General features: G+C 72.9%; 54 protein-coding genes. 33 read left to right on the top strand and 21 right to left on the bottom strand.

Annotated elements, in window-relative coordinates:
• Positions 1-111: 111 nt before the first annotated feature.
• The 3 genes from AB0D49_RS20045 to fdxA all read right to left on the bottom strand — a co-directional run bounded on the left by AB0D49_RS20045 (position 112) and on the right by fdxA (position 2,473).
• On the bottom strand, positions 112-909 hold the full coding sequence (locus AB0D49_RS20045; RefSeq protein ID WP_362758922.1) for an IclR family transcriptional regulator: 798 nt from the start codon (positions 907-909) through the stop codon (positions 112-114).
• A 257-nt stretch (positions 910-1,166) separates the two neighbouring features.
• The gene (locus AB0D49_RS20050; RefSeq protein ID WP_362758924.1) at positions 1,167-2,162 is read right to left on the bottom strand and encodes an NAD(P)/FAD-dependent oxidoreductase; all 996 of its coding nucleotides are present in this window, start codon (positions 2,160-2,162) and stop codon (positions 1,167-1,169) included.
• A complete protein-coding gene (fdxA, locus tag AB0D49_RS20055; RefSeq protein ID WP_362759505.1) occupies positions 2,159-2,473 on the bottom strand; it encodes a ferredoxin in 315 nt (104 codons plus the stop codon). The genes AB0D49_RS20050 and fdxA overlap by 4 nt, the downstream gene beginning before the upstream one ends.
• A gap of 206 nt (positions 2,474-2,679) precedes the next feature.
• On the opposite strand from fdxA, the gene AB0D49_RS20060 reads away from it, so the two are divergent.
• The 4 genes from AB0D49_RS20060 to AB0D49_RS20075 are packed head-to-tail and all read left to right on the top strand — an operon-like array spanning position 2,680 to position 6,950.
• Entirely contained in the window at positions 2,680-4,032 is a 1,353-nt protein-coding gene (locus tag AB0D49_RS20060) for an aromatic ring-hydroxylating dioxygenase subunit alpha (protein ID WP_362758926.1), read from the top strand.
• A complete protein-coding gene (locus tag AB0D49_RS20065; RefSeq protein ID WP_362758928.1) occupies positions 4,029-4,562 on the top strand; it encodes an aromatic-ring-hydroxylating dioxygenase subunit beta in 534 nt (177 codons plus the stop codon). The genes AB0D49_RS20060 and AB0D49_RS20065 overlap by 4 nt, the downstream gene beginning before the upstream one ends.
• A gap of 19 nt (positions 4,563-4,581) precedes the next feature.
• Positions 4,582-5,793 (top strand): Dabb family protein, encoded by a 1,212-nt coding sequence (locus AB0D49_RS20070; RefSeq protein WP_362758930.1) that lies wholly within the window; start codon positions 4,582-4,584, stop codon positions 5,791-5,793.
• Entirely contained in the window at positions 5,790-6,950 is a 1,161-nt protein-coding gene (locus tag AB0D49_RS20075) for a hypothetical protein (RefSeq protein ID WP_362758931.1), read from the top strand. Before AB0D49_RS20070 ends, AB0D49_RS20075 begins: the two co-directional genes overlap by 4 nt.
• A gap of 110 nt (positions 6,951-7,060) precedes the next feature.
• Here the strand turns inward: AB0D49_RS20075 and AB0D49_RS20080 are convergent, their stop codons facing one another.
• Entirely contained in the window at positions 7,061-8,131 is a 1,071-nt protein-coding gene (locus AB0D49_RS20080; protein WP_362758932.1) for a TauD/TfdA family dioxygenase, read from the bottom strand.
• Between the two features lie 528 nt (positions 8,132-8,659).
• On the opposite strand from AB0D49_RS20080, the gene AB0D49_RS20085 reads away from it, so the two are divergent.
• Entirely contained in the window at positions 8,660-9,067 is a 408-nt protein-coding gene (locus tag AB0D49_RS20085) for a heme-binding protein (RefSeq protein WP_362758934.1), read from the top strand.
• Positions 9,068-9,166: 99 nt separating this feature from the next.
• On the opposite strand, the gene crcB is transcribed toward AB0D49_RS20085, so the two are convergent.
• Genes crcB through AB0D49_RS20100 form a run of 3 tightly spaced genes read right to left on the bottom strand, consistent with a single transcriptional unit; the run spans position 9,167 to position 10,262 of the window.
• Positions 9,167-9,541 carry a fluoride efflux transporter CrcB gene (gene crcB / locus AB0D49_RS20090; protein WP_362758936.1) on the bottom strand — a complete coding sequence of 125 codons (375 nt, stop codon included), beginning with the start codon at positions 9,539-9,541 and terminating at the stop codon, positions 9,167-9,169.
• On the bottom strand, positions 9,538-9,891 hold the full coding sequence (locus AB0D49_RS20095; RefSeq protein WP_362758938.1) for a DUF190 domain-containing protein: 354 nt from the start codon (positions 9,889-9,891) through the stop codon (positions 9,538-9,540). Before AB0D49_RS20095 ends, crcB begins: the two co-directional genes overlap by 4 nt.
• Complete coding sequence (locus AB0D49_RS20100; RefSeq protein ID WP_362759507.1) at positions 9,888-10,262, bottom strand: CrcB family protein; 375 nt, start codon at positions 10,260-10,262, stop codon at positions 9,888-9,890. Before AB0D49_RS20100 ends, AB0D49_RS20095 begins: the two co-directional genes overlap by 4 nt.
• A 581-nt stretch (positions 10,263-10,843) precedes the next feature.
• On the opposite strand from AB0D49_RS20100, the gene hppD reads away from it, so the two are divergent.
• The 14 genes from hppD to AB0D49_RS20170 all read left to right on the top strand — a co-directional run bounded on the left by hppD (position 10,844) and on the right by AB0D49_RS20170 (position 25,134).
• Positions 10,844-12,049, top strand: a complete 1,206-nt coding sequence (gene hppD, locus AB0D49_RS20105; RefSeq protein WP_362758940.1) for a 4-hydroxyphenylpyruvate dioxygenase — start codon at positions 10,844-10,846, stop codon at positions 12,047-12,049.
• Between the two features lie 158 nt (positions 12,050-12,207).
• Complete coding sequence (fahA, locus tag AB0D49_RS20110; protein WP_362758942.1) at positions 12,208-13,407, top strand: fumarylacetoacetase; 1,200 nt, start codon at positions 12,208-12,210, stop codon at positions 13,405-13,407.
• A 143-nt stretch (positions 13,408-13,550) separates the two neighbouring features.
• Positions 13,551-14,234, top strand: coding sequence for a GntR family transcriptional regulator (locus tag AB0D49_RS20115; RefSeq protein ID WP_362758944.1), 684 nt, complete (start codon positions 13,551-13,553; stop codon positions 14,232-14,234).
• 497 nt (positions 14,235-14,731) lie between these two features.
• Complete coding sequence (locus tag AB0D49_RS20120; RefSeq protein WP_362758946.1) at positions 14,732-15,955, top strand: amino acid ABC transporter substrate-binding protein; 1,224 nt, start codon at positions 14,732-14,734, stop codon at positions 15,953-15,955.
• Entirely contained in the window at positions 15,955-16,839 is an 885-nt protein-coding gene (locus tag AB0D49_RS20125; RefSeq protein WP_362758948.1) for a branched-chain amino acid ABC transporter permease, read from the top strand. Before AB0D49_RS20120 ends, AB0D49_RS20125 begins: the two co-directional genes overlap by 1 nt.
• On the top strand, positions 16,836-18,662 hold the full coding sequence (locus AB0D49_RS20130) for a branched-chain amino acid ABC transporter ATP-binding protein/permease (RefSeq protein WP_362758950.1): 1,827 nt from the start codon (positions 16,836-16,838) through the stop codon (positions 18,660-18,662). The genes AB0D49_RS20125 and AB0D49_RS20130 overlap by 4 nt, the downstream gene beginning before the upstream one ends.
• Entirely contained in the window at positions 18,659-19,393 is a 735-nt protein-coding gene (locus tag AB0D49_RS20135) for an ABC transporter ATP-binding protein (protein WP_362758952.1), read from the top strand. Before AB0D49_RS20130 ends, AB0D49_RS20135 begins: the two co-directional genes overlap by 4 nt.
• Positions 19,390-19,620 carry a hypothetical protein gene (locus tag AB0D49_RS20140; RefSeq protein WP_362758954.1) on the top strand — a complete coding sequence of 77 codons (231 nt, stop codon included), beginning with the start codon at positions 19,390-19,392 and terminating at the stop codon, positions 19,618-19,620. The genes AB0D49_RS20135 and AB0D49_RS20140 overlap by 4 nt, the downstream gene beginning before the upstream one ends.
• 82 nt (positions 19,621-19,702) lie before the next feature.
• Positions 19,703-20,806 carry a hypothetical protein gene (locus AB0D49_RS20145; RefSeq protein ID WP_362758956.1) on the top strand — a complete coding sequence of 368 codons (1,104 nt, stop codon included), beginning with the start codon at positions 19,703-19,705 and terminating at the stop codon, positions 20,804-20,806.
• Positions 20,807-20,872: 66 nt separating this feature from the next.
• On the top strand, positions 20,873-22,069 hold the full coding sequence (locus tag AB0D49_RS20150; RefSeq protein ID WP_362758958.1) for a DUF5624 domain-containing protein: 1,197 nt from the start codon (positions 20,873-20,875) through the stop codon (positions 22,067-22,069).
• Positions 22,070-22,088: 19 nt separating this feature from the next.
• The gene (locus AB0D49_RS20155; protein ID WP_362758960.1) at positions 22,089-22,892 is read left to right on the top strand and encodes an aldolase/citrate lyase family protein; all 804 of its coding nucleotides are present in this window, start codon (positions 22,089-22,091) and stop codon (positions 22,890-22,892) included.
• A gap of 30 nt (positions 22,893-22,922) precedes the next feature.
• The gene (locus AB0D49_RS20160; RefSeq protein WP_362758962.1) at positions 22,923-23,798 is read left to right on the top strand and encodes an amidohydrolase family protein; all 876 of its coding nucleotides are present in this window, start codon (positions 22,923-22,925) and stop codon (positions 23,796-23,798) included.
• Positions 23,799-23,911: 113 nt separating this feature from the next.
• Positions 23,912-24,727 (top strand): sulfotransferase, encoded by an 816-nt coding sequence (locus AB0D49_RS20165; RefSeq protein ID WP_362758964.1) that lies wholly within the window; start codon positions 23,912-23,914, stop codon positions 24,725-24,727.
• 47 nt (positions 24,728-24,774) lie between these two features.
• Positions 24,775-25,134, top strand: coding sequence for a hypothetical protein (locus AB0D49_RS20170; protein ID WP_362758966.1), 360 nt, complete (start codon positions 24,775-24,777; stop codon positions 25,132-25,134).
• A gap of 130 nt (positions 25,135-25,264) precedes the next feature.
• On the opposite strand, the gene AB0D49_RS20175 is transcribed toward AB0D49_RS20170, so the two are convergent.
• On the bottom strand, positions 25,265-25,498 hold the full coding sequence (locus tag AB0D49_RS20175; protein ID WP_362758968.1) for a twin-arginine translocase TatA/TatE family subunit: 234 nt from the start codon (positions 25,496-25,498) through the stop codon (positions 25,265-25,267).
• Positions 25,499-25,517: 19 nt separating this feature from the next.
• Positions 25,518-26,093 carry a TerD family protein gene (locus AB0D49_RS20180; protein WP_362758970.1) on the bottom strand — a complete coding sequence of 192 codons (576 nt, stop codon included), beginning with the start codon at positions 26,091-26,093 and terminating at the stop codon, positions 25,518-25,520.
• Between the two features lie 152 nt (positions 26,094-26,245).
• On the opposite strand from AB0D49_RS20180, the gene AB0D49_RS20185 reads away from it, so the two are divergent.
• The gene (locus AB0D49_RS20185; protein WP_362758972.1) at positions 26,246-26,650 is read left to right on the top strand and encodes a BlaI/MecI/CopY family transcriptional regulator; all 405 of its coding nucleotides are present in this window, start codon (positions 26,246-26,248) and stop codon (positions 26,648-26,650) included.
• A 6-nt stretch (positions 26,651-26,656) separates the two neighbouring features.
• Positions 26,657-27,598 carry a M56 family metallopeptidase gene (locus tag AB0D49_RS20190; RefSeq protein ID WP_362758974.1) on the top strand — a complete coding sequence of 314 codons (942 nt, stop codon included), beginning with the start codon at positions 26,657-26,659 and terminating at the stop codon, positions 27,596-27,598.
• Positions 27,599-27,611: 13 nt separating this feature from the next.
• Here the strand turns inward: AB0D49_RS20190 and AB0D49_RS20195 are convergent, their stop codons facing one another.
• The 3 genes from AB0D49_RS20195 to AB0D49_RS20205 all read right to left on the bottom strand — a co-directional run bounded on the left by AB0D49_RS20195 (position 27,612) and on the right by AB0D49_RS20205 (position 29,662).
• The gene (locus tag AB0D49_RS20195) at positions 27,612-28,067 is read right to left on the bottom strand and encodes a TerB family tellurite resistance protein (protein ID WP_362758976.1); all 456 of its coding nucleotides are present in this window, start codon (positions 28,065-28,067) and stop codon (positions 27,612-27,614) included.
• Positions 28,068-28,185: 118 nt separating this feature from the next.
• Complete coding sequence (locus AB0D49_RS20200) at positions 28,186-29,184, bottom strand: sporulation protein (RefSeq protein ID WP_362758978.1); 999 nt, start codon at positions 29,182-29,184, stop codon at positions 28,186-28,188.
• A 238-nt stretch (positions 29,185-29,422) separates the two neighbouring features.
• The gene (locus tag AB0D49_RS20205; RefSeq protein WP_362758980.1) at positions 29,423-29,662 is read right to left on the bottom strand and encodes a nitroreductase family deazaflavin-dependent oxidoreductase; all 240 of its coding nucleotides are present in this window, start codon (positions 29,660-29,662) and stop codon (positions 29,423-29,425) included.
• Between the two features lie 86 nt (positions 29,663-29,748).
• Between AB0D49_RS20205 and AB0D49_RS20210 the strand changes: the two genes are divergently transcribed.
• Positions 29,749-29,910, top strand: a complete 162-nt coding sequence (locus tag AB0D49_RS20210) for a hypothetical protein (RefSeq protein WP_362758982.1) — start codon at positions 29,749-29,751, stop codon at positions 29,908-29,910.
• An 80-nt stretch (positions 29,911-29,990) separates the two neighbouring features.
• Positions 29,991-30,344 carry a hypothetical protein gene (locus AB0D49_RS20215; RefSeq protein WP_362758984.1) on the top strand — a complete coding sequence of 118 codons (354 nt, stop codon included), beginning with the start codon at positions 29,991-29,993 and terminating at the stop codon, positions 30,342-30,344.
• 72 nt (positions 30,345-30,416) lie between these two features.
• Here AB0D49_RS20215 and AB0D49_RS20220 read toward each other — a convergent pair whose 3' ends face one another.
• Both AB0D49_RS20220 and AB0D49_RS20225 read right to left on the bottom strand, forming a co-directional pair.
• Entirely contained in the window at positions 30,417-31,823 is a 1,407-nt protein-coding gene (locus AB0D49_RS20220) for a hypothetical protein (protein WP_362758986.1), read from the bottom strand.
• Between the two features lie 104 nt (positions 31,824-31,927).
• Positions 31,928-32,641, bottom strand: a complete 714-nt coding sequence (locus AB0D49_RS20225; protein ID WP_362758988.1) for a DinB family protein — start codon at positions 32,639-32,641, stop codon at positions 31,928-31,930.
• 174 nt (positions 32,642-32,815) lie between these two features.
• Here AB0D49_RS20225 and AB0D49_RS20230 point away from each other — a divergent pair, with 174 nt between their 5' ends.
• Positions 32,816-33,463 (top strand): ATP-dependent endonuclease, encoded by a 648-nt coding sequence (locus AB0D49_RS20230; protein WP_362758990.1) that lies wholly within the window; start codon positions 32,816-32,818, stop codon positions 33,461-33,463.
• 15 nt (positions 33,464-33,478) lie between these two features.
• Here AB0D49_RS20230 and AB0D49_RS20235 read toward each other — a convergent pair whose 3' ends face one another.
• A complete protein-coding gene (locus AB0D49_RS20235) occupies positions 33,479-34,909 on the bottom strand; it encodes a hypothetical protein (RefSeq protein ID WP_362758992.1) in 1,431 nt (476 codons plus the stop codon).
• Positions 34,910-35,312: 403 nt separating this feature from the next.
• Here AB0D49_RS20235 and AB0D49_RS20240 point away from each other — a divergent pair, with 403 nt between their 5' ends.
• The 3 genes from AB0D49_RS20240 to AB0D49_RS20250 all read left to right on the top strand — a co-directional run bounded on the left by AB0D49_RS20240 (position 35,313) and on the right by AB0D49_RS20250 (position 38,893).
• Positions 35,313-36,563, top strand: coding sequence for a Clp protease N-terminal domain-containing protein (locus AB0D49_RS20240; protein WP_362758994.1), 1,251 nt, complete (start codon positions 35,313-35,315; stop codon positions 36,561-36,563).
• A gap of 201 nt (positions 36,564-36,764) precedes the next feature.
• On the top strand, positions 36,765-38,156 hold the full coding sequence (locus AB0D49_RS20245) for a histidine kinase (protein ID WP_362758996.1): 1,392 nt from the start codon (positions 36,765-36,767) through the stop codon (positions 38,154-38,156).
• A 71-nt stretch (positions 38,157-38,227) separates the two neighbouring features.
• Positions 38,228-38,893 (top strand): response regulator transcription factor, encoded by a 666-nt coding sequence (locus tag AB0D49_RS20250; RefSeq protein WP_362758998.1) that lies wholly within the window; start codon positions 38,228-38,230, stop codon positions 38,891-38,893.
• A gap of 102 nt (positions 38,894-38,995) precedes the next feature.
• Here the strand turns inward: AB0D49_RS20250 and AB0D49_RS20255 are convergent, their stop codons facing one another.
• The gene (locus AB0D49_RS20255) at positions 38,996-41,671 is read right to left on the bottom strand and encodes an AAA family ATPase (RefSeq protein ID WP_362758999.1); all 2,676 of its coding nucleotides are present in this window, start codon (positions 41,669-41,671) and stop codon (positions 38,996-38,998) included.
• 173 nt (positions 41,672-41,844) lie between these two features.
• On the opposite strand from AB0D49_RS20255, the gene AB0D49_RS20260 reads away from it, so the two are divergent.
• From AB0D49_RS20260 to AB0D49_RS20270, 3 genes are all read left to right on the top strand, one after another.
• Entirely contained in the window at positions 41,845-42,921 is a 1,077-nt protein-coding gene (locus AB0D49_RS20260; RefSeq protein ID WP_362759001.1) for an alkene reductase, read from the top strand.
• A 124-nt stretch (positions 42,922-43,045) separates the two neighbouring features.
• Complete coding sequence (locus AB0D49_RS20265; RefSeq protein ID WP_362759003.1) at positions 43,046-44,269, top strand: MFS transporter; 1,224 nt, start codon at positions 43,046-43,048, stop codon at positions 44,267-44,269.
• 229 nt (positions 44,270-44,498) lie between these two features.
• Complete coding sequence (locus AB0D49_RS20270) at positions 44,499-45,713, top strand: FAD-binding protein (protein WP_362759005.1); 1,215 nt, start codon at positions 44,499-44,501, stop codon at positions 45,711-45,713.
• Between the two features lie 145 nt (positions 45,714-45,858).
• On the opposite strand, the gene AB0D49_RS20275 is transcribed toward AB0D49_RS20270, so the two are convergent.
• The 5 genes from AB0D49_RS20275 to AB0D49_RS20295 form a co-directional block, all read right to left on the bottom strand.
• A complete protein-coding gene (locus tag AB0D49_RS20275) occupies positions 45,859-46,587 on the bottom strand; it encodes a DsbA family protein (protein ID WP_362759007.1) in 729 nt (242 codons plus the stop codon).
• A gap of 3 nt (positions 46,588-46,590) precedes the next feature.
• The gene (locus AB0D49_RS20280; RefSeq protein WP_362759009.1) at positions 46,591-48,495 is read right to left on the bottom strand and encodes an anthranilate synthase family protein; all 1,905 of its coding nucleotides are present in this window, start codon (positions 48,493-48,495) and stop codon (positions 46,591-46,593) included.
• Positions 48,492-49,118, bottom strand: coding sequence for an isochorismatase family protein (locus AB0D49_RS20285; protein WP_362759011.1), 627 nt, complete (start codon positions 49,116-49,118; stop codon positions 48,492-48,494). The genes AB0D49_RS20280 and AB0D49_RS20285 overlap by 4 nt, the downstream gene beginning before the upstream one ends.
• A 47-nt stretch (positions 49,119-49,165) precedes the next feature.
• On the bottom strand, positions 49,166-49,936 hold the full coding sequence (locus AB0D49_RS20290; RefSeq protein WP_362759013.1) for a 2,3-dihydro-2,3-dihydroxybenzoate dehydrogenase: 771 nt from the start codon (positions 49,934-49,936) through the stop codon (positions 49,166-49,168).
• A gap of 84 nt (positions 49,937-50,020) precedes the next feature.
• Positions 50,021-51,196, bottom strand: a complete 1,176-nt coding sequence (locus tag AB0D49_RS20295) for a 3-deoxy-7-phosphoheptulonate synthase (RefSeq protein WP_362759015.1) — start codon at positions 51,194-51,196, stop codon at positions 50,021-50,023.
• A gap of 508 nt (positions 51,197-51,704) precedes the next feature.
• Here AB0D49_RS20295 and AB0D49_RS20300 point away from each other — a divergent pair.
• Genes AB0D49_RS20300 through AB0D49_RS20310 form a run of 3 tightly spaced genes read left to right on the top strand, consistent with a single transcriptional unit; the run spans position 51,705 to position 56,212 of the window.
• Positions 51,705-53,318 carry a carboxylesterase family protein gene (locus tag AB0D49_RS20300; RefSeq protein ID WP_362759017.1) on the top strand — a complete coding sequence of 538 codons (1,614 nt, stop codon included), beginning with the start codon at positions 51,705-51,707 and terminating at the stop codon, positions 53,316-53,318.
• Positions 53,319-53,372: 54 nt separating this feature from the next.
• Positions 53,373-55,226, top strand: coding sequence for an asparagine synthase (glutamine-hydrolyzing) (gene asnB, locus AB0D49_RS20305; protein WP_362759019.1), 1,854 nt, complete (start codon positions 53,373-53,375; stop codon positions 55,224-55,226).
• 44 nt (positions 55,227-55,270) lie between these two features.
• Entirely contained in the window at positions 55,271-56,212 is a 942-nt protein-coding gene (locus tag AB0D49_RS20310; RefSeq protein ID WP_362759021.1) for an arylamine N-acetyltransferase, read from the top strand.
• The last annotated feature ends 508 nt before the right edge of the window (positions 56,213-56,720 follow it).

A 56,720-nucleotide genomic window follows, 5' to 3' on the forward strand; every position in this document is an offset into this window, starting at 1 on the left:
ATTTCTTCGCCCCGCGCCGCCCCTTGCCCCCCCCTTCCCGGCCCTTGCCCCCGTGGGGGCGGCCCGCCGGGGGGGGGGGGCGGGCCCCTCCCACTGTCAACCGTGTTCCGCTCAGCCGCCGTTGGGAACGTCCCCGGACATGCCGAGCCGCTGTGACAACGACCGTGCGGTCTCCAGCAGTTGCTGCGCCATCGGTGAGGCCACGTCGTCGGGGACGGTCGCCGTGGTCCCCACGATCGCCAGCGTGCCGCTGATCTTGTCGCCCTCGAAGATGGGCGCCGCGATCGTGCGTACCCCGTTGACCGTGGGGGAGTTGACCGACAGACCGTGCTCCCGGATCGCCTCCAGCTCCTCGGTCAGCCCGGCCGTGCGGCGGGCCGCGCGGGGCAGCGAGGGCACCTGCTCGGGCGGCAGGAACGCCAGGAAGACCCGGCCCTGCGCGGAGTCGGTGAGCGTGAGCCGCGAGCCCACCCGGACGCTGATGCGCACCATGTGCACGGTGTTGTCCACCGAGCGCACCACGGTCGCCGACTCGCCGTCCCACACGGACAGCACGATCGTCTCGTCGACGCGCCGGACCAGGTCCTCCATATAGGGCTCGGCGGCGGCCACGATCGGCAGCCCGGCACGGGCCGCGGAGGCGAGGGTGAGCACCTGGGGGCCCAGTGAGTACAGCGAGGTGCGTTCGTCGTAGCGCAGCAGGTTCGCCGCCCGCAGGGCCTTGGTGTAGCGGTGCGCGGTCGCCTTGCTCGCCCCGAGACGCTCGGTGATCTCATTGAGGCTCATGTGCGGTTTGCCGACCGTGAACGAACCGAGGATCAACGCCGCTCGCTGCACCGTCTGGATGGTCGGCGCGGTCCTGTCCGGGCCGTCCTGCTCCCCGGTGCCGCGCTGCGCCTTCGTGGGCATGTATCTATCGCTCCCAACCGTATGTGACCGGTCATAAGACATGAAATGAAACGGCGTATTGAATTGAGGTGTGGCAAGGGGGAGTGTAACGGCGGGCGCAGGCTTGCGAGCCCTTGTCTGCCTTGTCTCCCCTGCCCCGGGGGCCCTGTCTGCCCTGGCCCGGGGCCGGGCCGGACCACGTGGCCCGGCCCGGCCTCACACATGTCGGACCAGCCGGCGGACCACCCGCCGGACCAGGCGTCGGACCGCGTGACGGATCACGCGTCCGAGGAGTGCCCGGGGGTGAGCGAGCGGGCCGGGTCCAGCAGCGCGGCGATGTGGTTGACGGCGAGCGCCGCCTCGCCGAAGCCGATGGAGATCAGACTGACCTTGCCGTCGTGGTCGGCGATGTCACCGGCCGCGTACACCCGCCCCCGGCTGCTGCGCAGGGTGCGGTCGACCAGGATGCGCCGGCGGCGCAGCTCCAGTCCCCAGCGCTCGATCGGGCCCAGGTCCGCGATGAAGCCGAGCGCGGCGACCACACACTGCGCGGGCAGGGTGATCCGGTCGCCGTCGGCCGACGCGACCACCACCTCCGACACCGCGGTGTCGCCGTGCACCTTCTCCACCTCGTAGGGGGTGAGGACCCGTACCGAGCAGGACTGGACCTGTTCCACGGAGCGTTCATGGGCCCGGAAGCGGGTGCGCCGGTGCACCAGGGTGACCGAGGCGGCGAGCGGCTCCAGGGTGAGCGCCCAGTCCAGCGCCGAGTCGCCGCCGCCGACCACCACCACGTCCTGACCTGCCAGTTCGGCGGGGCGTGGGACGAAGTAGCGCAGTCCGCGGTCGAGGTACTCGGAGCCCACCGGCAGTTCGCGCGGGACGAAGTTGCCGATGCCGCCGCAGACCAGTACCGCGCCCGCGGTGATCCGGGCGCCCCGGTCGGTGGTGGCGAGGACGCCGCCGTCGATGTCCTCGAGGTCGGTGACTCCATGGCCGAGCAGATACACCGGGTCCCAGCGTCCGGCCTGCTCGATGAGCCGGTCCACCAGGTCCTGGCCGCGTACGGCGGGGAAGCCGGCCACGTCGTAGATCAGCTTCTCCGGGTACAGCGCGGCGATCTGGCCGCCCGCCTCGGGCAGCGCGTCCGCGATGGCCACACTCATCCCGCGGAACCCGGCGTAGTACGCCCCGTACAGGCCGGTGGGACCGGCGCCGATGACGAGCAGGTCGACGGTCAGCTCCGGGCCGACGGGGGTCGCGGAGCCGGTCATGCGCCGACCTCCGGGTGGTCCTGGCCGGTCCGGCCGACCTTGCGGGCTCCGCCGGGCGAGCCCAGCGGCTGTTCGCCGAGGGTGAAGAACTCGGCGTTGATGCGCTCGTACGGCTTGCGGTCGTCCGGCAGATCCTCGTGGTGGAAGATCGAGATCTGCGGGCAGACGGGTTCGCAGCGTCCGCACTCCACGCATTCGTCGGGCTGGATGTAGAGCATCCGGTCGCCCTCGTAGATGCAGTCGGCCGGGCACTCCTCCATGCACGACTTGTCCATGACGTCGACGCAGGCATCGGTGATGACGTATGGCACGAGCTTGTTGCCCTTCACACGGTCGCACAGTATGCGAGACGGTGTATTTCATTGTGGAATTGGATGATGACTCCGCCGGGAGGGGGTGTCAACCGTGCGACGGATGCTTGACACGGTCCAGTTGACTGAGGGACGCTACTGCGACATACGAGATGGCGTCTCACGGGACGTCACTCGGGTCGGGACTTGTGAGAGGCAAACGCCCCATGGGAAGCAACCCCCGGACCGTCCCAGCGCCGATGGTCGTCGAGGACTGGGACCGGCTCACCTTCCGGGTCAACCGCGAGGCGTACCGCAGCGCGGAGATCTTCGCCCGGGAACGCGGCTGGGTGTGGATGCACACCTGGCTGTATCTCGGGCACGAGACCGAGATCCCCCAGCCCAACGACTTCAAGGTCCGCACACTGGGCGGCCGGCCACTGATCTTCTGCCGGGACGGCGCCGGTGAGATCCACGCCTTCCTGAACTCGTGTCCGCACCGCGGCACGGTGCTGTGCCGGGAGAGCGAAGGGTCGGCCAAGCTCTTCCAGTGCTTCTATCACGCCTGGACATTCCGGAACAATGGGGAGGTCGCCGCCATCCCCGACGCCAGTGCCTATGAGTCCACCGACGCGTTCCGCGACTCCATGGCCCTGCGCTCGGTGCCCCGTCTGGAGACCCACGAGGGATTCGTCTTCGTCTCCTTCGACCCGGACGTCCCCCCGCTGCTCGACTACCTCGGCGACGCCGCCGACTACATGACGATGATCGAGCAGCAGCACACCGGCGGTATGACCACCCTGCCCGGCACCCAGCTCTACAGCGTGCGCGGCAACTGGAAGCTGGCCGTCGAGAACGCCATGGACGGCTACCACTTCGCCCCCACCCACAACACCTTCGTGGGCTATCTGCGCGAGAGCGGCTACGCCGTCACCGACGACAACCAGTACGCCTACAACCTCGGCAACGGCCATGGACTGCTCGTCCTGACCGGCCACGGCGGACGCATCAGCATGATCTGGGAGCCCCGCTTCGGCGAGGACGAACGGGTCCGCACCGAGGCCCACCGCGCCGAGATGACCGAACGCCTCGGCGAGCGGCGCGCCCACCATGTGGCGGACGAGAGCCATATCCTCTTCGTCTTCCCCAACCTGCTGCTCTTCGACATCGAGGGCCTGTCCATCCGCCAGCTCGAACCGGTGGCCCCCGACCAGACCGACGTCCGCGCCTGGCAGCTCGTCCCGCGCGAGGAGGACCCGGAGACCCGCGCCCTGCGCATGAAGACCGTGGTCAGCTTCGTCGGCCCCGGCGGTCTCGCCACCCCCGACGACATCGAGGCGTACGAGGCCGTCCAGCGCGGCATCCAGGCCACCGCGGACAGCGCCAGCCCCGCCACCGACTACAGCGACATGTCCCGCGGCATGGCCGACGAGGTCAAGGGCGTCCAGGGCCGGTCCACCGACGAGGGCGCCATGCGCGGCTTCTGGCGGCACTGGGTCGACGCCGTCGGCGTCGACGGCGGACTCGAAGTGCAGGGCGACCGTCCGGCGTCGTTCCTCTCCGGAAGGGACGTGCGATGACCACCACCGTGGGCCGCTCCACCGTGCACTGCGCGGGCCGCACCGTCACCCGCCCCGAGGTCGAGGACTTCCTCTACACCGAGGCCGACATCCTCGACCACTGGGACTACGACGCCTGGCTCGCCCTGTTCGAGCCCGGCGCCCGCTACGAGATCCCCACCACCGACTACCGCCCCGGCTGGTCCCCGCACGACACCGGGTCCTTCGTCGACGACGACTGGGGCCTGCTGACCGCCCGCGTCAAGCGCCTGAAGTCACGCAAGGCCCACGCCGAGAACCCGCACTCCCGCACCCACCGGCTGATCTCCAACGTACGGCTCTTCGAGCCCGCCGAGGACGCGGAGAACTGCTTCCGGGCCGCCGCCGCCTTCGTGGTGCACCGCGCCCGCGACGGCCACTTCGACGCCTATGTCGGCTGGTACGACCATCTCCTGGTCCCCACCGACGACGGCTTCCGCTTCCGGCTGCGCCGCTCGGTCCTCGGTCATGAGCGCCTCACCGCGGGCGCCCGGCTCAGCTTCATCCTCTAGCGGCGACGGAAGGCGACCCATGATCCGGCACACCCTCTCCTTCCGGTTCTCCGACGGAACCGACCCGGCCGAACGTGACTCCGTCCTGGCCGAGCTGCGCTCCTTCCCGGACCGCTACCCGGCCATGCGGGGCTTCGTCCTCGGCGAGAACATCAGCACCCGCGACCGGACCTTCACCCACACCATGGCCGTCGACTTCGACAGCCAGGAGGACCTGCTCGCCTATCTGGGCAGCGACTCGCACGAACACTTCGTGCACACCCGCTGGCGCCCGGTCATCGACCGGCAGGCCATCACCTCGTTCGCGTACACCGAGCGCACCGCGCCCGGCGCAGGAAGGACAGCCCCGGTGAGCACCCGCCCCCGCGGCCCGTACGGCATGGAGTACGCCCGCATCGAAGTACCCGACATGCAGGCCACCATCGACTTCCTCGAATACCACGTCGGGCTCCAGCTGGAGCAGCGCACCGACGACTACGCCTATCTGCGCGCCGACATCGAGCACCACTCCATCGAGCTGATCAGCGCGCCCGAGCGCACCGACGGCTGGACCACGGCGGTCGGCTACAGCGTGGAGAGCCAGGACGTCCTGGAGCGGCTGCGCAAGTCCGTCGCCGACGCCGGCCTCGAGGTCCTGGAACTCCAGGAGCGCCAGCGGGCCCTGTGCGACGACGGCTTCGCGGTGAAGGACCCCAACGGCCTGATCATCGAGCTGTTCACCGAGTTCCAGGAGTACGCCGAACCCCCGCACCTGGAGATCCGGCCGCTGGACCTGGTGCATCCCTTCATCGCCACCGCCAAGTACGAGGAGACCCTGGACTTCTACCAGAACGTCCTGAATTTCCTCCCCTCGGACTATGTCGTCGGCTCCACCACGTTCTTCCGCTGCGAGGACCGCTACCACCACAGCCTCGCCGTGCAGAACAACACGGAGCACTATGTCGCCCATCTGTGCTTCGCGATGAAGAGCCTCGACCATGTCATGCGGATGCGGGCCCGCGCGCTCTACAAGGGCGCCCCGATCGCCTCCGACATCGTCAACCACTCGGCGTCCACGTCGATCGCGTTCTACATGCACGACACCCGCTTCGGCCCGCGCTACGAACTGTGCGACGCGCACCGGGTGTTCACCCCGGAGGAGCACGAGACCCACCGCCCCCGCCGGATGCCCGCCGACCCGCGCAACATCGACGTATGGCGACCGGCCGCCGACGACTGGGGACGTTTTTGAGACAGCACCTGCTCGACACCCTGCACCAGTTGGACCGCGTGGCCGCGCCGCGCGGCAAGGAGCGGGTGGCGGCCCACCGGCTGCGCGCCTGGTGCGCCGACCGCTGGCCGCACATCGACTGGCAGGTGCTGGAGCACGGCCCCGAGGGCGGCAGCCTGATCGCCACCCACGGGGCCGGACCCCTGCTCTACTCCCATCTCGACACCTCGCTCGACCCCGGTGACCCCGCCAACGCCCAGGTCACCGGCAGTACCGCCCCTGTCGCCCCGCTGGACGCCGACGGCGACGACATCACCGGCTTCGGCCTCGGGGTCGCCCGAGGACCGGCCGCCGCCGCGCTGGTCGCGTTCGCCGGGGCGGCCTCGGGACGGCTGCTGCTCGCCGGGTCGGGCACCCATCGCCGCGACAGCGCGGTCACCGGCGTGGAGGCGTACCTCGACGCCCACCCACCGCCCCGGTCCGCCCTCGTCGCCAAGTCCGGCCCGCCCACGCTGCTGTGGCACGAGCCGGGCGCGCTCTATCTCACCGTCCGGGTCACCGGCCGCTCCGGCGCCGCGATGGCCCCCGCCTCCGCCACCCCGCCCGGCGGAGTGCTCGCCCACGCCGGGACCGTCCTCGACGAACTCGACCGCTGGCGCACCGCCTATCTCGCCGCCGACCCCCGCGAGGGACAGACCGGCCGGGCCTGCGGCATCGGCGCGATCGGCGGCGGCCGGCCCGACAAGCCCGACCTGCTGCCCGCCGCCCTCCGGATCGACCTGTACGTCGTCGCCGGTGACCCGGTGGAACCGGCCGTGCTGGCGTCCGGGCTCGCCGACCGGCTGCGCACCCGCTGCGCGGACACCCCGCTGCGGGACTGCGCGATCGACGTACGGGCCGAGCCGGTCGCCGCCGCCGCGGCCACCCCCGCCGACGCCCCCGTGGTGACGGCGGCCCGTGCCGCCTGGCAGGACGAGTTCGGCGCCCCGCCACCGCCCCTCACCGGCTGGACCGGCTCCACCGACGGGGTCGTACTGCGCGCCCGCGGCGTGGACACCGTACGGCTCGGGCCGCAGCCGCGTCCGGCGGACGGCGACCCGCGCCGGGACACACTGTCGCTGGCGCGGCTGGCGGCGTACGCGCGGATCTACCGGCGGTTGCTGGACGAGGTGCCCTGACCGGCGGCCACGGCCATGTGAAGAGGGACGCTCCCGGGGGAGCGTCCCTCTTCTGTCGCTACGAAGGATCACCGGGCGGGTGACGGATCACCCGCCCGGTCCGGCACAGGTCACGCGCCCCAGTCGTCGTTCACGGTCACCGCGTCGGCGATCCGGAACCGGCCGCCCGGCAGCGGGGGAGTGGCGGGCTCACCCATCACCACGACATGCTTGCCGAACTTGGGCGCCAGCGGACGGCCCACGTCCCGCTTGAGCCACAGCCGCAGCAGATGACGGCGGCGATCCGGCTCCGGGTGGTCGACATAGCTGGTGCGCGAGTGCAGCGCCGCGTAGTTGAGCAGCCACTGCACATCGCCCGGCTGGAAGTCCATGTCGATCGGCAGCCCCGACTCCTGCGATATCTCGTCGAACAGGGCGATGGCCTCGGACTGGTCGGCCGTGAGCGCCGGGACACCCGGGTACTCCTGCGCGCTGAAGATCATCGAACTGCCCGCGTAGGTGCTGAAGATCCCGTCGACATAGCTGATGATCGGCGAGGTGTAGGTGAGTTCGGGGGAGTCGGGGTCCTGACGGCGCCAGTCCCAGTGGTAGGTGTCGAACAGCCGGGGTGCGAGGTCCGGGCGGCGGCGCAGCATCTCGTTGTAGATGGTGGTGCCGCTGACCAGGCTGGACGCCCCGCCCTCCTTGGCGCCGCGCAGACACATCAGGGCGACGACGTCGGAGCTGTCGGAGTGGAACGGCAGCCGGTCGCGGATACGGGAGGGCAGCGCGCCCTCGTCGGCCATCGTCTTGTTGGAGGTGGCGATGACATGGTCCAGCAGATCGCCGCGCTGGTTCTGCCCGATCGGCTGGCCGAGGTGCAGCCCCATGATGAAGAAGATCGCGGCGGCCATGGTGGGCCCGTAGTCGTCGGTGCGCAGTCCGCGCACCAGGATGAAGCCCCGGCCGGAGTCCATCTGGCGGGCGCTCTCGTCATTGAGGCCACGGGCGGCGTCGAGCGGGTAGTCGGCGGCGGTGACGGTCCGCAGATCCGGGTCGTCGGCGACGAAGCGGCGGCCCAGCTCCTCCAGTTCGGTGCGCTCGGCGTCGCTGAGGACGTAGATCCAGTCGGTCGACGTCATCAGGTCGTCGCCGCGCCAGGCGGACGGCCCGGGGATCTGCTGGTCGGGGGTGGTGGTCATGGTGGTGCACTCCTCGCGGAATCGGGGTGGAGCGGCCTGCCGACGACAAGGCGACGGACGGCCGGGGCGCAGGGCTGCGGCGGTCGGGCGTCGCGCGGGGGCGACGCGGAACCTCAGAACGGGGTCCGTCCGAGGCTGCGGAGCCTCAGAAGGGGGTCTGAGGGACACCGACGGCCGTGCCGGGGCGCAGTCCTTCCCGGGGCGGGGAGTATCGGAGCGGTTCGTCGTAGGTCCGGCGGCCGGCGCACGACACGAGCAAGGCGCCGATCAGGGCGACTGGCTTCATGCGGGTCCCGTCCTTTCCGTCCTCTCCAGAAGTGGCTCCACGATAGGAGCGGTCCGAAGCACTAGTCAATGGACGAGACGGCATCTTGTATTGCAGTGCATGGGGTCGGTGGGGCCCGGACAGCGGCCCGCCACCACGAGTACGGTGTCCGCACCCGGGCCCTGACAGCAGGGCCCGGCGTTCCCGCGCCACCGCCGCACCAGTGCGCGGACCCGCCCTCACGACGGATCGGAACCACTGACGTGAAGACCAGCACCGTCCTCGAACGCGCCGACGTCGACCGCATCGTGGCGGCGGCCCAGGCCGAGGCCCAGCGCCACGACTGGGCCGTCACCATCGCCGTCGTCGACCCCGGTGGCCACCCCTGGACCGTCCACCGGCTGGACGGGGCCGCCCCCCTCAGCGCGCACATAGCCCCATCCAAGGCCCGCACCGCCGCACTGGCCCGCCGGGAGACCAAGGCCCTGGAGGACCAGATCAACCAGGGCCGCACCGCCTATGTGACGGCCCCCGCGATCGACGGGGTGCTCGAAGGCGGGGTGCCCATCCTCAAGGACGGCCAGTGCGTCGGCGCGGTCGGCGTCAGCGGGGCGCTGCCCGCGCAGGACGTGCAGATCGCCCGCGCGGGGATAGCGGCGCTCGGGTTGTAGGGGGGGCGGGGGCGGGGCGCGGGAGGTGTCAGGGCGGGGGCGTGAGGCGCGGCTCGACCCCGCCGTGCCGACGTCGGCAAGGCTGCCTCCCGCATCGACTCACCCCCACAGCGCCCTCGCCAGCACCGCCCCCACGAACGCCGCGCCGACCCCCGCCACCACACTGGCCAGCACATTGGCGGCGGCGAAGAACCGCGCCCCCGCCTCCGCGAGCCGCATGGTCTCGTACGAGAACGTCGAGTACGTGGTCAGCGCACCGCACAGGCCGGTGCCCACCAGCAGTTGTACGGAGCCGGACGCCGCCCCGTGGGTGACGGCACCGGTCAGCAGGCCCAGCACCAGACACCCGGCCACGTTCACGGTGAACGTGCCCCACGGGAAGAGCGTGTCGTGCCGCCGCTGCACCGCCACATCGGTCAGATAGCGCAGCGGCGCGCCGACCACGGCCCCGGCGATCACCAGCAGCCAGTTCACTCGGCGCGCTCCTCGCCCCGCCCGGCGTAGTGGACGACCTCGCAGGCGTCCAGGGTCACCAGTCCCCCAGTGATCAGCCCGTCCAACTGGGGCAGGAACGCCCGGATACGGGCCTCGTCGTCCACGACGACCACCGCGACGGGCAGATCCTGACTCAGTGACAGCAGCCGGGCCGTGTGGATCAGCGACGACGCGCCGAACCCCTCGATGCCACGGAACACCGACGCCCCGGCGAGCCCGGCGCGGTGCGCCCGGTGCACGATCTCGGTGTACAGCGGCCGGTGATGATACACATCGCTCTCGCCGACGAAGACGGTCAGCCGCAGCGCGCGTCCGGTCAGTCGGGTCATCCTCGCCTCCACGCCACGATCCGGCGGGTCGCCCACGCCGTGCTCCACACCGCTGTCAGCGCCGCCATCAGGGTCAGCGCCAGATAGCCGAGACCCGGTCCCGGCCGTCCCGCGTCGAGCAGCCGCTGGATGTCGACCGCGTAGGTGGAGAACGTGGTGAACCCGCCCAGCACCCCGGTGCCGACGAACGGCCGGACCAGCCGGTGCGCGGCCCACACCTCGCCGATCAGCACCATGAACACCCCGATCGCCGCACACCCGAGCGTGTTGACCCCGAGGGTCGTCCACGGGAAGCCGTCGGCCGCCGTCGGCCACAGCAGGGCCGCCCCGTACCGGGCCGAGGCGCCCAGCGCGCCGCCCAGCGCGACCATGGCCACCACGGGACCCTCCGCGCGCCACCGGCCGGGCCGCCGCCTCGGCGGCAGCGGGGCGACGTCCGGATCGATCGGCTCGCAGGCCGCCGGGGACGGCAAGGGCCGCGCGGGTCCCACCGGTTCCGCGTCTCCTGCTTCCCGGGCAGCCACGGTCCCAGGGTGCCCGTCATCGTCCGCCGGGACCACCGGGCCCGGCCCCGGCGCGGTCACCGGGGACCGGCCTCTCGGTGGCCCGGTCCGGTCCGGGATGTGCCGTCGTCACGCATCCACGGATCATGGCAGGCGCCCCGGGCGGAGGCACTCGACGGCCCCCGCGACGGAGGTGCTCCTCGTGCGGCCATTCCGCGCAAGGTGTCCACCAGCCATTCCCGAGCTGTACAAGATGTACACGTCCACCGCGAACCTGCTGGGCAGATTGAGCAGGATGCCCAGCAATCGCGGTAACTCTTGCACAGGTCCCGGTCAGCGGCTGTGCTGGTGGCAGTGCGGGACGGCGGCGCGGAAGCGGCGTACGCCTCCGTGCCCGCCTGTGCCACCGGCGCGACGACCGGGTCGCGTTGCCACCGAAGGGACGACACATGAGCATCGACCAGATCCTCACCAGTCAGGAGCGGCTCGCCGAACTGGACCTCCCCCAGCTCCAGCAGCTCGTCGGCCTGGTGGAGTACGACGCCAAGGGCGACCCCTTCCCGGTGACCGGCTGGGAGGCGGTGGTCTGGAACGTCGGCAACGCCACCCAGACGGCGCACTTCTACCAGTCCGCGTTCGGCATGGAACTGATCGCCTACTCGGGCCCCGAGACCGGCAACCGCGACCACCAGTCGTACGTGCTGCGCAGCGGTGCCATCCGGTTCGTGTTCAAGGGCGCGGTCGACCCCGAGAGCCCGCTCGCGGACGCCCACCGCAAGCATGGCGACGGGGTCATCGACATCGCGCTGGAGGTGCCGGACGTCGACAAGTGCATCACCCACGCCCGCGCCCAGGGCGCGACGGTCCTGGAGGAGCCGTACGACATCACCGACGAGCACGGCACGGTCCGCGTGGGCGCCATCGCGGCCTACGGCGACACCCGGCACACCCTGATCGACCGCTCCGGCTACGACGGCCCCTACCTGCCCGGCTATGTCGCGCGCACGTCGTCCTTCGTCCGGCGCGAGGGCCGCCCCCGCCGGATCTTCCAGGCCCTCGACCATGTGGTCGGCAATGTCGAGCTGGGCAAGATGGACGAGTGGGTCGACTTCTACAACCGGGTCATGAACTTCACCAACATGGCGGAGTTCGTCGGCGACGACATCGCCACCGAGTACTCGGCGCTGATGTCCAAGGTCGTCGCCAATGGCAACCACCGGGTCAAGTTCCCGCTGAACGAGCCGGCGCTCGGCAAGAAGAAGTCCCAGATCGACGAGTTCCTGGAGTTCTACCAGGGCCCTGGCGCCCAGCACCTGGCGCTGGCCACCAATGACATCCTCGCCTCCGTCGACGCGCTGCGCGCCGAGGGCATCCAGTTCCTGGCCACCCCGGACTCCTACTACGAGGACCCCGAGCTGCGCGCCCGGATCGGCGAGGTGCGGGTGCCGGTGGAGGAGCTCCAGAAGCGCGGCATCCTGGTGGACCGCGACGAGGACGGCTATCTGCTCCAGATCTTCACCAAGCCGCTCGGCGACCGTCCCACCGTGTTCTTCGAGCTGATCGAGCGTCATGGCTCGCTCGGCTTCGGCAAGGGCAACTTCCAGGCCCTGTTCGAGGCGATCGAGCGCGAGCAGGAGAAGCGCGGCAACTTCTGAGCGGCTCGTTCCGCCCAGAGGCACCTCCCTGCCCCAGAGGCACCTCCCCGCCCCAGAGGCACCTCTCCGCTCAGAGGTACCTCCCCGCTCCCCGCCCAACGCTCCCCGCTCCCCCCCCCCCGGGCCCGCCCACCCCTACACCCCGAAAGTCACCCACCATGACTTGGCTGGACCTGCCCCCCGACGACGTCTTCGGCCTGGACAACCTGCCCTACGGGGTCTTCGCCCCGCCCGGTGCCCCTCCCCGTGTCGGGGTGCGGGTGGGGGACCGGGTGCTGGATCTCGCCGCCGCCCTCGGCGACCCGGTGTTCGCCGAGCCCGCCCTGAACCCGTTCCTGGGGCAGGGCCGGGACACCTGGTCGGCGGTGCGCGCCCGGGTCCGCGAGACCCTCACCGACGACCGCCGCCGCAGCGCCGCCGAAGCCGCCCTGTACCCGCTCGACCAGGTCGCGCTGCGGCTGCCGTACGAGATCGGGGACTACGTCGACTTCTACGCCAGCGAGCACCACGCGGGCAATCTCGGGCGGCTCTTCCGGCCGGGTGGTGATCCGCTGCCGCCCAACTGGAAGCATCTGCCGATCGGTTACCACGGCAGGTCCGGCACGGTCGTGGTGTCGGGCACCCCGGTGGTGCGGCCGGTGGGGCAGCGCAGGCCGCCGGGGAGCGAGGCGCCGTTCTTCGGGCCGTCGCAGCGGCTGGACATCGAGGCCGAGATCGGGTTCGTCGTCGGCACCGGCTCACCGCTCGGCGCGCGGGTCCCGGTCAGCGCCTTCCGTGACCATGTGTTCGGGGTGTGCCTGGTCAACGACTGGTCGGCGCGCGACCTCCAGGCATGGGAGTACGTGCCGCTCGGACCGTTCCTCGGGAAGTCGTTCGCGACCTCCGTCTCCCCGTGGGTCGTCCCGCTGGAGGCGCTGGACGCGGCCTGGACCGCGCCGCCCGCGCGCGACCCGGAGCCGCTGCCGTATCTCACGGACACCGGCAAGGACGGCCTCGACCTGGCGCTGTCGGTGCGTCTCAACGGCCATGAGATCTCCGCGCCGCCGTTCGCCGCGATGTACTGGACCGGCGCCCAGATGCTCGCCCATATGACCGTGAACGGGGCCGCCGCCCGCACCGGCGACCTCTATGCCTCGGGCACGGTCAGCGGCCCCGGGGCGGGGCAGGAGGGCTCGCTCATCGAGATCACCCGGGGCGGCACCGAGCCGCTGACCCTGCCCGGCGGCGCCTCCCGCGCCTTCCTGGAGGACGGCGACGAGGTCACCGTCAGCGCCACGGCCCCCGGCCCGTCCGGAGCCCGGATCGGTCTCGGCGAGGTCACCGGCCGGGTCGCACCGGCCCGCCCGTTCACCCCCTGACGCCCGCCGACCCCCTAGCGGCGTCCAGCCACCCGGCCGGGCGCCGCTTCGGCGTGCCCGGCCCCGGCCCGGCGTGGAACCATGTGGCACACGGTGACTCCCGCTTATTGCGGGCGTGACTGAATACAATGTATACGTTAAGGATGCTGTCATCCGGTGGCTCTGCAGAGGAGCGTCCAGGAATCCATAATCAGGCCGAGGTCGCCTACCGGCGGCTGCGCGAGCGGCTGGTGGACGGTCACTACCGGCCCGGGGACCGGCTGACCGAACTGGGTCTGTGCAAGGACCTGGAGATGAGCCGTACCCCCGTGCGTGAGGCGCTGCGCCGGCTCCAGAGCGACGGACTGGTCTCCTCGACCGGCCGGGGCGTGGTGGTCAGCTCCCTCACCCCGCAGGAGATGCTGCACGCCATGCAGCTCCAGGGCGCCCTGGACGCGCTGGCCGCGAAGCTGGCGGCCACCGCGCAGCGCGACGGCCGGCTCTCCCCGGCCCAGCTCACCGAGCTGAAGTCGGCGGCGCACGCGGTCGAGGAGCGCGCCGAGGCGGGCGACCCCACCGGGGCCTGGCACGCCAATCTCGCCTTCCACATGCTGCTCGCCCGACTGGCCGGAAACCCCTTGCTCACCGACGCCCTGGACCGGATCTGGGCCCGGTTCGCCGTGGGCTCGCTGGCCAACATCAACCGCCGTACGGATCTCACGCCGCGCGACCATGACGCGATCCTCGGTGCCATCCTCGACGGCGACCCGGAGCGGGCCGAGGCGGCGGCGGCCGAACATGTGCACCAGGCCGTGGTGATGTACGGCCATGGGGACCGGGCCATGTGAGCCACCGTCGGCGCGACCTTCGAGGACGCGACATATGAGCAGAGGGGCGGCCCGGCCGCCCCTCTCGTCGTTCCCCGGCCGTCCGGGGTTCTCGCGTTCCCGGGCCGTCCGGAAATCCCCTCCCCGGCCGGTTCCGCACCCTGGACACCGGCCCGCAAGCCGCCCGTACTCAGGGGATTCATGGGATTACCGCGGAGTAGAGGAATTCCCTCCAGATCCTCTGCGCGATGTCTTGCCGACCCTTCATGTGCAATGTATACATTGCACATGAAGGCCAGGGGTCCGCAGCCTCAGCCGACTGGGACGCCACCCGCGTCCCCGGAGATCCCCACCGTGCCCAGGACAGGCCACCGGAGATCCCCGACCCCGACCGACGCGCCGCCACGCCGGACGTCGCCGCCCCAACCCCACCGGGGCTGAGCCGCTCACCACTGCACCAGACCGAGGGGCTGTCCCAGCACACCATCAGAACCTGTCACCGACTGAAGGTGGGTCTCATGCCAGGAATCGGCCGAGGCGGACGGCGTTACGCCGCCCTCAGCACCGCTGCTCTCCTGATGGCCACCGCCGCCGCGTGCGGCTCGGGCTCCGGCTCGACCAACGGCCCCATCACCATCGGCATCTCACTGCCGCTCTCCGGCCCCGTGGCCGACGCCTCCAAACCCGCCTACGAGGGCTACCGAGTCTGGGTCGAGCAGGTCAACGCCGACGGCGGACTGCTGGGCCGCCAGGTGGAGTTGAAGGTGCTGGACGACGGATTCGACCAGAACACCGTGGTCAGCAACTACAACCGGCTGATCAGCCAGGACCGGGTCGACCTGCTGCTCGGCACGTTCTCCTCCAAGCTCAACCTGCCCGCGTCCTCGGTCGCCGAGCGCAACAAGATGCTCTACGTCGAACCCTCCGGCGGCGCCTCCGAGATCTTCGAGCGGGGCTATGAGTACCTCTTCTTCGCCCAGCCCAGCACCTCCCTGGACCTGCCCGAGCAGTTCGTGAACTACATAGCGTCGCTGCCCGCCGCCGAGCGGCCCAAGACCGCCGCCTATCCCACCCAGGACGACCCGAACACCGATGTCACCATCGAGGAGTTCCGCGAGCGGCTGACCGAGCTGGGCGTCGAGTCCGTCTACGCCGAGAAGTACGCCCCGGAGACGGTCAACTTCGACCCCATCGCCAGCGCCATCGCCCGCGAGGAACCCGACCTCATCGTGCACGGCGCGGTCGCCGCCAACGACGGCGCCGGGCTCGTCAAGGCGCTCCAGAAGCAGGACTTCAGCCCCGACATGATGTTCCAGACCAACGCGCCCAGCCTCGTCGGCTCCTACCCGCAGGCCGTCGGCGCGGCCAACACCGAGGGCATCTTCACCACCACCGCGTGGAGCCCGGCCTCCACCTACCAGGGCAACGCCGAGTTCGTGAAGGCGTACACCGACTCCTACGGGTCCCCGCCCACCGACGACGCCGCCAACGCGTACACCGCCGGGCAGGTCCTGGAGGCGGCCGTGGAGAACGTCGGCAGCCTCGACCAGACCGCCCTCGCCGACTGGCTGCACGCCCACCCGGTCTCCACCATCGTGGGCAGCCTGCGCTGGGACGAACGCGGTGTCCCGGACGGCGACATGCTGCTCGCCCAGTGGCAGGAGGGCGAGTTGCAGTTCGTCCTCCCGGAGAGTCAGAAGACGGTGACCGAGGCGGTCAACCCCAAGCCGGGGTGGTCGTAGTGTCGACGTTCTTTCAAGCGCTCATCCTCGGGCTCTTGATCGGCGGGGTGTACTCGCTGGCCGCCTCCGGCATGAACCTGGTCTTCGGGGTCATGCGGGTGGTCAACATCGCCCAGGGCAGTATGCTCATCCTCAGCGCGTACCTCACCTACTCGCTGTGGGACGCCACCGGTATCGACCCGCTGCTGCTGACGGTGATCACCACCCCGTCGCTGCTGATCGTCGGCTGGGTCACCTACTACATCTTCATCGAGCGGTCCCGCACCACCGACCCCTCCATGGCCCTGGTCACCACCTTCGGCCTGGGCCTGGTCGTCAAGGGTGTCATCGCGCTGATCTGGGGCAATGCCCCACACTCGGTGACCCCCGGCTACGCCAACGAGTCGTTCAGCGTGCTCGGGATGCGGTTCCCGCAGGCCATGGTCTACTCCTGGCTGGTCGCCGCCGTCGTCCTGACGGGTCTGTACCTGCTGCTGCGCCGCACCTGGATGGGACGGTCCATCCAGGCCACCGCCGCCAGCTCCGAAGGGGCCCGGCTGATCGGTATCGAGGTCCGCAAGACCTGGGCCGCCGCCTACGCCATCGGCGTGGCGGCGGCCGGGGCGGGCGGCTCCCTGCTGAGCGTGCTCTACCCCTTCATGCCCAGCTCCGCCGACCACTGGATCGGACTCACCCTGTCGATCATCGTGCTGGGCGGGATGGGCAGTCTGCCCGGCAGCGTCCTCGGCGCCGTCGTCATCGCCGTCGCCGAGTCCCTCACCTCCACCTACGTCTCGCCCGACTGGGCCGTGGCGGTGCCCTACATCGCCATCATCGTCGTGCTCGTCGTCCGCCCGCAGGGCCTGCTCGGAACACGGCTGCGAGAGGACATGAGCCGCGCATGAACACCACCCGACTCAAGGCCGCGGGCATCGGCGCCGCCGCCGTCGCCCTCGCCCTCTTCCCCGTCGTGTCCGACAACGCCTACTGGCAGAACATGGCCATCATGGCGTTCCTGCTGGCCATCATGGCCTCCGGCTGGAACATCATCTCCGGCTACGCGGGCTACATCTCGCTCGGCCAGAGCGCGTTCCTCGGCCTCGGCGCCTACACCACCGCCCTGATCTCCATCCACACCGGAGTCAACCCACTGGTCGCCGCCCCGGTGGGCGGGGTGGTGGCGGCCCTGTCGGCCATGCTGCTGGGACTCGTCGGCCGGCGTACCCGAGGCGCCGCGTTCGTCATCATCAGCTTCGCGTTCCTGGAGTTCACGGCCCTGCTGACGGCCAACTGGTCGTCCCTGACCAACGGCAACCACGGACTCAACCTGCCGTTGCCCACCTGGGACCGCGCCTTCATGAACTGGCCGTTCTACTACTACCTGCTCATCCTGCTGGGCCTGACCGTCCTCGGCTCCTGGGCGATCCGCCGCTCCCGCTTCGGCATCGGTCTGATGGCCATCCGCGACGACGAGTCCAAGGCCGACGGCATCGGGGTGCGCACCGACCGGTACAAGATGTTCGCCTTCGCCGCGAGCGCCTTCCCCATCGGTGTCGCGGGCGGTGTCTACGCCTACTACATCGCCTTCCTCGAACCGGCGTCGATGTTCGACATCGTCATCGCCATGCAGATCGTGCTCGCCGCCCACCTCGGCGGCGTCGGCACCCTGTGGGGCCCGGTGCTGGGCGCCTTCCTGCTGGAGCCGCTCAACCAGTTCACCAACCAGAGCCTGTCCGGCCCCGACGCCGGTTCCTGGCGACTGATCATCTACGGGGCGCTGCTCGCCGCGATCGTGCTGTTCTTCCCGCGCGGAGTGCTCACCGAGGGCGTCGACTGGCTGGCCCGGCTGCGCCGTACCGGACCCAAGGCGCTCGCTGGGGCCCGGCTCGCCACCGCCCCCGCCGCGCTGCCGCCCACCGCGCTCACCCCGCGCACCGAGGCGCCCGACGACGGGCCACTGCTGAAGGTCGAGGGCCTGAGCAAGTCGTTCGGCGGGGTCACGGCGGTCGACGACTGCTCGTTCACCGTCCGGCGGGGCTCCATCACGGGCCTGATCGGGCCCAACGGCTCCGGCAAGACCACGGTGTTCAACCTGCTCGACGGCAGCCTCGCCGCCGACAGCGGCACCATCCACCTCGGCGGGACACGCCTGGACGGCACCCCCCGCTGGCTCCACGCCCACCACGGGCTCGCCCGCACCTTCCAGGCCACCCGGATCTTCCCGCACCTGACCGCGCTGGAGAACCTCGCCGTCCCCAGCCGCACCTTCTCCACCAGCCGCCTCGCCGACTCCGCGATCAGCGGCAGGACCGCCGCCCGCGCCCGGGAGTGGCTGGACTTCGTCGGCATGGGCGAGTACGCCGACCACCAGGCGGGCGACCTCTCCTTCGGCCAGCAGAAGCTGATCGAACTCGCCCAGGCCCTGATGCTGGAACCCGAGGTGCTGCTGCTCGACGAACCCGCGGCCGGGATCAACCCGACCCTCATCGAGCGCCTCGCCGACATCATCCGCAAGCTCAACGCCGCCGGCACCACCGTGCTGATCGTCGAGCACAACATGCCCCTGGTGCTGTCCCTCTGCGACCACATCCATGTCCTCGCCCAGGGCCATGTCATCGCCAGCGGCCCGCCCCGCCAGATCGAACAGGACCCGGCGGTGCTGGAGGCGTACCTCGGCGACCACACACCGGGCGCGGGCAGCCACGCCGCCACGGGAGTTGACGCATGATCACCTTGACCGGACTGGTCGCCGGATACGGCAAGGCCGGAGACATCCTGCGGGGCGTCGACCTCACCGCCCCCACCGCCGACATCACCTGCATCGTCGGCCCCAACGGAGCGGGCAAGTCCACCGTGCTCAAGGTGTGCAGCGGACTGCTCAACCCCCGCTCCGGACAGGTACGCATCGGCGACGACGACATCAGCCGCCGCAGCCCCGGCGACATCCTGCGCCGGGGCGTCGTCCAGGTCCCCCAGCACCATGGCCTGTTCCCCGGCATGACCGTCCGGGAGAACGTCATGCTGGGCGCCTACACCCGGCGCCGCGAGAAGGAACGCAACCGGACCCGCTACGAGGAGATCACCCGGATCTTCCCGCTGGTCGCCGAGCGCGCCGCGGACAAGGCCGCCTCCCTGTCCGGCGGCCAGCGCCGCACGGTCGAGTTCGCCCGCGCCCTGATGCTCAGCCCCCGGGTGGTCCTGCTGGACGAACCCACTCTGGGCCTCGACCCCAAGGCGTGCGCCGCGCTCGCCGACGCCATCCGGGCCCTGAAGGACTCCGGCGTCACCGTCCTGATGGTCGAGCAGAACGTACGGTTCGGACTCACCCTCGCCGAGCACGCCGTGGTGATGGAGAGCGGCCGGGTCCTGCACACCGGCGACGCCGACGCCCTGCTCGCCGACCCGGACATGGCCCAGCTGTTCTTCGGCGCCGCACCCCGGGGCGGCGAGCCGTCATGAGCCGGTCCGCCCGCGCCGGCCTGGCGGGCGGCGACCCGCCCACCCTCCCCGTCGCCCGGCATCTGCTCGCCGAACGGCTCGACGTCCCCCTGAGACTGCTGCCCGCCGCCCGCGCCCAGAGCGCCGCCCTCATCCGGCGCGGCGCCGCCGGACACGACCTGTCCCCACTGGCCCGCGCCTACGACCGTCACACCCCTCTCGGTGCCCCGCACTCACCCCCGGGGTGAACCCCGCACCACCACCACCCGAGGACGGCCCCATTCACGGGCCGCCCGCCGCCCCCTGCCGCCCCGACGGAGACCAGTCGCCGTGACCCACCGCCTGCTCACCCCCCTCCAGGACATCCCCGCCTCCGGCGCCCGCGCCGTCCACCGGCTGCGCGTCGGCGACCTCGACCTGCTCGCCGTCCCCCAGCTCGCCTACGACGTCCCCGGCACCCCCGCCCATATGAATGGCGGTGACAGCGACACCGAACTGCTGCTGCTGCGCCGCGACGGCGACCGCTTCACCCCCTGGGGCAGCCTGACCGCGCCCGGCGGCGAGGACGCCGAACCCTTCACCATCGGCGAGCGCACCTTCCTCGCCGTCGCCAGCATCCGCAGCGGCGCCGGCCCCTACGACTTCACGGTGCCCTCCGTCGTCCACGAGTGGACCGGCGACGGCTTCACCCCCTTCCAGGCGTTCGACGGCTTCGCCGCCAAGCAGTGGCGCCACTTCACCGTCGACGGCCGCCACTTCCTCGCCCTCGCCCAGGGCGTCGCCCTGCCCCACACCAAGGACCAGAACCGGCCCTCCGCCCTCTACACCTGGGACGGCACCCGCTTCGTCCACTTCCAGGACATCGACTCCCAGTGGGGCTACAACTGGCACGCCTTCACCGTCGACGGACAGCACTTCCTCGCCCACGCCGACCACATCGGCCCCAGCGTCCTGCACCGCTGGGACGGCACCCGCTTCACCCCGCACCAGGACCTCGTCCCGACCGGGGGCCGCGCCTTCACCACCTTCGACGCCCCCGACGGCGACCGCGGCCCGTACCTCGCCGTCGCCCGGATCGACGGCCCGTCCCAGCTCCTGCGCTGGGATAGGGCCACCGGCACCTTCACCGAGCACCAACTCCTCGACGGACCCGGCGGACGGGAACTCGCAGTCGTCCGCACCGGCCGCGGCCTCTATCTGATCCGGGTCAACTTCATCCACGGCACCCCGGCCGACCCCACCGCCGCGCTCGACTCCCAGATCTACCGCTGGGAGCACGGCCGGCTGGAACTCGCCGAGGAGTTCCCCACCACCGGCGGCACCGACCTGGAGGTCCTGGACAGCGCCGAGGGCCCGCTCATCGTCCAGAGCAACGCCCTCAGCGCCGACCTCAGATTTTCCGCCGCCGTACGCGTCTACCGCTTCACGGACTGATGCCGCGCCCCGCGTTCCCGGCGACCACCTGTCCCGGCGACCGCCGCGCGGTCAAGGAGAGATGAGATGTCCGACCACGAGAGCCCCGAGCTCGTCGACCTGTTCACGGCGTACACCGCCGGACCCGACTCCATAGGCGCCCATCTGCGGGCCAGCGCCGCCCGCGGGCGCTCCCACGACCCGCTGCTGGTGGTCACCGGAGCCGACATGGCGCTGTACCCGGGCGACGGAGTACCACCCACCGTGCTGCCCTACCGGCTGAGCAACCGGGGCTTCAAGGAACTGGCCGCCGTCTCCCACCTCGGCACCGCGCTGGCCTCCCTGGTCGAGCTGTACCGCACCGAACCCGACGGAGTGTGGCGTACGGACGCCGAGATGCTGCTGCGCCGCACCCGGCGGGCCCGCGCCGCCAACAGCCCCGCCCTGTGGCGCGACCGGATCGGCACGGTCGCGCTGCGCGGCCGGGAGGACTCCGTCGCGGTCATGGTCGACTACGCCTGCGCCATCACCGAGCGCTATCTGCGGCGCGCGCTCGCCGAACCGGCCCGGTATCTGCACCACGCCACCCTGCGCGAGACCTTCCTGGAGGACGGCCACCCCGAGGTGCCGGTGTCCTTCAACCGCATCATGGTCGCCACGTTCTTCCTGGTCGGCCTCGACACCTCGCACCGGCTGATCGGCTGGCTCGACGCACAGGGCGTCGACTGGGCCCGCGCCATGGTGGTGGTCGTCGGCCAGATCGGCCGCCCCACCGCCGGAGTCACCTGGCGCACCAACAGCGTCGCCGGGATGGTGCTCGCCGCCTCCCGCGGCAAACTCCCGCTCAGCCACCTCTACATCGCCCCGCACGCCGCCGGTTTCGCCACCCCCGTCGACGGCGACCTGGGCGAGGTGACGGCGGTGGAGGAACAACTGCGCCGGCTGTGGGCGGGAACCCGCGTCACCGTGGAACTCGGCGGTGCCATGTTCGAGGGCTACCCCGCCTTCGACCCCGGTGACGAGACCACCGGCCCGTACACCGTCACCGACGGCGGCGCCCTGGTCGGCGAGCAGCCCGCCATCCGCTCCACCGACGACTGGCTCTCCCTGGTGACCCGGCTGCGGCTGGTCATGGAGGACCCGCGCCAACTGCTCTCCGGCGCCGTCACCGACTACGCCGCCCAGCAGCTCATCGCCCAGGACAACGACCCGTCGGCCGTCGTCGTCCCCGGCCTCGACAACGAGCCCTATCCCGCCTTCGGCTCCGCCTCGGCGGCGGCCTGACCCGCAGGGAGACCCCACGATGACCCACCCCCCGCACAACGCGCTGCTGGCCCGGCTGCACCGGGGCGAACCCGCCCTGATGATGACCGTGCGCACCGCCCGCACCGCCGACACCCTCCAGATAGCGGCGTCCACCGGCCATCACGCGGTGATGCTGGACCTGGAGCACTCCGCCATGTCCACCGACACCGCCGCCCAACTGTGCGTCCTCGCCGGAACTCTGGGCCTGACCGCCCTGGTCCGGGTCCCGGAGCGGGAGTACGGCATGATCGGCCGCCTCCTGGACGGCGGCGCGCACGGGATCGTCGCCCCGCGTGTGGAGAGCGCCGAGGAGGCCCGGGGGATCGTCGGCGCCTGCCGCTTCCCGCCGCGCGGGCAGCGCTCCCAGACCAACATGGTGCCCCAGCTGGCCATGCGGCCCATCCCGGCGGCCACCATGAACCCCGCCGCCGACGCGGACACGGTCGTGCAGATCCTGCTGGAGACCCCGCGCGGCATCGCCGCCGCCGACGCCATCGCGGCACTCGACGGGGTCGACATGCTGGCCCTGGGCGCCAATGACTTCACCGCCGAACTGGGCGTCCCCGGCCAGTACGGCGACCCGCGCGTCCGGGACGCGGTGGCCCAGGTCGCCGACGCCTGCCGCCGCCACGGCAAGCTGATGGTCCTCGGCGGCATCGGCGACCGGAAGCTGATGGACGACCTGGTGCCGCTCGGGGTGTGCCCGCTGCGCATCACCGGCACCGACACGGCCCTGCTCCACGAGGCCGCGGACCTCCGCGCCCGCCAGGCCCTGGACGCCTTCACCGCCGCCCCTTCCTAGACACCGCCTCCAGGAAGCGAGACCGCCGCCATGCCCACCGACCTGCCCAAACCCACTCCCGTCCGCCCCGCCGACACCCTCACCCAGCCGGTGTTCGAGGTGCCCCCGGGTAGTTGCGACACCCACTTCCATGTCTTCGAGACCGGCTACCCGGTCGGCCCCAGCCCCCTCTACCAGTTCCCCGACGGCACCCTCAAGCAGTATCTGAGCGCCATGGAACGGCTCGGTATCACCCGCATGGTGCTGGTCCAGCCCACCTACTACGGCGACGACAACAGCCTGCTGGTCGACGTCCTCAAGGCGGCGGGCCCGCGCTGCCGGGGCGTGGTGCGGATCGACGACGACACCACCGACGCCGAACTCGACCAGTACCACGGCATCGGGGTGCGGGCGATCCGCCTCGACCTGTTCGCCCGCGCCTCCTGGCCGCTCGCCGACCTCATCGGCTACATCCGCGCGATGGCGGACCGGGCCCGGCCGCGCGGCTGGCACCTCCAGTTCTACACACCCGGCACCGTCGTACGGGACCTGCTGCCGTTCTTCGCCGACTTCGAGGACACCTATGTCATCGACCACTTGGGATATATGAAGGAGTCCGACGGACTGACCGAGGACGACTTCGCGCAGCTGGTCCGGGTCCTCGACCACGGAAGCTGCCACATCAAGCTGTCCGGTGCCTACCGGGTCGCCGGGAACAAGCCGCTCTCCTCCACCGTCCCGCTCGGCCGCGCCCTGGTCGCCGCCCGTCCCGACCGGCTGGTGTGGGGCTCGGACTGGCCCCATCTGACGGACGGCGGACGGGACACGGGGGCGTACCTCAATCTGCTCGCCGACTGGGCCCCCGACCCGGCCGACCGCCACCGCATCCTGGTCGAGACCCCGGAACGGCTCTTCTACGCCGACTGACAGCGGCCCCCTCCGCGTCCCAGGGCGTAACCATGCGGCGGTCACAGGCAAGTCAAAGCCGGATGGGGGAAGGTGAAGTCTCAGGCAACCGGGGGGGCAGAGGGAGGCAGGACATGACGGTGGTGGGCCCGCGGGTGCGCCGGGTGGCGCGTGGGGTGCGGCGGCGGATGCGGAGCTGGTCCGCTCCGCCGGTGCCCGAGTCGGCCCGCCGGCTGGTCCCGGACCCGGTGTTCGTGCTGTCCTCGGTGCGCTCCGGCTCCACCCTGCTGCGGGTGCTGCTCAACAGCCATCCGCAGATCCGCGCCCCGCACGAGATGCATCTGCGCACCCTGTCGATCGGCCTCACCAAGCCCTACACCGTCAAGGCGATGCAACAGCTCGACCTCGACGAACGGGAGCTGGAGTATCTGCTCTGGGACCGGATCATGCACCGGGAACTGCTGCGCAGCGGCAAGCGGGTCATCGTAGACAAGACCCCCGGCAACGCGGGGGTGTGGGAGCGGTTGCACGAGGGCTGGCCCGACGCCCGCTACATCTTTCTGCTGCGTCACCCGGCGTCCATGGTCAGCTCCCTGATCAACAACCGCCCCGACCGGGACCTGGACGCCACCGTCCGTGAGGTGCGCGGCTATGTCGAGGGCGTCGAGGCCGCGCGCGGCGCCCTGCCCGGCTTCACCGTCCGCTACGAGGAGCTGACCGAGCGGCCCGAACAGATCACCCAGGACATCTGCGCGTTCGTCGGCGTCCCCTGGACGGCCCGGATGCTCGACTACCGCAAGGGCGACCACGGCCCGTTCGTGCCGTTCATCGGTGACTGGAGCGACAACATCAAGTCGGGGAAGATCCAGCACGCCCGGCCGCTGCCGTCCGCCGAGGACGTGCCCGAGGCGCTGCGCGAGGTCAGCCGCGCCTGGGGATACCCGTGCTGACCGGGCCGGACGGCCCCGAGGGCCGATGTACCTGCCCGGGAGCCACGGTGTGGGTGACCGGACCCTCGTTCGCCGACCGCCGCGCCACCGCCTGCGCCCTCGCCGCCCGACTGACCGCCGACCGGCGCCGGGTGGAGATCGTCGACGGCACACCCGAGCGCACCGGACTGCTCGCCGAAGTGCTGGCCCGCAACGGCATCGTGGCCATCACACCGGGCACCGCCACCCGTCCGCCCGCCTCGGTCCTCGCCCGCCACGCGGCCAGCGGCACCCGCTGCATCGAGGTGCCCCTGCCGCCCGGTACGCACCCCGCCGACGCGGCGGCGACGGCGTACACCGTGCTGACCGGGCACACACCCGCGCCCCGACGGACCACGGCACCGGCACACTCGGGCGGGACGGGCTAGCTCCGCGAGGCGGGGGCGGGGGCTGGGGCGGGGGCTGGGACAGGGGCAAGGCCCGCCCACGACAAGGACCGCGCACCGGACGACATCCTGCGTCGTCCCGCGCGCGGTCCCGGTCCTCAGGTCCCGCCCGTCAGTGGCGGCCGTCCTCCGGAGCCCGCGGCCCCGGCGGAGTGACCGTCTCGCCGGGGATCACCCGGGGTTCCCGCTCCGGGCGCCCGTCGTCCGTCTCCTTCATCGCCCGGCCCTCCGCCTTGAGGACGCGGGCCGCCTTGCCCGCCGAACGGGCCAGCTCCGGGCCCTTCTTGACGGCGATCACCACGGCGATCACGACGAGCACGACCGCCAGTTCACTCAGACCGAACACGCCGACCCCGCCCCCCGTGTCAGACGTTCACGCCGAAGTCGGCGGCGATGCCCGCCAGACCCGAGGCATAGCCCTGGCCGACGGCGCGGAACTTCCACTCGGCGCCGTTGCGGTACAGCTCCCCGAAGACCATCGCCGTCTCGGTGGCCGCGTCCTCGGACAGGTCGTAGCGGGCGATCTCGGCGCCGCCCGCCTGGTTCACCACCCGGATGAACGCGCCCCGGACCTGGCCGAAGCTCTGGCCCCGGTTCTCGGCGTCGTGGATGGAGACCGGGAAGACGATCCGCTCGATCTCGGCGGGCACCCCGGCGAGGTTCACCTTGACCGACTCGTCGTCGCCGTCGCCCTCACCCGTGAGGTTGTCACCGGTGTGCTCGACCGAGCCGTCCGGGCTGGTGAGGTTGTTGTAGAAGATGAAGTGCCGGTCGGAGACGACCTTGCCCGAGGCGTCCAGGAGCAGCGCGGAGGCGTCGAGGTCGTAGTCGGCGCCGGTCGTGGTGCGCACGTCCCAGCCGAGACCCACCAGGACCGCCGTCAGCCCCGGCGCCTCCTTCGTCAGCGACACATTGCCGCCCTTGGACAGCGAAACCCCCACAGTCGTCCTCCTCGTTCGAGCTGTTCTGCGTAGTCACAGCGGTCCATGCGACTCTACAGCACTGTAGAAAAGTGGGGTGGCGCGCTGCGGGCGTCAGGTGTCCTTACGATGGACCGCCTGCGAAGCGCACGGCAGCGGAAGGGAGACAGGACGTGACGGATCACCGGCGTCCCCGGCGACGGGGGCAGGGCGAGCTGGAGGTACTGGTCCTGACCGTGCTGCGGGAGGCGGACGGACCCGCGACGGCGGGCTGGGTCCAGGAACGCCTCGGCGGCGGTCTCGCGTACACCACGGTGATCACCATCCTGACCCGGCTGCTGGACAAGGGCGCGGTCACCCGGGAGCGCGCCGGGCGCTCGTTCGCCTGGACGCCCGCCTCCGACGAGGCGGGACTCGCCGCCCGCAAGATGCGCAAGGTGCTGGACGGCGAGCAGAACCGGGAAGCGGTGCTGGCCAGCTTCGTCACCGCGCTGGAGCCCGAGGACGAACGGCTGCTGCGCGATCTGCTCGGCCGGGCCCGGGACGACGAGCCGGACCCGCGCGGCGGAGAGGGCTGACACCGCATGGGGGTCTTCGTCTTCCTGCCGCTGGTGCTGCCGCTGACCGCGTGGCCCGTCGCCCGGCTGGCCGAACAGCATCTGCACCCGCGCGTCGCCACCCGGCTGCTGACCGCCGTCGCGGGCGTGATGGCCCTGTGCAGCACGGTCTGTCTGGCCCTGCTGATGGTGGTCGGCACCGCCCAGCTCCCCGGCAACCCGCTCCCCGACGGCTGGTCCGACCCCGAGGTCCGCGAGGCCCTCCCGTACGACGAGGTGGCCGGCCGCGCCGCCATCCCGGCGCTGCTCGCCGTCGCCGCCGTCTGCGCCCGTACCCTCTGGCGGCACGGCCGGGTGCGCCGCCGCTCGCACCGGGCGCTGGCCGCGCTGCCGGGCACCGAGGCGGCCGTGCTGCCCGACGCCACGCCGTACGCGTACGCGCTGCCGGGCGGCGCCGGCCGGGCCGGGCGGATCGTGGTGAGCACCGGGCTGCTCGACCGTCTCGGGTCGGCGGAGCGCCGGGCCCTGTTCGCGCACGAGCGGGCCCATCTGGCCGCCCGTCACCACCGCTACCTGCTGACCGTACGGCTCGCGGCGCACGCCAACCCGTTCCTGCGCCCGCTGCGCACCGCCGTCGCCTACACCGCCGAACGCTGGGCGGACGAGGAGGCGGCCCGTACGGTGGGCGACCGCAGGGCCGTGGCCCGCGCCATCGGTACGGCGGCCCTGCTGTCCCGGGGCACTCCCGCGCCCACCCTCGCCGGGTTCGCGGCGCCCGGTCCGGTGCCCCGCCGGGTGGCCGCGCTGCTCGGCACCGCGCCGCCCGCGCCGCGCACCTGGCCGTCGCTGTTCAGCGGGGTCGGCGCCGCCGCCTGGACCGCCGCGGCGGGCACGGCCGTGTCCGCGCTGGCATCCGCGAACTCGGCCGTGACCCTGGTCGTCATCCTGCACGCGGCGACCCCGTTGTAGGGCCCCGCGCCTGTCAGAGGTCGAACTCGTGCGGTGGCAGGTCCAGCGCGTAGCACGCCTCCCGGACCACTGCCTGTTCGTCCTTGTCGAAGTCGCCGTCCGCGCCGCCGATCACGATGCCGATCTGGACGACGGCCCGTGCCTCGGCGGGCTTCTTCTTCGCCTTGGCGACCTCCTGCAACACACTCACCTTGCCGAAGGCGAAGTCGGCGGTCAGTTTGTCGACGTTCTCCTCGAAGCGCCGCCGCAGGTCCAGCGCGTCGAAGTGCTGCAACACCTCGTTGGTGGCGATGAGCTGGGCGACCCGCTGCCGCTCGGACGGGTCGATGGTGCCGTCCGCCGCGGCGACCAGCGCGCACATCGCCATGCTCGCGTCCCGGAACGCCCCGCTCTTGAGGTCGTTGCGCTTCGCCACGAGCTGGGTCTGCATCTGGGTCGCGGATTCCTTGACGCGGTCCCACAGGGCCATGAGAACTCCGTACTTCCGTTGCTTCGGGGGAGGGGGGTCCGCCCGGACCGGTACACACACCGGTCCGGGCGGACCCGGCCGCAATCTTCTACAGCTCTGTAGAAGATAGCAGCGGCGCTCACTCCTCCTCGCTGTCCCCCTCGTCGCCGCTCTCGTCGTCGCCCTCGAAGAAGTCCCCGACCTCGTCCACGACCTCCGCCGCGACCATGCCGCCGACCACCCCGACCGCGAGCCCCGCGGCCCCCGCCGCGACCACGGTCCCGATCCCCGGCCCGGACCGGCCGGAGCGGTGCTCGTCGTGCCCGTGATGACCCGCGTGCCCGTCGTGCCCGTACGGAGGGGCGTACGCCGTGCGCCGCTCGACCAGTTGCCGCACCCAGCCGTCCACCTCGGCGTTCCAGTCCCGGACGTCGTGGTGGCCCACGGTGAACCGGGCCAGCGTGTCGTGCCCCGGGGAGAACAGGCCGCCGCGCTTGTCCGCCTCCAGGACCACCTCCATGCCGCCCGGCGCGGCCAGGAAGGTCAGCTCGATCTCCTGGACCTGATGGGCGTAGGCGGGCGACGGGGTCAGCTCGATCTCCTGGTAGAAGGGCAGCGACTGGCCCGTGCCGCCGATCCGCCCGTACTCCAGATCGGCGGACCGGAAGCCGAAGCCCAGCTGCCCGAACGCCTCCAGCACCGCCTCCTGCGCGGGCAGCGGACCCACCGTCAGCTGGTCCAGGTCGCCCTTGTCCCGGGCGCCCGCCACCACCAGCTCGGTCCGCACCCCGAGCACGATCCCCAGCGGCTGGCCGTACAGCTCGGTGACCGGGGTCTCCCAGGGCAGCGGCAGGGCGAACGGCGCCGTCCGCTCCTCCCCGGCCGCCAGCCGGAAGGAGCCGCCCACGGTGAACCGCTCGAAGACGACGGCCCCCTCGCTCTCCCCGTCCTCGTGCTCCGCCTCGACCCGGGCCATCAGCTCCAGGACGACGGCCTCGATCTCGAAGTCGGCCTCGCCGCCCCTGAGCCGGACCTCGCCCGTCAGTGTGGCGCCGGGGACCCCCGGACCCTGCTGAAGGACCGTGTCCACCGAGGGTCCGCCCACACCGAGCGAACCGAGCAGCCGTTTGAACACCATCGCGGCGTCCACTCCTTTGCGTGCATCCGTTACGTGCATCCGTTACATGCCTGCGTGCCTGTGTGTACTCGCGTGCGCCGGAGAGGACGTCCCGGCGGCTCCGGGTGTCCTCTACAAGCGAGTAGAAGTTTAGGCGGGCGGGACGGACGGGAGAGCGGAGCGACGGCCGGGGACACCGGAAATGGCCGGAACCCGACGCGCCCGAACGCCCGGCGGACGCGCGGCCGGTGCGCCGGGGTCAGCGCGCGGTCAGCCGGATGACCGGGTACTGCCGCTCCGACTTGCTCTGGTACTTGGCGATCCTCGGCTGCGCCTCGGCGATCCGCCGCCACGCCCGCTCCCGGTCCGGCCCGTCCAGCCGGTGCGGGGTCACCGGCACCGGGGCGCGGCCGGGCAGCTCCACCAGGGCCCGCTCCGGACGGGCCAGGAGGTTGTCGTGCCAGTCCGGGTTGCGGGTGCCGCCGCCGGACGCCACCACCAGCCAGGTGTCGTCCTCGTCGGCGAGTCTGCCGCGGCTGACCGCTCCTGCTCCCGGCCGTGGTGAGGATCAGGACCTCCATGCCCATGAAATCGCCCTTGCCGCGCCGGATCTTGCGGATCATGCGGGCGTTCGCCTTGTGCTGCATCCACCGGGAGAAGGCGCCGGGCGTGCCCGGCCTGCGCTCGCTCATGGGGGCCACCTTCGTGGGTCGTCCTGCCGTGCTGTCGGTCATGGACCCACCGTAGGAGCGGTGCCACCGGCCCGCTTCTCGATTCCTGACGGGTCGACCCACGCCCCTCCACCAGCCACTGGCTAGGGTGACCGGATGCCGCTCGTCGAGATCACCCACGCGCCCCATGTCCCCGTCGAGACCCTGCGTGAGCTGGGCTCGGTCCTGCCCCACCTGGTCTCCCTGGCCGTCGAGTGCCCGGAGGAGCCCTACGACGGCGACCTCCAGCCGGGTGACGTGGAGCTGCGCTTCCGGGAGCTGGGACCGCTGGACCGCTCGGGGCTGGATGTGGTGATCGAGGTCCGGTCGAAGTACACCGAGAGCCGTGCCGCCGACCGTCAGGCGCGGGTCGACCGGCTGCACACGAGCGTGGCCGACGCGGTGGGGCTGCGGGAGTTCGGGGTGTATCTGTCCCTGCCGGTGGCCGCCTGGTCCCAGGGCGAGGACTGACCGGGCCCGACCCGGCGCCGGGCGCGCGGGTCGGGATCGGTACGGGTCATCGGGTGGGCGCCCGGCGTCGGGTCAGCGGGTCGGGCGCAGGAACTGCGGCGGGGTGTGGCGGACGAACGCCGGGTCCACCGGCCGGGGTCCGCCCGGACCGAAGTCCAGCACGTTCTGGTACTCGGGCCCGAACGCCGCCGCCCGCGCGTTGAGCTTGGCCGGGGTCAGCTTCTCCCAGCGCCCGGTGTCCACCCGCCGGTCCAGGGCGCGCAGGGTGAGGATCTCCTCGGCCGCCGTGTACGTGCAGTGCCCGCCGCGCTCCAGATACAGCGAGCGGAAGTCACCGCCCCCGTTCTCCTCGGCCCGGTCGGCCCACCAGGGCACCTGGCCGCTGACCGCGCCGCCGTCGCCGGTGGTGTGCAGGGTGATCGTCGGCGTCGGCGCCGTACCGTCGACCAGCCCGTACCGCTCGGTGTAGGCGAGTGCCGCCGGGTCAGGGGCGATCCGCCCGGCCCGTGCGAGGGCCGTCAGGTCCGTGTCCAGGTCGGCGTCCGTCCCGGCGTACGCCGCGCGGACCAGACCGCGCAGGCTGGACTGGGCGAGCTGACGCCGGTAGTCCACCCCGGTGTTCCCGGACGGGTTGCCGCCCGCCCGCGCCTCCAGGTCGAGCCGCCCCAGCGGGCCGAGACCCCAGGAGTAGGCCCCCTCGGTCCACTGCGACTGGGCCAGGACGCGCTCCTCGGTCGTGGTGGGCCGGGGCTCGAACGCCGAGTACCAGGTGGGCAGGTTGGCGACCGCCCCGGCCAGCGCAAGCCGCGCCCGCCCCTCGTCCGTCGTCCGCGCCCGCTGGACCGCCGTGGCCAGCGCCTCGGTGTCCTCCAGCGCCTCGGCCGGACCGCTCGGCCGCACCAGGTCGATGTCCGCGTCCGGTGCCAGCAGCGTGCGCACCACGAACTGGATGTCCAGTGCCGTGTTCCACGAGCCCGGGGTGTCCACCTCGCTGCACAGGCCCGCCGTGCCCGCGAACCGGTCGGGGTGGTGCTCGGCGAGCTGCCCGGCGATGGCCGCGCCCTGCGACATGCCGTGGCTGAGTGTGCGGCGCGGCGTCCCGAACGTGTCCTCGAAGTGGTCGAGCAGCGCGATCTGGTCCCTGAGCCCGTCCTCGACGGCGTACCCGGTGCCCCGGTCCCGGTACTCGGACGCGGCCAGCGCGTAGCCCTGGTCCAGCAGCAGCCGCTCCGTCTCCGGATGCATCGACAGCGCGACCCGTTCCGGCAGGAAGTCCGCCACGTAGTAGCCATGGCTGTAGAGCACCAGGGTGCCGTTCCAGCGCCGCGGCATCTCGATCCGGTACGGGGCGCCGTCGATGCTTCCCTCGTCGGTCCGCTGTCCACCGGACCGCTCCGCCGCGTACGCCGCCGGAGCCGGGAGGGCCGCGGCGAGCACGACGGTCACGGCGGTGGCCAGCAGCTTGGTCGCAAGGCGCATGGTGTGGTCTCCGTTCACTGGTCATCAGGTCTGGTGTGGAGTGAGACCGGTGAAGTCCCTGTTTCTCATCGCCGCGCGCCCATCTGATCCGCCGGGTCTCCGGATCAGCCCGTGAAACGCGCCCGCCACAGGTCGCGCAGCAGCGCCGTCTCCGCCATGTGGTGGATCAGCTCCAGGTTGCCGCCCGCCACGACGCCGATGAACGGGTCACCGGGGTCCGAGCCGTACGGGTACTGGGAGAAGCCGACGGTGTCGAGCTGTTCCTCGGTGACGGTGTCCAGGCTGTCGCGCCAGCGGTCCAGCACCGCCCAGAACCGTTCCAGGGCCAGGGCGGCGGACGGGGTGAAGTCGACCAGCAGCTTGGGGTCCCGCCGCCGTTCGCCGAAGGTCCACTCCCAGGTGCCGGCGAAGCAGAAGTGCAGATGGCCCAGGCGCCAGGCGAGCGTGGTGACCGGTGCCACGGTGGGCTCCACCGGACCGGTGTGGGCGAGGACCTCGCGTACCCGTCCGACGCTCACACTCCAGTCCTCGGCGATCCGCTCGACCGTCATCCCGCTCTCGACCTGCCGGGCGACCTCGGCGTACTCGTTCGCCGGGATGTCCGCCGCGGGCATGTCCAGCAGCCAGTCACCCGGCCCGAACGCCCGGGGTGATGTCACCTCGTCCCGGCGCCGGATCGAGTGACAACCGGGGACCGGCTCCCACAGGTACTCCTCGTCACCGAGCCCGGTCAGCCGCACCCACGCCATCTCCCGTGCCTTGTCGAACTGTTCGAGCAGTACGCCCAGCCGATCGGTACGCGCGCCGTCGCCCTCCATGGACAATCCTCCTGCTGATCACCGTGCGGACGCGTCCCTCGCCCCCGTCGGCGCGGAGGCTAACGGCCCGCCGCCCTGGGCCGCCACGCATTTCCTGCGCCGCCGAGCCCCACGGGAAACACAGGTGCGGTCCCGGTGAACGCCTGTCAGGATGCCCGGGGGGAGTGAGGACCTGTGAACGAGATACGCCGATTCCGGCGGGCACTGACCGAGGCGGCGACCGGCCGCGCGGACCCGGCCGGGGCCACCGCGACGGCCCGCGAACTGACCGGCGCGGTCCGTGCCGTCGTCCTCGTCGAGGGCCACAGCGACCAGGCGGCACTGGACACCCTGGCCGCCCGGCACGGCCGTGACCTGGATGCGGAGGGCATCGCCGTGGTGCCGCTGGGCGGTGCCACCAACATCGGCCGCTTCCTGGACGTGTGCGGCCCGCCGGGCCTCGGTCTGCCGGTCGCCGGACTCTGCGACATCGGCGAGGAGCGTCACTTCCGCCGCCACCTGACCCGGGTCGGACTCACCTCGTGCGGCGGTCTCGAAGCCCTGGGCTTCTTCGTCTGCGCAGCCGACCTGGAGGACGAACTGATCCGCGCCCTCGGCCCCGACGGTGTCCGGCAGGTCATCGACGCCCAGGGGGAGAGCCGCCCCTTCCACACCTTCCAGGGCCAGCCCGCCCAGCGCGAGCGCCCCGTCGCCCACCAACTGCGCCGCTTCCTGGGCACCCACAGCGGCCGTAAGGCCCAGTACGCCCAGGCACTGGTCGCCCAGGTCGACCTGGCCCGCGTACCCCGGCCGCTGGCCGGGCTGCTGACCCACTTGGCGTGAAGACGGTGCCCGTGGCTAACGCCGGGCGGCGTCCGCGTCCGCCGTGGACAGGCCGCCCCGCACCACGTCCAGCACGGTCGCCCTCAGCCCGGTCAGCGGGCGTCCGCGCAGGTCCAGGACCGGCTGGGGGTTCGACACACCCTGCGCGGCGAGCAGATTCATCAGCGCCCACACGAGGTCGGGCCGACCCGTCAGCGGATACTCCCGGCCGTCGGGCGCCACGACCTTCGCCGTGGTCGTCCCGGCCAGCAACTGAGTGCGCTCCCAGTCGACCACGTAGGAGCGGCCGTTCGGGGCGACCGTGAGGACGACCTCCTTGGTGCGGTGCAGCAGCGCGAGATAGCGCATCGGGACGGTCAGCCGCCGGGCCGCCTCGAAGGGGGGTGTGCCGTCCGGCGGATGGATACGCAGGACCGTGTCGAGCACCGGGCCGTGCTCCTGGAAGGTGTAGGTCGCGGTCATCTGGAGGAACCGGGCCCGGGTCAGCACACCCCCGCGCCGCGACCAGCCCGCGCCGACCTCGCCGAACCCCGCCGAGCAGCCGCCCGGCAACGCGTCCACCAGCCAGCGGATCTCCTCACCGGGCTCACTGACCGGCGCCTGCTGCTCCTCAGGCTCGGCCTCCCACCGGTCGGCCAGCTCCGTGTACCGCGCCGCGGTACGGGTGTCCAGCCTGCGCAGATCGATGACGTCCCCGGCCATGGCCACACCTCCGGCGGCCAGTGACACCCGCATCTGCCGCAGCAGCCGGTCGGGGCGCCGGGTCACCTCGGTCAGGCGGCCGTCCAGCCCGATCAGCCGGGACGTCCTGGTCCCCGCGAGCAGGGTGCTGCGCGGCCACTGGGGGAGCACCGCTGGACGCGGATCGGCGAACGGCCCGGTGCCCCGGGCGCCCGCGTCCGGGTCGACCAGCACCACCAGCCGCCCCGCCGTCACCGCCGACAGACACAGCGACGGCACCCGCCACGACCCGGTCACCTCGAACCCCTCGCCGCCGTCGAAGTCATGCACCCGCAGCCGCATCCACACCAGCGGGGTGAACTCGTCCGGAGTGGGATCGCCGCCGTAGGTGGTGTACGTGGCCTCACCGTCCGGGCTGTACCGCACCAAGGACGCCTCCAGCACATCCGCCCGGGTCAACTGGGCCCTGGCCGACCCGGGTTCGGAGCGCGGAGCCCACAGCACGAAGCTGTCGTCGGCATAGGTGATGTCACTGTCGCGCACCCGGTCCCGAAGGGTGATACGGGGATAGGCGTCACGTGTCGCGCGATACGCCATGACCGGTACGAACCCCAGTCCGGCCAGCCCCAGCACGAACGGGATCCAGGCCCACTGCTGGCCGTCCCGCCAGGCCACACAGCCGATGACCAGCGCGACCGGCGCCGGGAAGCAGCAGACCGCGGCGAACGCCAGTTGCCCCGCCAGCACACCGCCGTAACTACGCACAGCACCCACTCCACTCGATCCCGGCCCGGATGGCATACGTTCCCCGCGCTCGAAGGGCGACATGGGGACACAGACTGACTCAGTCCCATGGTCCCGCCCCCAAGGCCGCCGCGCCACCCTGTCGGGTGACTCATCGAGTCAACTCGGCCAACCCGTATCCCCTATGACCGCCGGACGGCCGCCGCGTGGTCCGCACGCCATCCCCACCACTGTCCGATCGGCACGGCACGGTGGCCGATCGGACCGCGCGGCCGGACGGTCGGCCGATGATTTGTCTCCATCGTGTACCTAGCGTGGTGCCTGCGGAACGAGGTGCCCGGCGCACCCATCCCACATACCGCCACGGAGGACGACCACCGCCGCGGTACCGCGACCAGCAGCACTCACCCTTGGGGGGACACACATGAGGGACACCACCGCCCGTTCCACCACCCCGGCCGGGGCGACCACGGAGTTCGCGCCGGACGTCATGACCCTGCTCCTCGCGGCGCTGCGCCGGGCCGTGCGCGCCGAGTCCGCCACCGTGGGCACCGACACCGTGCTCGGGGAACTGGTGTCGGGCGACACCGACGCCGGTACGGCACTGGCCCCCGGGATGCGCGCCTCCGGCTCACTCGCCGGACTGATCCGGGCCCACGCCGGTCAGCACTGGGCCTGCGACGACGAGACCGGCACCCACCCCGGCGCCGGGGGCGCGGCCCAGGACCGGCGCGACGACGAACAGGAGACCGACGCCACCTGGCGCGAGACCCGCTGGCGCTTCACCTTCGGCACCCGGGACTCCGGCCGTGACCCCGGCCGCGAACTGCCCGGCATGACCGGCGCGTTGCGTGCCTGTCTGCTGCTGGCGCTGCGCACCGCCCGCGCCGAAGGCGCCCACTCCGTGCGCTGCCGCCATGTGGCCCGCGCCCTCCTCGAGCTGCCGGGCACCCGCGCCCGCGAGGCCATGACCCTTGAGCGGCTGGACCTGACCGCCGCCGCGACCGCCCTCGACGCGCTCGACGCCCGCGACCGCGCCGACACCGGGACCGGCGGCACCGACACCGAGCACCCCGAGTCCGGTGGAGTCACCCTGCTGCGCCGGGCCGGGATGTTCGGCCGCGGCGGCAACCGGCTGACCCGCGCCTTCGCCTCCTGGACCGCCGGGTCCACGGTGAACGGCTCCCCGGTGGTGATGGCGGTGAGCACCGAGGCCGTCCGGCAGGCGGTACGGTCCGGACGGACCGCCGCCGCACCCGTCGACCTGATGCTGGGCGTCCTCGCCCTGGACCGGGCCATGCGCCTGGCCGGACACGCCTTCCCGGAGCCGCTCGCCGATGTCAACTCCGGCGCCGAGCTGCTGCACCGCGCCGGTGTACGGCAGGTGTCACTGGTCGCCGCGGCCCGCTCGGTGCCGCCCGGTGCCGTGCCCGAGGGCGAGCTGGAACTGCTGTCCGGCGCCGCCGACCACATCGTGTCCGTGGCCCGGCTCCTGGCCGCCGAGTGCGGCTCACCCACGGTCGGTACGGTCCATCTGCTGGCGGCCCTGCTCGACGACGAACGCCCGCCGCGGCCACAGGACCCCGCCGGGGACGGGATCGCCGTACTTCTCGGCTCCCTCGGCGTCGACGTCCCGGCGCTGCGCGCGGACCTGGGCCGTCACCGCGCCGCCTGACCCGCGGGGACCCGCGGTCCGGGCCCGCCGTCCGTATGACTAACGTTCCACCGGACACCCGGCGCGGCGCTCGGGAACCGGCGTGCGCGACGACCCAGGTACAGAGGTGACGAGGTGCACATGAGCCAGGCGGCGGGCGGAACACACCCGGCGCGACCGGACCCGCGGTCCTGGAGCCCGGTGGCCTGGACGGTCCGATGGGTGCGCCGGGCCGTGGCCGACGCCCGGTCAGCGCCGCGCCGTACGGTCGTCGCCGAGGGCTGGGCCGCCGTGCTCACCCTGGCGTTCTGTCTCGTGCCGTTGCTGCTGCTGCCCCCGGACCAGCCGGTGCTGGCGGTGGCGGGTGCCGTGTGGGCGGCGCTGCTGCTGCCCGCCCGGCGCGGCAGGCCGGTCGCCGCCGTACTGGGTGTGGTGCCGCTGCTGGTGGGGGTCAATGTGTGGGTGGTGGCGGTGGTCCCGGTCGTCGTGCTGTCCGCGACCCGCCGGATCACCCCCGCACGCCGGGCCTGGTGGGCGGTCGGCGCGGTCTGCGCGGTGGTGGGCGCCCTGGCCGCCGTCACCCTGCCGCGCGGGTCCGACGCGCCACCGCTGGAAGTCACCGGGATGGGTCTCTCCGTCGTCCTGGTCGTGGTGCTCCCGGCCGTCGCCGGGACCCTGCTGGGCAGACGGCGGCCCCTGGTCAGTCTGCTGCGGGAGCGCAACACCTATCTGGAGCAGGCCCGCGCCCTCACCGAGGCGGCGGCCCGTATGGAGGAGCGGAACCGGATCGCCGGGGAGATGCACGATCTGCTCGGCCACCGGCTGAGCCTGCTCTCGGTGCACGCCGGGGCCCTCGAACTCGCCGCCGGACGCCGGGCCCCCGCCCTCGTCGGTCAGGCCGAACTCCTGCGCACCACCGCCGGTTCGGCGATGGAGGAACTGCGCGAGATCCTCGGTGTGCTCCGCCACGCCGACCTCACCGGGTCCGGCGCGGGCACCGGCGCCCGCACCGGCACCCGCGAGGACGTCACCGCCCTGGTCGACGAGTCCCGCGACACCGGCAGCCCCGTCGCCCTGCACTGGGACGTGCCCGCCGCCGCCGAACTGCCCCCGGCGACCCGGCAGGCCGTCCACCGGGTGGTGCGCGAGGGACTCACCAACGCCCTCAAGCACGCCGGGGGCGCGGCCACCACCGTCGTCGTCCGGGAGACGGAGCCGCATGGGCGGACCGGTGCGGCAGGCCGGGCGGTCGAGGTGTCGGTGGTGAACGCCGCCCCGCGCGGCGCCGTCCGCTCCCACGGCGGCACCGGCAGCGGACTGGTGGGCTGCCAGGAGCGGGCCGCGCTGCTCGGCGGCACGTTCGAGGCGGGCCGCACGGCCGACGGCGGCTTCCGGATCACGGCCCTGCTCCCGGCGGCGGACCCACGGCCCGCCCGCACGCCGACCGCCGTGACGACCGCCGTGACGACCGGCACGGCCGGTGCCCGAGCCCCCCTCACCGACGAGATCCTCACCTGGCCCCGCGTCCTGGGCGCGGGCTGCGCCGCCCTGCTGGTGGTGCTGCCGACGGTCGGCTTCGTGGTGATGCTGCTGATCCTGGCCGCCATGGAATAGGTACGTAGGTACGTAGGTACGGAGGCGGGGTGGCCGGGGGACCGCGCCGCCGTACGACCTACGATGATCCGATGGACGAGCCGAAGATCCGGGTGCTGGTCGCCGACGACGAGGCGCTGATGCGCGCCGGAATCCGGCTCATCCTGGAGAACGCCGACGACATCGAGGTCGCCGCGGAGGCGGCCGACGGCGCCGAGGCCGCCGCCGCGTGCCGCGCGGGCGACATCGACGTGGCCCTGCTGGACCTCCAGATGCCCGGCCGGGACGGCATCGCCGCGGCCGGGGACATCACCCGGCTCTCGCCCCGCACCGCCGTCGTCATGCTGACCGCGTTCGGCGAGGAGGCGAGCGTCACCCGCGCCCTGCGCGCCGGGGCGGGCGGCTACCTCCTCAAGGACACCGGCCCCACCGACCTGATCGAGGCCGTACGGCGCGCCGCGCGCGGCGAACCCGTGCTCGCGCCGCGGGTCGCCCGGCAACTCCTGGAACGCCATGTGCGCTCGGGCCGGGACACCGACACCGCACGCGCCCGGATCGCGGACCTCACCCCAGCCGAGCGCGAGGTCCTGGGACTGCTCGGCACCGGACTGTCCAACGCGGAGATCGCCGGGCGGCTGTATCTGAGCGCCGGTACGGTCAAGGCGCACATCAGCCGCATCCTCACCCGCACCGGCTGCGCCAACCGCGTCCAGGCGGCCGTGCTGGCGCATGACGCGGGCCTGCTGGAGACCGACTGACCGCCGCCCCGTCGACACCGGGGCCGGTCAGGAACCGGTCAGGTGAGGTCCAGCGGAGACCGGCCGACCGGCCCCGTCACCAGCGGGGCCGGTCAAGGCAGGTCAGGTGAGGTCCAGGCCCGCCAGCTCCCGCCGTGAGCCCACCCCCAGCTTCGGATACGCCTTGTACAGGTGGTGCTCCACCGTGCGCGGGCTGAGGAAGAGCTGCGCCGCGATCTGACGGCTGCTGTTGCCGCCCGCCGCCAGCCGCACCACCTGCAACTCCTGTGGCGTCAGCCGGTCCGCGAGCTTCTGCGCGGTCGCCTGGGCGGCGCTCACCGTCTCCCCGGTCAGCTCCAGCTCCGCCCGCGTCCGCCGCACCCACGGCTCGGCGTGCAGTGCCTCGAAGACCGCCAGCGCCGACCGCAGCGGGTCGCGGGCCTCGCCGCGCCGCCGGGACCGCCGCAGCCACTCCCCGTACAGCAGCTCGGTCCGGGCCTGCTCGAAGGGCCGGCCGCCCTCCGCGTGCAGCCGCAGGGCCCGCGCGTAGTCGTCCGCGCGGTCGCTGAGCAGGGCCCGGCAGCGGGCCGCCACCGCGCGCGTCCAGGGCGCCCCGCCCGACAGCGCCCAGGTCTCCAGGGCGATCACATGGCCCTCCACCGCCTCCGGCGTACCCAGCCGCACCGCGGCCTCGATCTGGTCGGCGGCCACCGACGTGGACAGCCAGCCCACCCGCACCGGACCGTGCGCGGGCGGCGCCATCCGCTCCAGCGCCGCCGCGTACCGGCCGAGCCCCAGGTCCAGCAGGACCAGCGCCCGTTCGATCTCGCCCAGCGAACGCCGGGGCGCCTCCCGCACCAGCCGGTGGCAGTGCTCCTCGTCGCCCTCCACGGCCGCGAGCCGCGCCTCCACCCCGTACAGCCGGGCCAGCCGGTGGAGTTGGCCGGTGTCCCCGGCGATCTCCTTGCCCTCGGCGATGGCCGCCCGCGCGTCCCGGTGCTGCCCGAGCACCGCCTGCACCTGGCTCAGCGCCTCCAGCGCCTGCGGGAGTTCACCGATCAGTCCCTCGTCGCGGCAGCGCGCCACGTCCGCCGTCGCCAGGGCCAGCGCCGCCGTGTCGTCGCCGATCGCGAACGCGCCGGTGGCCGCCAACTGGCGTACCTCCCGGGGATGTCCGGCGCCGTCGGCGGTGTCGGTGAGCGCCGCCAGATGCCGCTTCAGCGACTCGGTGAGGGTCGGCAGCGCCAGCGCGTAGTCGCCGTCGCACAGCGCTGCCAGGCCCTGCGCCAGCGGCTCCTGCCGGTCCAGTGAGGTCAGCCGGGCCGCCGAGGCCCGCACCAGCGAGGCGTCCGAGGCGAGCCAGCCGTGCTGGGCGGCGGCCACCAGCAGACCCGGGGCGTCCCCGGCCGTCGTACGGCGCGCCTCGTCCAGCAGATGACGGCCCGCGCCGCGCAGATCGTCGTCGTCCACCAGGACCGCCGCCCGGACCCGGGCCAGCAGCGCCCGGTCGGCGGGGTCGGCGGGCAGTTGCTCCGCCTGCCCGGCCAGCCGCCCCGCCAGCGGCGAGTGACCGGCGGTCAGCGCCAGCGTCGCCGCCGTCGCCAGCCGGGCCGCCCGCTCCGTGGTGCCCGGCGACACCCGCGCCGCGTGCTCGTACAGCCGGGCCGCCGCGCCGTACGCCGCGCAGGCGCGGGCCCGTTCACCGGCCGCCGCCAGCTCGCCCGCGATGGCCGCGTCCGGCTCCGGGGTCAGCGCCACCAGGTGCCGGGCCCGGCAGTCCGGGTCCTCCGCCGCCTCCGCCAGCGCCTGGTGCACGGCGATCCGCCGGGCAAGTGGCGCGTTCTGGTACGTGGCCGAGGCGATCAGCGGATGCCGGAACGACAGCACACCGTCCCGCATCCGTACCAGCCCCGCCGTCTCCGCCGGGTCCAGCTCCGCGAACCCGACGCCGAGCCGCTCCGCCGCCCGCATCTGATGGCGCAGATCCCCGCGCGCCTCCGCCGCCACGATCAGCAGCATCAGCCGTGTGGGCTCCGGCAGCCGGGCGATCTGGGAGCGGAAACAGGACAGCACCCGGTCCGCGACCGGCAGCGGCGTGTGATGGTGGTGGCCGTCCCGCCGGACCGCCGCGAACTCGATCAGCGCCAGCGGATTGCCCAGCGACTCCGCGATCACCGGGGAGCTGAGCGCCGCCGCGTGCCCCCGGGACTGGAGCAGCCGGGCCGCGTCGTCCGGTCCGAGCCGGGACAGCCGCAGCTCGCTCAGCCCGCCCAGCCCCGGACCCTCCTCCTCCTTGGCCGCGTCCCGGCCCGCCAGCACCATCGCGATCCGCTCCGCGCCCAGCCGCCGCGCCGCGAACAACAGCGCCTCGGCACTGGCCTGATCCAGCCACTGGGCGTCGTCCACCAGACAGAGCAGGGGACCGTCCTCGGCCAGCTCCGCCAGCAGCGTCAGTACCGCGAGACCGGTGAGGAACCGGTCCGTACCCCGGTGCTCACCGCTGCCCAGTACCGAACGCAGCGCGTGCGCCTGCGCCTCGGGCAGCGCGTCCAGCCGCTGCTGCACCGGCCAGACCAGCTGTAACAGCCCGGCGAACGCCAGATCCGCCTCGTGCTCGATCCCGCGCACCCGCAGGACCCGCATCCCCAGTCCCGAGGCCCGCTCCGCCAGCCAGTCGAGCAGCACGGTCTTGCCGATACCCGCCTCGCCGCGCAGCAGGACGGCACCGCTACGGCCCACCATCGCCCCGGTGATCAGCTCGTCCAGCCTGTCTTGTGCGCCGGTCCTGCCGTACAGCACCGCAGCCCCCTCTACCGAGCACGTCGTCGCGCAGCACTTACCGTAACCGGCATTTTACTCGCCCATGATCCCGGTAGGGCGACCAGTAGACCTACGGATTCGGTCGGTGGGCCCGGGTTCCTACCGTCGTGATCGAAGGCCATGACAATGCCCGACCACGTTGGAGGAGTGCCATGCAAGAACTGTTCGAGCCGCTGCGCCTGGGGAAGATGACGCTGCCGAACCGCCTGGTGATGGCGCCCATGACCCGCAGCCGGTCGGTCGACCGTTCCGTGGGCCAGCTCACCGCCGAGTACTACTCCCAGCGGGGCGGGGCCGGACTGATCATCACCGAGGGCACCCAGCCCAGTGTGATCGGCCAGGGCTACATCGACACCCCGGGGCTGCACTGCGCGGCGCAGGCCGACGCCTGGCGGGTGGTCACCGACGCCGTGCACGCCAAGGGCGGCCGGATCGTCGTCCAGCTGATGCACTCCGGCCGGGTCGGACACCCGAGCCTCTACCCCGACGGCGCGCTCCCGGTGGCGCCCTCGCCGGTCGCGACCGGGTCCACGATGTTCACCCCCGACGGCCCCGTGGCCCACCCCACGCCCCGGGAGATGACGCTGGAGGACATCGTCCGCACCGTCGAGGACTTCGTCGCCGCCGCCCGCTACGCGGTCCGGGCCGGGTTCGACGGAGTGGAACTGCACGCGGCCAACGGCTATCTGCTGCACCAGTTCCTCGCCGACAACACCAATCTGCGCACCGACGCCTACGGCGGCTCCGTGGAGAACCGCATCCGGTTCGCCGTCGAGGTGGCCCGCGCGGTCGGCGACGCCATCGGACCCGAGCGGGTCGGCATCCGGATCTCCCCCGGCTCCACCAGCGAGGGCATCGCCGAGCACGACCCCGCCCCGCTGTACCGGGCGCTGATCCGCGGACTGGTCCCGCTGGACCTCGCCTACGTCCACGTCATGGAGTTCGGCCACCGGGACGTGACCCGGATCGTCCGCTCCGAGTGGCCCGGCATCCTCATCGTCAACCCGCACGCCACCGGCGACGAGTCCAGCGTCACTCCGCAGGCCGCCGCCGACGCCCTGCGCGACGGCATCGCCGACGCCGTCAGCCTCGGCCAGATGTGGCTGGCCAACCCCGATCTGCCGGAGCGCATCAAGGCCGGCGGCCCCTACAACGAGATCGTCCCGGGCACCTTCTACGGCGGCGACCACCGCGGCTACACCGACTACCCGACCCTCGGCGCCTCCTGAGGCACCGGGAGCTCCACCCGAACCGCCCCCAGGGCTGAACCACCCCGCCCGGTCCCGGTGCGGCGGTGACCGCCACAGGCCACCGCCGCACCGTCCGGCCGGACCCTCTTGTCCGGGAGGACTCATGCAGGAATCCACCACCGGCGCACCGACCGCGGACCTCATCGAGGCCCCCGGCCCCGCGTCGGCCGCCCCGCGTATCCCCGCCCCCTATCTGGCCCTGATGGCCGGCCCGCTGTCGTTCGGCATCGCCGGGCCCGCCCTGGTCCTCGACGACATCGGGCGCGGCCTCGGCACCTCCTCGTCCACGGCGGCCTGGTGCGTCACCGCGTTCGGCTGGGGCATCGCCGTCGGCACCCCGCTGATGGCCGGCCTGATGCGGCACCGCGGCACCCGGTTCGCGCTGATCGCCTGCGGAATCCAGATCGCCCTCGGCGCCGCCCTTGTCCTCGGGGTCCCCGTCCTCGGCGCGGCCATCGCGGGCTGCGCCCTCCAGGCGCTGGGCACCGCCGGACTCACCTCCATCGCGATGAGCCTCGCGGGCTCCCCGCTGCGGATGGGCATCGTCAGCGCCTCCCTCGCCGTGGTCGGCGCCAGCGCCCCGCTGGTCGGCTCGCTGGTCGGCGGCGTCTCCTGGCGGCTCGCCCTCGCGCTGCCCGTGATCAGCGTGCTGGGCGTGCTCGCCGTACTGCGCCGGGCACCCGACGGGCGCGACACCGGCTCCCGCTTCGACGCGCTCGGCGCGGTCCTGCTCACCGCGCTGGTCACCGCCCTCGTCTTCGTCCCCGAGAACCCGGCCGTCGCCGGAGTCGGCGCGGTCCTCGCGCTGCTGCTGCTCGGCTGGCACGTCCGCGCCAAGCCCACCGGCTTCATCCCCGCGTCGGTGGTCTCCCGGCCCGCGTTCCTCGTCGCCTGCGTCATCGCGCTCGCCCTCGCCGTCGTCAACTTCGGCCTGATGTACGCGGTTCCCGAGGCGCTCACCGACAGCACCGACTGGAGCAAGGACACCATCGGGGTGTCCATGGTGTGGCCGCTGCTGTTCGGCGGGGCCCTGTCCTGGTTCGTGGTCGCCGCGTCCGGGCCGCTGGGGCGGCGGCCCGTGGTCGCCGTCCTCGTGGTGCTCGGCGCCGTCGCCCCGTTCCTCGCGCTCAGCGGCGCCTGGCTGGTGCTGCTCGTCGCCCAGGCGTGCGCCTCCATCGCCGCCGCCTCCGGGCAGGGCATCCTCGCCGGACAGGCCAACGACGCCGTACGCGAGGCCGAACGGCCCGCCGCGATCGGTCTGTTCAACCTGTTCTATCTGCTGGGCGCGGCCTTCGGGCCGACCATCGCCGTCCTGCTGGCCGGCTAGCCGGGACCGGTGACCGGGCGCCGGCGCATCAGCGCGCGGGCCCCCGACGGCGCCCGGTCACCTCCCCGACAGCCCGATCCCGTCCCCGTCCCCCTTCCCTTTACCGTCCCGCCCCGTCCCGTCCCGCCCCGTCCCGCCCCGTCCCGCCCCGTTCCCGTCCCGCCCTGACCACCTCCGCTCTTCGAGGCAGTACGACCGTCCCTCTCACCCCCCACTCGAACGGACTGTCATGCTCGAACTCCTCTGCGACCACCCCTCCGTAGCCCGTACCGGCGGACCCATCCCCCGGCGCGTGCTCGTCTCCTCCACCGCCCAGGCCCGACGGGCGGTCGCCACCGCGGTGGCCGGGGGGCACCGCATCGCCGCCACCGCCGCCGAGGGCTCCGCGGGCGCCGACGGCAGCCGCCGCCCGCCCTGCGCGGTGGTCGACGTCTCCGCCATGACCGGGGTCTACTTCGACCCCGAGCGCGGCGCGTTCGCCGTCGAGGCCGGAGCCCGCCCCGCGGACGTGCAGCGCATCCTCTACCAGCGGTGGGGCGTGACCGTCCCGTCCGCCCCCGGCCCCCGCCCCTGCGGGCTGGGCTGCCACCGCGCGCTCGCCCCGCACGGGCTCTGCGACGCCTACCAGTGCGCGGTGGAGGTCGTCCTCGTCGACTCCTACGGCCAGACCCGCGCCGTCGTCGCCACCAACGCCCCCGGCGACCCGCACCGCGATCTCTGGCTCGCCCATATGACGGTCGGCGCCGAACAGATCGGCCTGGTCACCCGGTACTGGTTCCGTACCCCCGGCGCCGACGGCGACGACCCGGCCACCCTGCTGCCCCGGGCGCCCTCCGCGCTGCTCAGCTCCGTGGTCGTCATGCCCAGCGGCGAACTCGGCCACCGGCAACTGCCCGCCCTGCTCAACAACTACCGGCGCTGGCGCCAGCAGCGCCCGCACACCAACGCCCGCGCCGCCTACCGCTCCGTCCTCGGCGGTATCGCCCTGTCCGGGCCGCGCCGGGACATCGGCGTCGGCGCGGTCCTCGCCCTGCACGTCGACTCCGCCGTGCCGGAGGCCGAACAGGCGCTGTGCGCCGACCGCGCGGCCCTCACCGCGGGACTGACCCTCAGCGAGCGCTGCCGGGTGCTGCCGCCGCGCCGACTGCCCTGGCTCGCCCAGTGGCACACCCTGCCGCCCGCGCCCGCCGACCCGGACGGACTGCTGCCCGTGGAGGCCGACTGCGACTGCGAGCTGTGCAGTGTCACCGCCAGCGCCCTGTGCACCCCGGGCGGCACCTGCGCGGACACCCTCATCGCCCTCGACGCGTTCTCCTACGGCCCCGGCGGCGCGACGGCGGCCACGCCCACGCCCCCGCACCGCACCCACGCCCGTGACTGCCGCACCGCCCTCCAGACCCGCACGGCGAAGGCGGCGTGGGACCCGAGGGGAGTGTTCCTGTGAGCCGCGGGGGACGGCCAGGTGCCCGTCCCGCGGCTCCCCCCAGGCCACGGACGGTGTGCGGCGGCCGAAACGGGACGGGCGCGGAACCGGCGGGGAGATCCGCCCGTTCCGCGCCCGTCCCGTCGGCCGGGGAGCTGACCCGGCGTCAGCCGTCCGTGCCCCGCAGGCGGCGGATCAGCTCCACCGCCCACCCCGGGTCGTACCGTTCGAACAGCGGGAACCCGCCCCGCTCGGGGGCGTCGGTCCAGCGGCTGTCCACCCCGGGGTTGTGCACCGCGAACCCGTCGGCGGTGAACAGGTGCGGGCTGCCCTGGATGCGCGGGGTCAACGACTCCCGCAGCTGTGCGTAGACCGCCTCGCGGCCCGCGCCGCGCGCCAGGGCGGCGGCCAGCGCGTCGGCGTCCACCAGGTCGCAGGTCCGGGCGATCTCCAGGATCACCGGATGTACGGCGACCGGGCGGCTGTCCCGGTAGAACGCGTGGCGCAGCGCGGTGTCCAGCTGCTGGGCCGCCGCGAGCCCGCCCACCTCGGGGAGCTTCGCCGCCTGCACCGCCTCCATCGGCGGCAGCATCGTCGACGGGTACGTCCACTCGGGCGCCGACCAGCGCCGCCAGCCGGTGCCGGGGACCCGGGCCGCGATGGCGCTCACCTCGACGTCCACGATCGTCTTCGGTGTGGCCTCCCGGTTGATCAGCTCCAGCGGGAACGCCCGGTGGTCGATGAGCACCGGGCTCGCCAGCCGGTCCATCGCCTCGTGCAGGGTGTGCAGCGCCAGAGTCGCCCAGGGACAGCCCAGGTCCGACCAGAACGTCACCACCGGCACATCACCGGTGGACACGGGCAGTACCGCGTCCGTCGTCGCCTCCATGGTCATGGGTCAGCTCCTCTCCGGCAGGGGCAGCCCGCCGAGCAGGGCGCGCAGGATGCGCGGGCCGTCCTGGGTCAGCACCGACTCCGGGTGGAACTGCGTGGACGCGAAGTGCGGTCCGCGCAGCCCGTGCACCTGGTCCGAGCCGTGCTCCTTGCTGACCTCCACCACCCCGACGCCCGGCACCTCGGTCTTGTCGTCCGGGCAGACGGCGGCGAACGTGTTGTAGAAGCCGACGGTCTCGTGCCGCCCGAACAGGTCGATGGAGCGCTGGACGCCCTGGTTGGGCACCCGGCGCCGGGTCAGCGGCAGTCCGAGCCGCCCGCTGAGCACCTGATGGCTGAGGCACACGGCGAGGAACGGCAGCCCGTCGGCGAGCAGCCGGTCCGTCGCCCGCGCCAGCGCCGCGATCTTCGGATGACCGGTGTCCTGCGGGTCACCGGGCCCGGGACCCAGGACGGTCATGTCGTAGCCGTGCGGCTCGAAGCCGGCGTCGAACGGCCGGACGGTGACCCGCAGACCGAGCGCCCCGAGCTGCTGGGCGATCATCGCGGTGAAGGTGTCCTCGGCGTCGACCACCAGGACCGTCCGTCCGTGCAGCCGGTCGTCCGGCCATACCCGTTCCTCCGCCGGGGCCAGCCAGAAGTCGGCCATGGCGGTGTTGCGTTCGCCCAGCGCCTCCCGGACGGCGGGCAGTTCGCCCAGCGCGGGTCCGCGCCCGGCGGGCGGTGAGATGTCCTCGGCGGTGTCGAACGCGGCGATCAGTCCCGCCGCCTTGGCCCGGGTCTCCGCCGCCTCGGCATACGGCTCGGAGTGCCGGACCAGCGTGGCGCCGACCGCGATCTCCAGATGGCCGTGCGCGTCGATGTCGGCGGTGCGGATCAGGATCGAGGAGTCCAGGGCGTGCCCGCCGTCCGCGTCCCGGCCCAGCAGGGCCACCAGTCCGCTGTAGTAGCCGCGGCCGGACGGCTCGTGCCGGGCGATGACCCGGCAGGCGTTCTCCAGCGGGCTGCCGGTGACGGTCGGCGCGAACAGCGTCTCGCGCAGCACCTCCCGGGGATCGCGCCCGGTGCGGCCCTCGATGAAGTACTCGGTGTGCGCGAGCCGGGCCATCTCCCGCAGATACGGCCCCACGACCCGGCCGCCCTCCGGGCAGATCCGGGACATCATCTTCAGCTCCTCGTCGACCACCATGTACAGCTCGTCGGTCTCCTTGGGGTCCTTGAGGAAGTCCATCAGCCCGGCCACCGTCGGCCCGTCGGGCGGATAGCGGTACGTCCCGCTGATCGGGTTCATCACCGCGAGCCCCTCGCGCACACTGATGTGCCGCTCCGGACTGGCCCCGACCAGGGTGCGGTCCCCGGTGTGCACCAGGAACGTCCAGTAGGCGCCCGACTCGCGCTCCAGCAGCCGGCGGAACAGGGTCAGCGCCCGGTCCGGGCCCCAGTCGCCGACGGTGGCCCGATAGCTGCGCCGGAGCACGAAGTTGGCGCCCTCACCGGTGCCGATCTCGTCGGCGACCACCCGGCGCACCAGCTCCGCGTACCGGTCGTCGTCCAGGTCGAAGCCGCCGCCGGTCAGCGTCAGCCCGGTGTCCGGGAGCCGGGCGAGGACCTCGGCGACCGGGTAGCGGCGCTGCCCGGTGACGGTCATGGCGAGCAGCGGGGTGTCGTCGTCCGCCGGACCGGCGAAGCCGCGCTCGGTGATCTGCCGGTACGGCACCAGCGCCAGGGTGTCGTGCCGCTCGCCCGTGCCTGGTCCGCCCAGCGGCAGATCGGCGAGGTGGGCGGCCTCGCGCACGGTGTCGCCGACGAGGACGTCGAGCCCGTCCGGGCCCGTGGTGTGCGGCCGGTGCAGCAGGGCGAACGGCGGTGGGCCGCCGCCCAGCACCAGCGCCAGCGGGTCGGCGTTCACCGGTCCACCACCTCCTTGGTGGTGAGGACCACCGCACAGCGCGCTGCGGCGTACTCGACCGCCATCCGGTGCTCCCGCTGGGAGAAGTCGGCCATCGCGTCGGCCACCAGGAACGGCTCGATGTCCTGGCTGAACGCGTCGACGGCGGTGGCCAGCAGCCCGACGTGCGCGTACACCCCGCAGATCAGCAGCTGGTCACGGCCGTGCAGCCGCATCCGCTCGGCGAGGTCCGAGCGGACGAACGCGCTGTAGCGCCACTTGGTGATCCGCCAGTCGCCCGCGCGGGGCGCGAGCCGGGCGGGCAGCTCCCGGTCGGCCGGGTCGACCTTCATGCCCGGACCCCAGAAGGCGTGCAGCAGCCCCCGGTCCTCAGGCGTCATACCGCCCGGCTGGGCGCTGTACGCCACGGGCATACCGGTCCGCGCGGCATGGTGGAGCAGCAGTTCGGTGTGGGCGACGAGCCGTTCGCGCAGGCCGTCGGGGAGCGGGCGCAGGAAGTACCGCTGCATGTCGTGGACCAGCAGCACGGCCCGCCCCGGGTCCAGGGACCAGGGCGCGGTGTTGGGGGGCAGGTCGCCGCGTTCGGGCAGCGGATACGGATCGATGGACGGGATGCCGGTCACGGGTCGTCCTTACGTCGGTGAGGGGGACGGTCGGCGGACGGCGGGGGTCACACTCCGAGGGAGGCGCCGCCGTCGACGGTGAGGTCGTGGAGCGTGATCTGCGCGGCCTCGTCGGAGAGTAGGAAGGCCACCGCGTGGGCCACGTCGGAGGGACGGCCGATCCGGCGCAGCGGGATACCCACCCGGAACAGGCCGGGCGAGCCGTCCAGGGTGCGCCGCGCGGCCTCCTCGTCCGCCCACATCGAGCGCAGCATCGGGGTGTCGGTGGAGCCGGGGGCGACCACGTTGCAGCGGATGCCGTGCCCGGCCACCTCAAGCCCCAGCGACTTGGTGAACTGGGTGGCCGCCGCCTTGGACGCCGCGTACGCGGCCATCTCGGCGCGGGGCGTACCGGCCGCGTTGGAGCTGACGGTGACGATGGCGCCACGCCCGCGCGGGATCATCCGGGCGACGACGGCCCGGCACAGGTTGAGCACACCGGTGACATTGACGGCGAAGGTCACCGCCCAGTCCTCGTCGCCGAACTCCAGCACCGGGCCGAGCCGCAGCACCCCGGCCGCGTTGACCAGCCGGTCCACCGGGCCGAACTCGCTCTCCACGGCGGCCACCAGGTCGGCCACGGACTTGCTGTCGGTGACATCGGCGGGGAAGCCGCGCACCGGCAGCCCGGCCGCCGTGCACTCGGCCACGAACGCCGTGAGCCGCTCCTCGCTGTGGTCGACGGCGGCCACCGGGGTGCCGCGCCCGGCCAGCAGCCGGGTCACCTCGGCGCCGATGCCACCGGCGGCTCCGGTGACCAGTGCGGTGGATGCGTACATGTGCGGGACCCTTTCTCGTCGGGTGGGCCGGTCCCCGTCCTGCGGAGCCCGGCACGGTCACGTGCGGTGCTGTGCGGTGCGGGCTCACTCGTCCCAGGCGGCGAGGACGGAGATGGCCTGGGACGCGGTCAGCCGCGGGTCGCAGTGGCTCAGGTACTTCTGGCCCACCAGCCCGGCGTGGGTGGCGTTGCGCACGCACTCCGTGACGTGGTCCGGGGTGGTCTCCAGATGGACCCCGCCGGCCGTGCCCCCGGCCCCGCGCACCGCCTGCACGAAGCCCCGCACCTCCCGCTCGATCGCCTCCACATAGCGGGTCTTGAGCCCGTCCGGGGTGGACACGGTGTTGCCGTGCATCGGGTCCGACAGCCAGATCACCGGGTGACCGGCCGCGGCGACCGCCGCCACCAGCTCCGGGAGCACCTCGCTCACGGCGTCGGCGCCCATCCGCGCGATCAGCGTGAGCCGGCCCGCCTCCCGGTCCGGGTCGAGCCGGGCGCACAGCTCCACGATCTCGGTGACGGTCATCGACGGACCGACCTTGCACGCCACCGGGTTGGCGATCCGGGTGAACAGCTCGATGTGCGCGCCGTCCAGGTCACGGGTGCGCTCCCCGATCCACGGCAGATGGGTCGACGTCAGCCACAGCCGGCCGTCCGCCTGGCGCAGCAGCGGCAGTTCGTAGTCCAGCAGCAGCGCCTCATGGCTGGTCCATACCGGCTGCTCCACGGCGGTGCCGCCGGGGCCGCCGCCGCGCAGCGCGCGTAGATGACGCACGATGTCGGCCGCCGCCTCGTAGCAGACCAGCAGCCGTCCCGGGTCGGGCACCCGGCCGTCGGGGGAGGGCTCGGCGCTGTTGACCATGTGGCCACGGAACACCGGCAGTTCACTGCCGCCGACCACCTCGACGGGCTTGGAGCGGGGCTTGGCGAACTGCCCGGCGATCCGCCCGATCCGCACCACCGGCCGGTGGGCGACCATCTTCATCGCCCCGGCCAGCAGATCCAGCACCCCCGCCTTGCGCGCCACATAGCTCGCCGTCGACTCCATCGGGTCCTCGGCGCAGTCACCGGCCTGCACCACCCGGGCGCCGCCCCGCGCCACCTGGGCGAGCAGTCCGCGCAGGGCACGGATCTCGGCGGGGGAGACCAGCGGTGCGCGCCCGGCGAGATCGGCGCTCACCTCGGCGATCCGGCCGGCGTCCGGCCAGCCGGGCTGCTGAAGGGCGGGTTTGCTGCGGACCTCGCGTACGACAGTGTCCATTCAGTCCTCCTCGACATGAGTCATGACTCCGGGGCAGGGCGCCGGGTCAGGACGCCGGTCCGGACATCGGTGGTGTGCGGCGCCGTTGGGACGGGCGCTTCGGCGGACGGGGCGGCGGCCACCGGGAGCGGTTGAACCGATCCCGGGGTCCGCACGTGATGTCCTGTGCCGTGCCCGGCCCGCCCTCCGCGGCACGACGAGGCGTGCACGCAACGCCCGGGGCCGGGCACGGACCGGCGACGGCGGCCTGGGCGGCAGCCGTCACTGGCAGCCGATCGTGGAGCCCGCCGGGACGGCTGCCAACGGCGGAAAGCGCAGTTCGTCAGGTACGGGGCACTCCATCAGGTCCGGCCGGGCCGACCTGATGGACTTCCCCGCGGAAGCTGGGCAGCGGCCCGGCCCGCCCCCACCATGGGTCCGGTCCGGGCGGCTCCGGGCCCCGCCGGAGGACCCGGCGGGACGCACTGTCCGGGGCCGCAGCCGCCCCCGCTCCCCGAAGGAGTCAGCCGTGCCCCGCTCCCTCGACCTGCCCCCCGACCGCGCCCGGCCGCCCGCCCCACCGCACGCCGGACGCGACACCGTGGTGGTACGCACCACCGAGGGCCGGATCGCCGGGGAACGGCTCGACGACGTCACCGTGTTCCGCGGCGTCCCCTACGCGGCGCCCCCCGTGGGACCGCTGCGGTTCGCGTCCCCCGTGCCGCCCCAGCCCTGGACCGGCGTCCGGGACGCCACCCGCTTCGGCGCCCCCTCCCTCCAGACCGACTACCTCCCCGGCTCCTCCGAGGACTGTCTGTACGCCAACGTCTGGACCCCCGGAGTCCACGGCAACCGCCCCGTGCTGGTCTACATCCACGGCGGCGGCTGGCTGCTGGGCGCCGGAAGCGAGCCCGACTACGACGGGGCCCGCCCCGCCGCCCGCGGCGACCTGGTTGTCGTCACCTTCAACTACCGTCTGGGGCTGCTCGGCTGGGGGCTGCACGAGGCGCTGACCGACCCGCGCACCGGGTCCTGCGCCAACTGGGGCCTCCAGGACCAGGCGGCCCTGCTGCGCTGGGTGCAGGCCAACGCGCGTGCCTTCGGCGGCGACCCGGAGAACATCACCCTGGCCGGGACGTCCGCGGGCGGCTCCAGCACCTGGCAGCTCAGTCTGCTGCCCGAACTCGCCCCGGTGATCCGCCGGGCCGTCCCGATCAGCGCCGCCCATGTGTGGAACCCGGCGAGCACCACCACCCCCGCCGAGTCCCGGGCCGTCTACGCCGAGCTGGGCCGCCGCTTCGGCGGCACCGTCGAGGACCTGCGGGCGGTGCCCGGCGCCGACCTCAAGGACGCCTGGGAGGACCTGTTCTCCGGGGACCCCGGCGACCGGCCGTTCACCGGCTGGCGCGAGTACCGCGGACCCGTCCCCGACGGCCGCTGGATGCGCGGCCACGACCACGAACTGCCCACCCCCCGCGTCCCCCTGATGGTGCTGTACTGCCGCACCGAGGGCAGCTTCTTCACCACCGGCCCCGGCTACCCCTACCCCGGGCCCCTGCCCGAGGACGAGGCCGGGCTGCGCGCCGCGGTCGCCATGGTGCTGCGCAAGTGCCGCGCCACCGTCACCGACGAACTGGTCGACGGCTGTCTCGCCCACTACCGGGAGGCCGCCGCCGCCGACGGACTGCCCCAGGACCCCATAGCCCTGTGGACCGAGATATGGGGCGACGGACTCTTCCGCCACCAGATCCTGCGCCAGAGCGAACGCCACACCCGGCGTGGCCGGTCCCCCCTGTACCTCGCCGAGTTCGCCCACCCCGTGCTCCCGCCCTACCGGGGCACTCCGCACGAGGCCACCTCCAAGTTCCTCTTCGGCTCGCACCGGCGGCCCGTCAACGCCCCCCACTACGGCGACGGACCCCTGGAGCGGCGGATCGCGGACACCCTGGTCGACCTCGTCGCCTCCTTCGCCCGCGGTGAACGCCCGCACAGCCCCGACACCCCGCTGTGGCGGCCGTTCACCCCCGCCGGACGCGCCACGCTGATCCTCGGCGGTGCGGACGTCGGTGTCCTCGGCGAACCCGGCAAGGAGCGGCAACTGCGCTTCTGGGACCGGATCGGCCACCCGCCGCCCCGCCCCTGACCACCCCCAGCCACCACCCCCCAAGGAACCCGAGGAAAGGAAGCGGGACCAGCCATGTGCGGACTTGCCGGATGGGTCGACTACGACCGTGATCTCACCGCGTACGACTCCGTGGTGGCCGCGATGACGGCCACCATGGCCTGCCGGGGCCCCGACGACGAGGGACTGTGGACCTCGCCCCGCGCGGCCCTCGGCCACGTCCGGCTGTCGATCATCGACCTCGCGGGCGGACGCCAGCCGATGCACGTCACCGGCCCCGGCGACGGCCTGCCGGTGCTCACCTACACCGGCGAGGTCTACAACTACCGCGAACTCAGGGCCGAACTCATCTCCCTCGGCCATGAGTTCCGCACCAGCAGCGACACCGAGGTGGTGCTGCACGCCTACCTGGAGTGGGGCGAGGAGTTCGCCGAACGCCTCAACGGCATGTACGCCCTCGCCCTGTGGGACCCGCGCACCGAGGAACTCCTCCTGGTCCGCGACCGGATGGGCGTCAAGCCGCTCTTCTACCACCCGCTGCCCGGCGGGGGAGTCCTCTTCGGCTCCGAGGCCAAGGCCATCCTCGCCCACCCCGAGGTGGAGGCCGTCGTCGACCGCGAGGGCCTCGCCGAGATCTTCGCCATCATCAACACCCCCGGCCACGCCGTCTTCCGCGGTATGCGCGAGGTCGTCCCCGGCACCGTGGTCCGCTTCGACCGCACCGGCCACCATGTGCGCACCTACTGGCAGCTCACGGCCCAGGCGCACCACGACGACCTCGACACCACCGTCGCCCGCGTCCGGGACCTGCTCCGGGACATCGTCCGCCGCCAGCTGATCGCCGACGTCCCGGTCGGCACCCTGCTCTCCGGCGGACTGGACTCCAGCGCCATCACCGCCATCGCCGCCGACATCCTGCGCGAGGAGGGCCGCACCGAACCCCTCACCGCGTTCTCCATCGACTTCAAGAACCGCGACTTCGCCGGCAACGGCATCTGGATGGACCCCGACACCCCCTACGCCGTCGAGGTCGCCGCCCGCTGCGGCGCCGAGCACGTCGTGGTGGAGCTGGAGAACGCCGACGTCCTCGACGCGTCCATCCGCAGCCGCGTCCTGCGCGCCCAGGACCTGCCGATCTCCACCGGCGACATGGAGCACTCCCTGCTCCACCTGTGCACCGCCCTCAAGGAGCGGGTCACCGTCGCCCTGTCCGGCGAGACCGCCGACGAACTCTTCGGCGGCTACAACTGGTTCTTCGACCGGGAGGCCGTCGAGGGCGACACCTTCCCCTGGTACGACGCCTGGCGCCGCCTCGGTGGCCTCCAGACCATGCGCGACATCGGCCTGTGGGACCGGCTCGGCCTCGACGCCTACGTCAAGGAGCGCTACACCGAAGCCCTCGCCGAAGTACCCCGGCTGCCCGGCGAGAGCCCGGACGAGGAGCGGATGCGCGAGCTGACCTACCTCAACATCAGCCGCTGGGAGAACTTCCTGCTGGACCGCAAGGACCGCATCAGCATGGCCGCCAGCCTGGAGGTCCGGGTCCCCTTCACCGACCACCGGCTCGTGGAGTACGTCTTCAACGTGCCCTGGGCCATGAAGAACTTCGACGGCCGGGAGAAGAGCCTGCTGCGCGCCGCCGCCGCCGACGTCCTGCCCGCCTCCGTCCTGGAGCGCAAGAAGAGCCCCTACCCCTCCACCCAGGACATCGAGTACGTGCGCGCCCTGCGCGCCAAGGTCGCCGCGCTGCTGCGGCCCGGCTCCCCGGTGCTCGCCCTGGTCCCCGCCGAGGGCATCCAGCGGCTCCTGGACAAGCCCCTGGAGAGCTACGCCGGGCTCGGCGGGCTGTGGGGGACCCGCGCGGTCATGGAACGGCTCGTCGAGTTCGACGCCTGGGTGGGCATGTACGACGTCCGCGTCGAGCTGTAGCCCGCCGTCCGGCACACCTTCCACCGTCCTGAGGAGGACGACCCATGGGCCCAGCCGACCCCGCCGCCGCGGACGTACCGCACCCGACCGTCCCGCCCGAGGGGGTGGACGCGTCCCCGGAGTGGGAGAGCGACCGCCTCGACCTCGGCGCGTATCTCGCGCGCTGCGGCTACGACGGGCCCGTCACCCCGTCCACCGAGGCCCTGCGACTGCTGCACCGCGCCCATATGTCCACCTTCACCTTCGAGAACGTGGACATCGCGCTGGGCCGCCCGGTCTCCCTGGCCCTGCCCGACGTGGCCCGCAAGATGGTCGGGGCGGGCCGGGGCGGCTACTGCTACGAGACCAACCTGCTGTTCGCCGCCGCCCTGGACCGGTTCGGGTTCGCCGTCACCCGGATGCTCTCGCGCATCCGGGAGGGCAGCGACCGGCGCCGCTTCCGCTCCCACACCTCCCTGCTGGTACGCGCCGCGGACCAGCGGGACACGGTCTGGCTCGCCGACCCCGGGTACGGGTACGCCGGGCTGATCGAGCCGCTCGCGCTGCGGCCCGGCGCCCGGCAGGAGATCGCCGGCTGGCACTGGCGGCTCGGCCGGGACGACGGTCACTGGGTGCTCCAGATGGCGTCCGGCGAGGGCTGGTTCGACCTGTACGCCTTCCGGCCCGAGCCGCAGTACGCGGTGGACTTCCAGGCCGCGCACTACATCAGCTCCACCCGCCCCGGGTCGCCGTTCGTCGGCCGGCTCGTGGCCCAGCGCGGCGGCGAGTCCGCCCGGTACCGGCTGCGCGACATGGTCCTGACCACGGACCGCCCCGGCGGACACACCGAGACGGTACGGCTGACACCGGCCGGGACGGTCGACGCCCTGCGCACGGTCTTCGGGCTGCGGCTGGACGAGCGGGACGCGTGCGAGCTGCGCGCGTTCCTGGCCGCGCGGGACGGGGACGCCGCCGACCGTGCTCCGGGGGCCGCCGTCAGGGCCTGACGTACACCTCCACACCCCGGCGGACGCGCTAGCTGCGTCCGCCGGGGTTCGGCGTGTGCGCGGCGGGGCGCGGGCGGGGTGTGGCGCGGGCGGGGTGTGGCGCGGGGACGTGGCGCGGAGACGCCTGCCGGTGGCGCGATTGGCGATGGTGCGCCTGCCGGTGGTGCGAGGACCGGTGGCGCGAGTACCGGTGGCGCGAGTACCGGTGGTGCGCCTGTTGGTGGTGCGAATGCCGGTGGTGCGCCTGCCGGTGAGGCAAATGCCGGTGGTGCGCGTGGCGGTGGGGCGGACAGCGGTGGTGCGCCTGTCGGTGAGGCGAATGCCGGTGGTGCGCCTCCCGGTGGTGCGCCTCCCGGTGGTGCGCCTGTCGGTGAGGCGAATGCCGGTGGTGCGCGTGGCGGTGGGGCGGACAGCGGCGGTGCGTCTACCGGGGGCGCGAATGCCGAGGGGGTGCATACCGGTGGCGCACCCGCCGTCGCCGGGGCGCCTGCCGCCGGACGCCTGCCGG

Origin of the sequence: Streptomyces sp. NPDC048290 (genome assembly GCF_040652095.1) — a bacterium.
Taxonomy (GTDB): domain Bacteria; phylum Actinomycetota; class Actinomycetes; order Streptomycetales; family Streptomycetaceae; genus Streptomyces.

Bases quoted from the DNA above. Each gene is read 5' to 3' on its own strand.
- AB0D49_RS20190 (WP_362758974.1), top strand. From the start codon at position 26,657: ATGGGGGTCTTCGTCTTCCTGCCGCTGGTGCTGCCGCTGACCGCGTGG.
- AB0D49_RS20115 (WP_362758944.1), top strand. From the start codon at position 13,551: ATGCTGTCATCCGGTGGCTCTGCAGAGGAGCGTCCAGGAATCCATAAT.
- AB0D49_RS20165 (WP_362758964.1), top strand. From the start codon at position 23,912: ATGACGGTGGTGGGCCCGCGGGTGCGCCGGGTGGCGCGTGGGGTGCGG.
- AB0D49_RS20095 (WP_362758938.1), bottom strand. From the start codon at position 9,891: ATGACCCGACTGACCGGACGCGCGCTGCGGCTGACCGTCTTCGTCGGC.
- AB0D49_RS20130 (WP_362758950.1), top strand. From the start codon at position 16,836: ATGAACACCACCCGACTCAAGGCCGCGGGCATCGGCGCCGCCGCCGTC.
- AB0D49_RS20210 (WP_362758982.1), top strand. From the start codon at position 29,749: ATGAAATCGCCCTTGCCGCGCCGGATCTTGCGGATCATGCGGGCGTTC.
- AB0D49_RS20195 (WP_362758976.1), bottom strand. From the start codon at position 28,067: ATGGCCCTGTGGGACCGCGTCAAGGAATCCGCGACCCAGATGCAGACC.
- AB0D49_RS20225 (WP_362758988.1), bottom strand. From the start codon at position 32,641: ATGGAGGGCGACGGCGCGCGTACCGATCGGCTGGGCGTACTGCTCGAA.
- AB0D49_RS20220 (WP_362758986.1), bottom strand. From the start codon at position 31,823: ATGCGCCTTGCGACCAAGCTGCTGGCCACCGCCGTGACCGTCGTGCTC.
- AB0D49_RS20100 (WP_362759507.1), bottom strand. From the start codon at position 10,262: ATGGTCGCGCTGGGCGGCGCGCTGGGCGCCTCGGCCCGGTACGGGGCG.
- asnB (WP_362759019.1), top strand. From the start codon at position 53,373: ATGTGCGGACTTGCCGGATGGGTCGACTACGACCGTGATCTCACCGCG.
- AB0D49_RS20135 (WP_362758952.1), top strand. From the start codon at position 18,659: ATGATCACCTTGACCGGACTGGTCGCCGGATACGGCAAGGCCGGAGAC.
- AB0D49_RS20240 (WP_362758994.1), top strand. From the start codon at position 35,313: ATGAGGGACACCACCGCCCGTTCCACCACCCCGGCCGGGGCGACCACG.
- AB0D49_RS20045 (WP_362758922.1), bottom strand. From the start codon at position 909: ATGCCCACGAAGGCGCAGCGCGGCACCGGGGAGCAGGACGGCCCGGAC.
- AB0D49_RS20270 (WP_362759005.1), top strand. From the start codon at position 44,499: ATGCTCGAACTCCTCTGCGACCACCCCTCCGTAGCCCGTACCGGCGGA.
- AB0D49_RS20140 (WP_362758954.1), top strand. From the start codon at position 19,390: ATGAGCCGGTCCGCCCGCGCCGGCCTGGCGGGCGGCGACCCGCCCACC.
- AB0D49_RS20295 (WP_362759015.1), bottom strand. From the start codon at position 51,196: ATGGACACTGTCGTACGCGAGGTCCGCAGCAAACCCGCCCTTCAGCAG.
- AB0D49_RS20260 (WP_362759001.1), top strand. From the start codon at position 41,845: ATGCAAGAACTGTTCGAGCCGCTGCGCCTGGGGAAGATGACGCTGCCG.
- AB0D49_RS20080 (WP_362758932.1), bottom strand. From the start codon at position 8,131: ATGACCACCACCCCCGACCAGCAGATCCCCGGGCCGTCCGCCTGGCGC.
- AB0D49_RS20290 (WP_362759013.1), bottom strand. From the start codon at position 49,936: ATGTACGCATCCACCGCACTGGTCACCGGAGCCGCCGGTGGCATCGGC.
- AB0D49_RS20215 (WP_362758984.1), top strand. From the start codon at position 29,991: ATGCCGCTCGTCGAGATCACCCACGCGCCCCATGTCCCCGTCGAGACC.
- AB0D49_RS20050 (WP_362758924.1), bottom strand. From the start codon at position 2,162: ATGACCGGCTCCGCGACCCCCGTCGGCCCGGAGCTGACCGTCGACCTG.
- AB0D49_RS20160 (WP_362758962.1), top strand. From the start codon at position 22,923: ATGCCCACCGACCTGCCCAAACCCACTCCCGTCCGCCCCGCCGACACC.
- AB0D49_RS20070 (WP_362758930.1), top strand. From the start codon at position 4,582: ATGATCCGGCACACCCTCTCCTTCCGGTTCTCCGACGGAACCGACCCG.
- AB0D49_RS20150 (WP_362758958.1), top strand. From the start codon at position 20,873: ATGTCCGACCACGAGAGCCCCGAGCTCGTCGACCTGTTCACGGCGTAC.
- hppD (WP_362758940.1), top strand. From the start codon at position 10,844: ATGAGCATCGACCAGATCCTCACCAGTCAGGAGCGGCTCGCCGAACTG.
- AB0D49_RS20265 (WP_362759003.1), top strand. From the start codon at position 43,046: ATGCAGGAATCCACCACCGGCGCACCGACCGCGGACCTCATCGAGGCC.
- AB0D49_RS20275 (WP_362759007.1), bottom strand. From the start codon at position 46,587: ATGACCATGGAGGCGACGACGGACGCGGTACTGCCCGTGTCCACCGGT.
- AB0D49_RS20120 (WP_362758946.1), top strand. From the start codon at position 14,732: ATGCCAGGAATCGGCCGAGGCGGACGGCGTTACGCCGCCCTCAGCACC.
- AB0D49_RS20250 (WP_362758998.1), top strand. From the start codon at position 38,228: ATGGACGAGCCGAAGATCCGGGTGCTGGTCGCCGACGACGAGGCGCTG.
- AB0D49_RS20310 (WP_362759021.1), top strand. From the start codon at position 55,271: ATGGGCCCAGCCGACCCCGCCGCCGCGGACGTACCGCACCCGACCGTC.
- fahA (WP_362758942.1), top strand. From the start codon at position 12,208: ATGACTTGGCTGGACCTGCCCCCCGACGACGTCTTCGGCCTGGACAAC.
- AB0D49_RS20155 (WP_362758960.1), top strand. From the start codon at position 22,089: ATGACCCACCCCCCGCACAACGCGCTGCTGGCCCGGCTGCACCGGGGC.
- AB0D49_RS20200 (WP_362758978.1), bottom strand. From the start codon at position 29,184: ATGGTGTTCAAACGGCTGCTCGGTTCGCTCGGTGTGGGCGGACCCTCG.
- AB0D49_RS20065 (WP_362758928.1), top strand. From the start codon at position 4,029: ATGACCACCACCGTGGGCCGCTCCACCGTGCACTGCGCGGGCCGCACC.
- AB0D49_RS20060 (WP_362758926.1), top strand. From the start codon at position 2,680: ATGGGAAGCAACCCCCGGACCGTCCCAGCGCCGATGGTCGTCGAGGAC.